Raw genomic sequence first — 57,671 nt, 5'->3', positions numbered from 1 at the left:
CTGGTTTTATTTTTGTGGCGTCTTTATTGGTTACCTTAAAGTTTCGCAATGCGGTGACAGCCACATAACAAGTCAATAAAGCGGGACTGCTAAAGCTTGGCTCGGTTGCGCTTCGCTACACAGTTTAGCCAAGCATTATCAGCCCCTTATTGGGGCGTTAGGCAACTAGAGACAGTATGGTATTAATTAAAGCATTTCTTCCATTAATTAGTGTTTTGGCAATTTGGATTGGTTTCGTAATTTATTTTGGAGCCAAGATTAAACGACACCGGAAAAGCTTAGTTAGAGATGACTCTGCTCCTGTGAATTGTTTAACCTTAACTAGAGGTGTTGAGCCTACAAATTACTTTCGTAAATATAAAGTTTATGTTGATGAAGTCGCTGTTGGTGAGATTAGTTCTGGAGAAGTAAAACATTTTGAAATGGCTCCAGGTAAGCATACGGTTTCAGTTGCAATTGATTGGTGTAAATCAAGGCCATTTGAATTTGAGGCATCTGATGGTAACAATACAAAGTTGCAATGCGGGGCTAATTATAACAATTGGAAGTGTATATTCATGCATGTTATTAAACCATCACGCTGGATATATGTAAAAGTTGCCTAACAAGCGCTTTAACGGGACAAATAAAGCTTAGCTCCCGTCGCTGCGCTCCTAAATTTTAGCTAAGTTAATTATTTGCCCGTTAAGCGGGCGTTATGAATCAAAAGGAACCACCGTGCGATATTTAATAATTTTGCTCGCTACTTTTTTATCCGCATGTACAAGTTTGTCTAAGGGTGTTCAGCTAGTTACGGAAGGGAACTCCACATCTGAAGTACTTGTATATCGAACAGGTGCATTTCAAGCTGGAGCGGTAAGTATGTACTTTGGAGAAAATAATAAATATTTCGTTAAGCTACGCAATAACCAATTTTCCCAATTTAAAATAAACTCAGGTGAACATATATTTCAAGCTAAAGCAGATGCAAGCCCCTCTTCTACGCTTAATGTAAACCTACCTGAGAATACGCTGACTTGCCTACATGTTGAGCCAAACCCTGATATGTTGGGGGCTGTAATTGTTCCCATTGTCGCCAATATGGTTCCAACATTTGTTTTGAAGTCTGTTGATTGCCCTAACTTTGAAGAATTAAAGAAATATCAGAAAGTGTTTAATTCATAACAAGCTGTTCAAGTGGGACTGCTAAAGTTTGGCTCGGTTACGCTTCGCTTCACATTTTAGCCAAACCTTTATCAGCCCCTTAACAGGGCGTTATAAGGCGTAAGCAGATGGAAGGATTACAGCAAATAGAAGTTTCTATCTTTAATTGGCTCATTCAAAACTGCTCCGAATACGCCTTCGAATTAAAAAAACAGCTCTCACTTGCTGTTGTTACAGAAAGAGAATTTACTAATGGTGGCGGGGTGTTCGTTAGTATTGCTATTCCTGTCGAGTGTAAAAATAATATTCTCAAAAAGAACGACTACCTTGAGGGGCCATTGATTAAATCAAGCCAACTTGATAGCGGTGCTTTAGTTACTGTAAATATTTCAAAGGATGGCTTGGTTGAACACTTTGAAATATTTTCACTCGCAGGTGATTACCCTAAAAGTCAACATGTAGTAAATTACGAGTTAAGTTTACCTACATTTCAAACTGTAGATATCAGGTAAGTGCCTTATAACAAGAGCTTCAACGGGACAAATAAAGCTTAGCTCCCGTCGCTGCGCTCCTAAATTTAGCTAAGCTAATTATTTGCCCATTAAGCGGGCGTTAGCTTTGCCACCACTATTCTAGTAAAAATAGTTTTGTGGTTTGGCTGTAGAATTAAAAATTAGCACTTGTTGCCGTTCTTTGATGTGGTTAGTTTAGCGGTACAATTTACTAGGTATTTGTTGCTAAAGAGTTTTTGCCGAGGCTAAACTTGTAGTTCAAATTAACCATGTGTCAACGGCTCAAATTTAAGTTTGTCGGGTAGTGATGGATGTTGTTGCATTTTCCGTACAAACGTATTTACCATGGTTTGTTGCTGGTAGTTTTGTGGTTACAGCAGGCTATTCAGCTAACAAGCCAATAAAGCGGGACTGCTAACGCTTGGCTCGGTTTCGCTTCGCTTCACAAGTATAGCCAAGCATTTATCAGCCCCTTATTGGGGCGTTATGTGTCATGAATAAACCTTTTAAGTTTTGGTTGTTTGCATTAATCAGCATCTTGGTCATCTTACATTTTGCAGCTAACATATATGCAAAAAATGAGTTAGATAAGTTGCAACTAGCTCCTTCGCCAGACTTGTATGTCAATAACCTATCTTTTCAGTACTTTGCTTTTTGGTTATCTTACGGCACTTGGATTACTATTGGTGTAGTTGTTGTCGCAGTTTTACATATACTGTTAGGGCAAACACATAACAAGCGCTTTAACGGGACAAATAAAGCTTAGCTCCCGTCGCTGCGCTCCTAATTTTAGCTAAGCTAATTATTTGCCTGTTAAGCGGGCGTTAGCATTACAGGGAAAGTTTAGCTTTGAATTGTACAAAATATTCTTCGTTTTTAAGTGTTTTATTTGTTTTAACATTTAATGCCAAAGCGACTCATTTGGAGATAACTGAAGGTAGCGATAGAGATATATGTAAACAAATATACTCTAAGAGGATTTCTATTGATGTTAATGATACTAAGAATTACGGAAGACGTGCAGATGTAATGAAATTTAAAAAAAGTCTTGATTTAATTTCAGAGACAGATGACAAACTTAAATGGAAAGAAGGCTTTATCCAAATTAAAGGTACTTCTAAAAATTATAAAAAAGAGAGAGTGCCATATTTAGAGTTTGATATTGACAATGACGGAAATGATGAGTCGGTTCTTTCTTTTTTCTCATGGTCAAGTCAAATTCCAGGGGAGTACTATCGAGTTTTAGATGAAAAAATAGCTCTCGACGGTACTCAAAAGTTTATATGGAAAGACATTGATTCTTGGCCTGGTTTATATTCAACAGGTAACTGGGCTTATAAAAACCATGGACTTTATCAATTAGAAATTTATCCAATTAAAGTATCTGGGACATATTATCTTGGTTTAATTGATATTTATTTTGGTTCAAGTGACTTGATGGATAGAAGTGCCGTAATAGCAAAATATTCTAATGAAATGATAAGTAGTGACTCTGAGTGGGATGTCACATCTAATATTGAAATAGTATGTCAGTTTATGTACGTAAAGTAATGCTAACAAGCCAATAAAGTGAGACTGCTAAAGCTTGGCTCGGTTTCGCTTCGCTACACAGTTTAGCCAAGCATTACCAGCCCCTTATTGGGGCGTTAGGTGTACATGGAGTTGTATCAATAATGGAGTTTCTCAAAAAAATTCCGGTTTATTGTTTTGAAAATTCAAGACCGGAATTTCACGGAGCTATTGTTGTTTTGATGTATGCGGTTGTTTACTGGGTTCTATTTAGTGCAGCTGACTTAATTTTAAGAATTTTTGATTGGCGTTTTGTTATAAATTACGAGCTAGCAGGCTATTTTGTGGGTTGCATAGGAACTGCTGAATTAGCTAGAGGTTTAACAAAAGCCTATTTAGTTAAATCTGAAAAGTATAAACCTGTGTTTGGTTCTGCTTTGGCAGGAGCTACATTAGGTTTTATATTTGGCTACCTTATGATGCTTAAGTGGAGGCATTATGGAGCAGAGGCCCTAATTTTGTGGGCTTTAGGTGGTGCATCATTCTATTTGCTATTACATTGGTTGCTATACCTTGAAGCTAAAAAACAAGAAGGCACCTAACAAGGCAATAAAGTGGGACTGCTAGAGCTTGGCTCGGTTCCGCTTCGCTTCACAAGTATAGCCAAGCATTATCAGCCCCTTATTGGGGCGTTATGTTTACCTCACACAATGGAGATGTAATGAAAAAAATAATCATCACACTTACTTTAGTTTTATTTACTACTTTAGCTTTTGCCGATACTTTGCCTTCCAAAGAAAAAGCAAAAGAGCTTGCTCAAAATGTCATGGCTGAAATAGGTAAAGGCAATATGGAAGCTGGTGTAAAATTAACAAAGCCTTATTTAATCGTTCCCGAACACGAGTATTTTGCACTAATTGATCAAATGAAAATGCAGCAGCCAATAATAGAGCAGCGCTTCGGTAAAACTATAAGTGTTGAAATTGCTGAGATTGAAGAGGTTGGTGAATCACTGATGTTGGTATTGTATTTACAAAAATTTGATAAACATGTACTTCGTTGGAAATTCTATTTTTACAAACCTCGTAATGAATGGGTTTTAAATACATTCATGTTTGACGATCAAATTCATGCAATGTTCTCGATAATGTAAACATAACAAGCGCTTCAACGGGACAAATAAAGCTTAGCTCCCGTCGCTGCGCTCTTAAATTTTAGCTAAGCTATTATTTGCCCGTTAAGCGGGCGTTATATGCAAAGGAATATAAATGCTAATCTTGCTGTTTTACTTCATAGTTTTCATCTGCATAGCATCGCCAATTATTTTAGGTAAACGTAGGTTCAAATTTCTAGCGTTAATTAATGGTATGTTGTGGTGCGCTATCGAGGTGCTATCTGAGTTTGCAGTTGAGCAACCTGATGCGGATGCAGTTTTTGTTATTGGTATGGTAGTTAAGTCGGTATTAATAATTTTAGTTAGTTACTTGTTTATGGTGGCATTCAATGCAACCCTTAAACACGTCAAATTTGCATATAACAAGCGCTTTAACGGGACAAATAAAGCTTAGCTCCCGTCGCTGCGCTCCTAATTTTAGCTAAGCTAATTATTTGCCCATTAAACGGGCGTTATGTTTCAAGGAAGGTATTAAGTCCAAATGGAAAAATGTAGAAAAGCAAAGGAAATGCACGCAGAACAATTATTAAAAATTAGTACTAATTTATTTACAGCGTTTATAGTGACAATATTGATTGTGCCTATAAGTGTTGTTGCAAGTGCTGCTTTTCATAATACTACAACCCAAAACCCATTAAATATATTTATTAACTTGTTTGGCTCTTGGTATGCTGTCGTTTTCATAGCGGCGGAATCCGCATTGTATTATCTAGTATTTAAAGCAAGAGATAATGCGTATGCTATTTATAATGAACTTTATCCTGATGATGAAGTTGAAACATAACAAGCCAATTAAGTGGGACTGCTAAAGCTTGGCTCGGTTTCGCTTCGCTACACATGTTTAGCCAAGCATTATCAGCCCCTTATTGGGGCGTTATACGTTTGAAGGGAGAGCAGCGTGAAGTCAAAATTTGGAATATCTCTTTTACTATTAGCTGCGATTGTTGCTTTTAGCACTGCACTCGCTCACTTATCCTGCATATTCTTTGGGGCTGAATGTTATTCGGCTCAAATGGCTCCCAAATTTATAGTCGAGTCGGCACAGCAAGGAACAATAGTTGCGCCTATTGGTGCTATTCTCGCCGCTATTCTTTTTATTATTCCCGGCTGTTATGCGTTATCAGCAGCACAAATAATTCGCAAACTCCCATTATTAAAATTAGGTATATATACTATTGCCAGTCTTTGCGTTATCCGTGGTCTGCTACCGATACAACTTTGGTTGCGAAAACCAGACAAAGTAACAGATATAGTGCTTTATATTGGTATAGTTTGGCTTGTGGTTGGGCTATTTTACTTGTTTGGCTACAGGTCCGCGAGTAAAGTAAACGTATAACAAGCTGTTAAAGGTGGGACTGCTAAAGTTTGGCTCGGTTTCGCTTCGCTTCACAAGTTTAGCCAAACATTTATCAGCCCCTTAACAAGGCGTTATGTGAATTATGGATAGTCGAGCATTTACAAAATTAATAGAGTTTTTAGAGAAAGTACTTGCAATCAAAGGTTCAATTGCACACGGCTCTGAAGAAAGTGAGAATTGGTGGGTTAAGTTCACAATAGATACAACACACCACTTAGCATGGCATACAGTACAAGAGTTAGGTCATGTACTAAACTATTTATCGCTAGAAGAGCGGCTTCCAACTTCTTTTTATCCTGTTTCTCCACCGCCTTATATGAATGGTGGTCCAAATGATTTTTTGTCTTGGGTAATAGAATGTGAAAATACGGAATTTAGACCAGGTACTTGTGCTGAATGGTTGGAAGGCCGGTTACCGAGACCAGTTAATGATACTTCTATGTGGGAAATCGATTAAATTCACATAACAAGCGCTTTAACGGGACAAATAAAGCTTAGCTCCCGTCGCTGCGCTCCTAATTTTAGCTAAGCTAATTATTTGCCCATTAAGCGGGCGTTAGCAATACAAGGAAGCTCGCATTGGAGTTTATAAATAAAAATAAAACAGCTATTGCTGTGAGCATTATCAGTACAATAGTATTTCTGTATATTTTGCAGCCTTTATTAGAGTTTATTGGCGTAGCATTTATCTCTTTTGCGTCATATATAAACACATCTTATGTAGATAAAATATATGCGCAGATTTCTCATTTAGAATTATTAAATTATGGTCTGTTTTTCTACACGGTATTTTCATCGTGTTTAATTTCGGTTTTGTTAACTACTATTTTCGCTCTCTGGAAGAAAGAAAAAACAACGAGTGAAGATGAAACTGAAAACAATAAAAAATCACCAAAATTAAAGCGTCTAACTGCTTTAGCTTTGGTTATAACGACTCTATTTATTCTTAGTATCTCAACTCGTATATACCAATTTTCAATACTAACTAGTTTCAAGCAGCATTTTAGAATAATTGCAGCTTATATACCCGAGCAGGAAGAAGAGAACATTTTAAGTCAATGGTCTCTAATGCAATCAAAAGAAGATTATGAGTTGGTACAGAAAAAAATTGAAAACATAGCAAAAGACAACGGAATCAAGTTGCCTTCAAATGCTATTTATTCCTTAAATTCCATATAAAGTATTGCTAACAAGCTGTTCAAGCGGGACTGCTAAAGTTTGGCTCGGTTTCGCTTCGCTTCACAGTCTAGCCAAACATTTATCAGCCCCTTAACAGGGCGTTATATGCCAATTAAAATCATTTTAGCGTAAGACATGGTTTGTTTTTTTTCGCTATTCTGGGCTTGGCGCAATACTAATAAGCTTTGCCGTTTTCTGTCTTTTTAGATAGTTTATTTCTTGTTGGTGGTTTTGTATTTCAGCAGAAATAAAAGGTGGCAAAGCTATTAATTTTGGTTGGTTTTGGTGGGTAGCTCAAAAGTTCAAAGTGGGGTGCTCAATTAACGGTGCCTTCAAAATGGTGCAGTGTTTAACGTAAAGTAAGCTGCATATAACAAGCGCTTCAACGGGACAAATAAAGCTTAGCTCCCGTCGCTGCGCTCCTAAATTTTAGCTAAGCTAATTATTTGCCCGTTAAGCGGGCGTTAGCTTTCAAAGGATCAAATAGTGAAATTTTCTACCTTAGCTTCTATTTTTGTATTTTTATTTTCTAATTGTGCCATTGCAGGGAATGTAGAAATGATTAATAGCTATATTAAAAAATTATCTCATCAATCGGAAAAGGAACGTACGACAGCCGCTTGGTGGTTAGCTCAGGACTACTTAGATGGTCGAGTTAACGGAATCTATAATATAAATGAAATTTATCTGCTTGAAGCTAATCTCGATCTATTAATTCAAACTTTAATGCGTAATGATAGCGGAAGCAGTTTTATCGTAGAACTATTTGGAGCTCGTTATTTAGCTGGCAGTGGTTCGTATGTCCCTTGTTATATGAGTATGGAAAATAGAGAAAAAATCATACAGTCTTTACGCAAATATCAAACAAAGAAACCTGATGTATTCTGGGCAAATAAAGCTGAAAAGGCTGTGAAAAATATTACTGAATGCACAAATACAAAAAGCTAACAAGAAATTTAACAAGGACAAAAAACAGTTGGCTTTTTGTTCACTACGTTCACTTATTTTAGCCAACTATTTTTTGCCTGTTAATTAGGCGTTATGTTTTTTGGGGACATGGATGATCGTAAAAATACTATTTTTAATCGCAGCTTTGAGGTTTCACGATTATAAAGAACACCCAGTACCACCAACTATTTTATATTGCGCACCAATATTATTGTTTGCATTGTTAAATAGTACTCCGATCTTCCACTTATTTGTCCATGCAGTAATAATGGTTAGTGTGGTTTTTATGTACTTCTTATTACTAACAAAATTTAGCCATGGCATAGAGTATTATCTAATTATGGCAATTGGTGCAGTTATTCTTTTGTTTGTGGTATAAAAACATAACAAGCGCTTTAACGGGACAAATAAAGCTTAGCTCCCGTCGCTGCGCTCCTAAATTTTAGCTAAGCTAATTATTAGCCCGTTAAGCGGGCGTTAGCTTTGCCACCACTATTCGAGTAAAAATTATTTGTGGTGGCCTTGGTGTAAAACGCCAATTTTGCACTTGCTGCCGTTCTTGAGTTTGGCTAGTTTAGCAGCCATAGATTGCTCAGCATTTTTTGCCAAAGAGTTTTCGCCTTTGCTAAATTCGTTATTCAAACTAGCAAAGTGCCAACGGCTCAAATTCAAGTTTGTCGGGTAGTGGTGGATGTTGTTGCACTTTCCGTACAAACGTATTTAACATTGTTTGTTGCTGGTAGTTTTGTGGTTACAGTAGGCTATTCAGCTAACAAGCCAATAAAGCGGGACTGCTAAAGCTTGGCTCAGTTCCGCTTCGCTACACAGTTTAGCCAAGCATTTATCAGCCCCTTATTGGGGCGTTAGGTGTACGGATATGTCTAACCTTGAAGAAACTTTCGGTTATTTGAAAAGTATCGTTAAGCAAAAAAGTTTCAGCATTAAAATAGATTGTGAAAATTTTGAAACTGTTTTTATCGTTGAAGTGGAAGGTGGATTTCAAATAACTGACAATTGTGAGACATTCCTCTATTTAGATAAAAATAGTTCTAGAACATATTTAAAGTATAAAGATTTAGACTTTTCTATAATTAAAAAAATTTGCGATGATAACAGCGTAAAGCTTACACGAATTGACGACGAATCATATCACCAAATAAATGTAACCGTTTTTAGTGTTTCAGATTTATCTATAGCTATAAACAATGTAGCAAATGCAATAGATGCTGTTTTTTCTTATGCTTATATCGATTAAAGTGTACACCTAACAAGCTGTTTAAGTGGGACTGCTAAAGTTTGGCTCGGTTCCGCTTCGCTTCACAAGTTTAGCCAAACATTATCAGCCCCTTAACAGGGCGTTATGTGCCTTCGGAAATAAAATGAAATATAGGCCTATCGAGTTCTGGATGGATAGAAGTGAAAAATTATTGGCATCAAACAAAAAGAACTTTGTTTGGTTGATCATTAGCGTTCCAATATTATTAGTTTGTTGGTTTTATAGCACAATTATATTTTTTCTCTTACTAGGTTTACCTATGGTAGCTGCGTTTAATATTGTGTTTAATTTAGTGCTGTTGCTAGAGTGTAAATATAAATATAAATTAAAGGTAAAAGGCACATAACAAGCTGTTTAAGTGGGACTGCTAAAGTTTGGCTCGGTTTCGCTTCGCTGCAAATGTTAGCCAAACATTTATCAGCCCCTTAACAGGGCGTTAACTGTCACCACTAATTCAAGTTAAATTGTTTTTATTGTTTTGGTGTTAAACGATAGTTTGGGCAGTTATTGCCCATGTGTTTTCGCCTTTGCAGGTTTGTCAGTTTATAACAAATTCAAGTGCAAAAGGCTCAAATCAACGTTTTGGTGTTACCGTGGCGAGGTGTTGGGGCGTTTTTGGTAAACGCATTTAACTTTGGTTGTTGCTATTAGTTTTGTGGTTACATTAAGCTATCAGTTAACAAGTGCTTCAACAGGACAAATAAAGCTTAGCTCCCGTCGCTGCGCTCCTAATTTTAGCTAAGCTAATTATTTGCCCGTTAAGCGGGCGTTAGAAGCACGCGATAAATTAAAGTCATGAAGAAAATTTGTATTATTGTTACGTTGTTTATTTTGGCCGGTTGCTCAGCGCCAAGTAGTAAAAAAACAAACTTGTTCCCTGAAATTGATGTACAAACAAAAGAGTACGCACAGTTGTTTACTTTAAGGTGTGAATCTCGTTACAAGGGCAAAAAGATGTTGGTAAAAGAGTATTGCGCTTGTTTTTTAAAGCATCAACAAGTAAAAAACACAGCACATACTTTTCCAACTACACAGTGTAAAGCAGAAAATAAATACGTTTATACACCAATATCAAAGTAATGTGTTTCTAACAAGCGCTTTAACGGGACAAATAAAGCTTAGCTCCCGTCGCTGCGCTCCTAATTTTAGCTAAGCTAATTATTTGCCCGTTAAGCGGGCGTTATGTGTAATGGATGGAGTCACTCATATTGAAAATGCGCTATACATTCCAACCTTTAAAACAATTTGCTACTTCTAGTTTTGAGGGCAAGTTATGGAAGGTTGTTGTTGGCGTTATTAGTGGTTTGTTTGCTTACAAGGGCTATCAAGCAAATGTAGCAATTATTCTATTTCCAATGGCTGGTGTTTGTCTCGTTTGTATAGTTGGTTTATTAACATCTATGTACTTTTCAGTATTAGAGTTGTTTAATAAAAAGTAATTGCTGTAATTACACATAACAAGCCAATAAAGTTGGGACTGCTAAAGCTTGGCTCGGTTCCGCTTCGCTTCACAGTTTAGCCAAGCATTATCAGCCCCTTATTGGGGCGTTATACGTATAAGGAAGTCTGCATTGCTCGAAGGCTTATTTTCTATAGTTGCAGCTATCGCTGAAGCTCTTTTTTCTTTGTTTGCTGCTTTGCTAGAATTTATTACAGGTTTTTTTGTGGCGGCAGGAGAAACTCTGTCAATAATTGATCTTATAGCTTTATTAATTGTTTTGGTCTTTGAAGTATTGCTTTGGTTTATTTTATGGTTTGTGGAGTTGGTCGTTTCATTAATTAAATGGCGTAAACCTAAAATAATTAAAAAACCTGTGTTGTGGCGACCAAAGCCAAAACTTAAAAAAATAAAGAATAGTGATTAGCGCAATTTACGTATAACAAGCTGTTAAAGGTGGGACTGCTAAAGTTTGGCTCGGTTTCGCTTCGCTTTACATTTTAGCCAAACATTTATCAGCCCCTTAACAGGGCGTTAGGTGTCACGTATGGAAACGCAGGTCGATTTTAGTTCCAATATTTTTAAACCGTATCTTCCGGACGAATCACAAGTGAACCCCAAAGTTTACGGTGCCGAGTTAGCTTATTGGCTTTCACAAAAACTTGCGGAAAAAGGTTTTTTTACTTCATACCCAGAGTACGAAGATTGGGGGTGGTATCTTGACTATTACGTTGCCGATAATGAATATAGACTATGTTGCGGAAATGTTGATAATTCGGAAACTGATTGGCAAATAACACTAGAGGCTTACCCTAAAGGTTTTTTTGGACGTAACAAGCCTTCTATAGAATACGCAGATTCGTTATTAGTGGCTCTACGCTCAGTTTTGAGGGAAAGCCAAGACATTAAAAATATAAACTGGGTAACACTGCAAAACACCTAACAAGTGCTTCAACGGGACAAATAAAGCTTAGCTCCCGTCGCTGCGCTCCTAATTTTAGCTAAGCTATTATTTGCCCGTTAAGCGGGCGTTATGTTTACTATGAATACTGTTGAATGTTCTGAACATTGTGGATCACCAAACAATTGGCCTTTTTCCTTTCCGGCCAATACTTGTGCTGTCACAACCAAATTTGTCATGAGTGGCGAGCAACCAATTGTCGAGGTATTACACTGGGATGATGAAGGCTGGCAATTTATGTGCAACACAACGGATAATGCAGATGACGGAATGGTTGTATGCATGGGGTGTTTATATAAAAGGTTTCCATGGATATCTAAATTCAAAGATCTTCTGCCTAACCATTCTGCTTTTTTCGAAAATAGTAAATGGCAGATAGAAGAGTTAGAGTAAACATAACAAGCTGTTAAAGTGGGACTGCTAAAGTTTGGCTCGGTTTCGCTTCGCTACACATTTTAGCCAAACATTAGTCAGCCCCTTATTGGGGCGTTAGCTGTACACCAAGTATTTTTAGTACGGAGCTTCTTCATGGAAAAGAATAGTAACAAACCAAAGTTAAAAGAACCTAATTCCCCCTTAGATCTAGTTCGTATGCGAACAGGAGTTGCGTTGCTAGATTCAATGTTAGAGTCCAAAACACTTACAATCATAGTTATAATCGGAGTATTAGTTTTTGCTGGCTTCTTCAATTTTTTGTATAAAATGGCAACAGGTTAAATAAGATTAAAAGTACAGCTAACAAGCCAATAAAGTGGGATTGTTAAAGTTTGGCCCGGTTTCACTTCGCTACACAAGTATAGCCAAGCATTTATCAGCCCCTTATTGGGGCGTTAGTTTTACCTAGAATCATATAAACGGAATTAAACTATGAGAAAAATATTAAGTTTTATCATGCTTACTTTTTGTGCCTCAAGTTCTTTTGCGGATGAATCTTTCAAAGACACTATTTTATCTGGTTACAAGGACCGTTGTGTAAAAGTGATGTCTCAAAAAGAATCTGAGCAGGCTTTTATATCAAAGGTCTGTAATTGCGAGGCTGAAGTTATAGATGAGAACTTCACAACTTTTGAGTTAATAGTAACTGCTGGTAAACATAAGTCGGGCCTCACGCCTATAGACAAAGAAAAAATTAATGAGCTAAAAGTCAAAATTAAACAATGTAAATCGTAACGCTAACAAACAAATAAAGTGAGACTGCTAAAGTTTGGCTCGGTTTTGCGTCCCGGCACATTTTAGCCAAACATTTATCAGACTCTTGATAGGGCGTTATGTTTACACCAAATGAAGGACTAAATTGTTGTGACAAAGTACTTTCTTTCTATTTTAGTTATATTCTTATTGATAGGTTGTAATATTGAGGTTCCTGAAGCTGATGCAAAATTTGGCACTCAAAATTTTGTTTCAGCTATTTCTATAATTGAACTACACAAAACTAGAAATGGAGAGTATCCAAATAGTTTGGATGATTTAGAGTTTTTGGGCGATTGGGATGCTATTTGGTTATCTGCTGTCAAATATGAGAAATCAGGCGAAGGCTACAATCTTTATTTAGAGAGAGGTTGGGTAGGCAAACCTTCATTAGAATTTCCCGCTAACTTTAAGATTGGCTTAGGTATTAAAAAGACAAATGTGAAGTGGGTAGTCAATTAAATATATCAAGCGCTTTAACGTGACAAATAAAGTTTGCTAGCTCACGTTATTGCGCTGCTAATTTTAGCTAAACTAATCAATTTACCCGTAAAGCGGGCGTTATATATCAAGGATAGCTGTGTTGTCATGTAGGTGTGGTTCTTGCAATAGTACTAATATAATCAAAACTCATTTTTGGATTTCAAAAATTGACGGATTTGGCTTTGTTTTTTTAAGTTTGTTACTCACAGCCCCTGTGTGGGCTTTAACGTCTTTGATCGAAGAGTATTACGTCTTGTCTGTTTTAATTGTGCTAATTACGATTTATCTGGCTATATCAAGTAAGCAATATAACGTTGTAGCGATGTTAGCGATCGAGCTTCTAATAGACTTAACGCTTTATGAACTTGGTCTGTATTCATATAGCTTGTTGGTCGCTACTGCGTTTTTTATCACTTTTATAAAAGTTGGCAGTAAAATTTATGGCTTTTTCTTTTTATGTGTTAACTATAAATTTAACTTTGAATTAATTTGTAAAAAATGCGGGAAGGTTAATAATGTAGATTCCATTAGAAATGGCAGCTGCTCCAATTCATTTCGGCGCAGATCCGATCAAAATCAGCAGCGCTGTTTAACTTTAGCTGTTGCTTGATTTTGATATCGATGGAAACCATTCAGATAAAACGGAGTAGTAAGTTATCATTTAAGATATTTGTTGGCGTAGCGCTCAATGATATTGGCATTTTTAATAATACAACCAGTAACAAGCGCCAAGATAAAAAGTAGTAAAGTGATATAGATTTCTGTAACACTCATCAGAAATTACTTTATCTATTAACACTAGAGCATCATAACGTATAGCGTTGCTTCTGTATATTTTGATGGTTATCACATAACTAACATTAAGCTTTTTGCTCTACATGGCAAAAAACATCATGATAATGAAAAAACGTCATGATGATGAAAAAACGTCATATTACGCAAAAAATGTCATGTTAATCGATTTAACTGCAAGGAAAGTCAGAAATATCAAGGTGTTTTAAAAGCTTATTAAAATAATTAATCCATTATAATTGATTTAATACATCATTTTTGTTGTTAAAACATTGAGCTCCGCACATATTGATGATCAAACTACGATTAACACAACTTGATCATTTCTCAATCTTAAACTACACACAAGGAATAACTTAACTCAACGTAAAAAATGCGTTGTTCATGTATTAGGTGTGAATGATGAATTGGATTTAATGCTAAGCCCTTGGTTTTTATAGGGCTAAAAACAAAAAATCAGACCGTAAGTCTGACTTTCGAGTAGATGAAACTTTTGGCGAAGGATTCATTTAGTCTTAAGTCTAGCTCTCCTTTTGTGTCTGTCAAATTCACGCTGTAAAAAAATTTAAATTCTTTTGGAAAATGTAAATGACGATGTTTATTCGAGGTGTTTTCATGGCGTAGAAATAAAAATCTCGTTAGCAGGTAGGACTGCTAACGAGACCGCTTGTCAGACAAGCTTGCCGAATGTGTAACCCGACAAGCTAATGATTAATTCTTGACGTTATTTTGTCAAGCAAAGCGGCTGCGCCTTTATTTTAATTTGACGAGATAAAGGTACTCATATGATTGCTGTACACAAAACGAGAGAAGCCATTCGTCTTCTCTTTGCTCCACAACAGTTAAGCCATAGTGAAATTGGTCGAATACTCGGTATGCCAAGGCAGACTATTGATGACACCTGTAAGCGTGCCACTGACGCTGCTATTACCTCAGAAATGCTTGATACACTTGATGATGACGAGCTTCAGCACAGGATGTATCCTAAGTTCTTCGCCAAAAAGCGATTAAAAGTCGAGCCGCCATATCAAGAAATCATCAAAGAATGTTTTGAGGCACATAAAAAATATCGAAAAACGATTTGGGTCAAATATTGTGAGTACAAACAAAAGTTTGGTGATAAAGGTTATAAACCTTCTCGGTTTTATCAGTTAATTGCTGAGCATGTAAAAAGTACGCGCCTGTCGATGCTACAAATCTCTGCACCGGGCGAGGTCATGTATATCGATTATGCTGGCTCGACGGTTTCTCACCAAGAAGATGGTAAAACAGTCACTAACTATGTCTTTGTCGCCACTTTGGGCTATTCGACTAAACGCTTTCTTTATGCCACCAAAGATATGACGGCTGAAAGCTGGATTAACGCGATTATTGCGGCAATCGACTTTTTTGGTGGTATGGCAGAAGTCATTCATTGTGACAATGCACGTGCTATGGTTAAAACGCCAGGGTTGCTTGCTGAGCTCAGTAATCATGCTCGTGAGTTTGCGAAATATTCCAACGTTCATATTGATACGTCAGATGTCTTCACGCCAGGGCATAATTTTCTTGCTGAGAATCGGGTCAAAGAGCTGACCCATAGTGTCATTGCAACGGCCAACACGGATTTGACGTTTTTTTCACGTACGGAAATCAATGATTACTTTAAGGCCGAAGTGGAAAAACGCAACAATACGCCACATCAGAAAACTGGTCTGAGTGCTAATCGCTTATTTTATGCCGATGAGTACAATCAGCTTAGACCAAAACCTAAACGACCTTTTGAAATCATTAAATATCGCACGGTCATTAAGGTTCCTGAAAACTACTTCGTTTACTATGAAGGCAATCGTTACTCAGTACCTCACCAATATAGCAATGACTATGTTGAACTGAGAGCGACCAGTGAACAGCTTAAAATCTATTACAAAGGCCAATTACGGGTAGTACACGATATTGTGCAGGGTAAGAATAACGTGGTCTCCATTGACGAACACTTACACCCTAGACACCGCGCTCAGAAAAATAAAACTAAACCTCATTACCTCTCATGGGCGAAAACACTCGATAACAAAGTCGTTGAGGTGGTTGAGCATTTTTATAGCAAAACCCGCCATAACCATTCTCGGCCTGTTGGCAAACAGTGCCAAGCTTTACAAAAGCTGCAACAAAAATACGGTGACCAAGCGCTTATCAGTGCATGTGAATATGCCATTAACTTTGACATGGTAACTCCAACAGAAATCGAACTTATCCTCAGAGCCAAAACCTGTGAGCCCAATGAGTATATAGCTAGCACTAAGCACCAGAATTTGCGTGGTCAAGATTATTATGGGGAGATGTAAAATGACTGAATTAACATCACTTATCGCTCAGTGTAAAACACTAAAACTCGATGGTTTTATTCCTTTGCTTGAGCAAGGCAACATTGAAGCCATGTCCAATGAAACGCTTTTAACGGAACTGTTAACGGCACAAATTGCTAAAAACAAAGCACGTAAGATAAAGCGTTTAGTGACACAAGCTAAGTTACGTTATACGAATGACTATATCGCAGACATTGAATATGAGCTATATCCATCGCTTAAAGTTAATCAAGTTAACCAATTAACAACTTGCCAGTGGCTCGAAAATAAACAAAACCTCATTGTTCTAGGGGCAACTGGCACAGGTAAAACGTCACTAGCCTGTCGTTTTGCCCAAGAGGCGATTGCTCATGAGCGTAGTGTACTTTTTTATCGTTTGTCTCACTTACTATTAGCGTTGCTTGCCGCCGATAAAGAAGGTGAATTGATGAAGCTGATAAAGCGACTTGGCCGACCTGATTTACTTATCCTTGATGACTGGGGTAATGCCCTAATGGATAGAAATGAGCGGCACCTATTGTTCGAGCTTATTGAATATCGTGAGGAAAAAGGCTCATTGCTAATTACATCGCAATATCCAATCAAGGCATGGCACGAAACATTCGGTAATGAAACGATTGCGGATTCAGTGCTCGATCGTATTGTCCATAAAAGTCATAAAATTGAGCTAAGTGGAGAGTCAATTCGCAAGTTACTAAGTACGACTGAAGGAGGTGAACTGTGAACAATAACCGCTACGTTGATTTACTTGATCGAATAAATCTTGATGAATTGCATATTCGGCAAGCCTTTGACTATTATCGTAATCGATTTCAAAAAAGTGAAGTGGCACAGGGGCTTGTTGAGAGTTGCTGTGCTATAGATGATGCTCTGCGAGAAAACACTATGATAGGCTTCTGTGACCGTACCATGGGGCGAAATATCCCTCGCGCAAAAACAGCTGAAGGAGCAGCAATACGAGGAAGCCTGCAACGAGTAGGCTTAATTAAAGCTACTGGACATGAACTATTTCGTGGCTGCGTTGTATTTCCGACCTACAATGATGATGGAACGGTAATATCTGCGGTTGGCTATCGAATTGGTCGTGTTCGTTCTGGTGACAAACCTGTTGTGTATTGGTGTCGCCCCGAATCTAAAGGATTTGTGGACGCTGGAATGTCTTTTGCCAAAGAGTTAGTGCATGGACAAGCCTACCACTAAACGTATTTGGCGATGTGCCAAGTACTATTTTGAGCTTTGTCTCGCTAAAGGGCAAAGCTCTGACACCGTTCGTGGTAAACGAGGCGGTCTTAAGAAGTTCTTTCTTTGGTGTATAGACCGCAATGTTACCCGTATTGACCAAATTGATTTGGATTTGATGGACGAATATGCAGCTTATTTAAACGCTTATCGTAAGCCCTTGGATAATGAGCCTCTTTGTCCAGCACAAAAACGAAACCTACTTACGTTTGTTAAAACATTCGTTAAGTACATGCACATCAAAAAGCTGCTACCGACAAATACACTTGAAAACATCGAACTCCCATCCAAAGGCGAGCAGATACCTAAGGCGCTTTATACGACAGAAGAAATAGAAACCATTTTAGAACAACCACTACTTTTTGGGATTAAAGGCTTGCGTGACCGTTCTATTCTAGAGACCTTTTTTGTTACGGGTATTAGACGAGGTGAATTAGCTAGGCTTAATTTGGATGATATTGATTTCAATAGTAAGTTAGTTCGAGTTCACGGTAAGGGTAAAAAAGAGCGCTTAGTCCCCATTAGTCAGCGGGGGTGTGAATGGCTAGCTTTTTACATTGGTAAGATTAGACCAATGTTTGCATTTATTGGTTCAGAAAAGGCATTGTTTTTGGCTAATAATGGCAAACGCTATGTGCCGGGTAAATTGTCTGATATGGCATCACAGTATGTGAAATTGGCCGGGTTTGACCGAACTGGCGCGTGCCACCTATATCGCCACAGCACAGCGACAACGATGCTCGATAATGGCGCTGATCTCCGCCACATTCAAGAAATGCTAGGCCATGCCAGCATCCTCACAACACAACTCTATACGCATGTTAGCCGTAAGAAGTTGTCAGAAGTTTATGAAGCGACTCACCCATCTGCTGAGAGTGGTAGTGGCCTTTTCTAAATTCCGCAATCAATTGATTACAAAGTTTAAATCGATGAGAATAGTCTATTACTTTAGAATTCAATTAAAAAAACAAAGGAATAATGTTTGAGCGGTAAAGACGGAAATAGAGGATATTTAATTCAGTCAATAATTGCGCTGTTGGAATCGCTTCACGATATTGATTGGACTACAGTAACAATAGAGGCTGATCATATATCGGATAAGGTAGATGTTGCTTGGCAAGGAGAAAAAGGTACTAAAGTCAGCCAAGTTAAATCGTCAATTAATCAAATTTCAAAAGCCAATGCTACAAAGTGGGCAACTGAGTTAAAAGAGCAATCTCAAGCTGATGCGCACATACTACTTCTAGTTGGACCCTGCTCCCAAAGTGTGACGAAAATGGGCAGCTACAATGATGTTTTAATTCCTTGCCCTAAGAATATGGATATTAATGGATTGTTGAGAGAAGCTTGTCATTTACTAGCCGTTTTTCTAGAAAAAAATAATATATATGCACAATCATTTTTGCATAGAGAGGCGATAGCTAATGCTTTGGTTACTAAATTATCGACCATTGCGAGTCATGGAATTAGTTTATCTAGGCGTGAATTTGTAAATCTTTTAAAAGATTGGTGTAGTTCTGTTTCTAGTGACACAAACTTTATGTGGGAGCAAGTTGATTTTGAGCAGCAGAGGGGGCTAGAAAACGCAATAGCAGGGAGAAGGCTTGGCCCATCTGACGTGGTTCATTGTCCTGAACTTTCTATCTGTACTGAGATAAAAGTAGAGTTAGATAGATCTCATTTATATTGGATTACAGGTAAACAAGGTTGTGGAAAGTCTATTACGGCTTGGCAAGCAGCTAAAAAGTTTTATGACGAGGGCTTTATTGTTTGTAGACCTGATTATAGTTCTGAGCCTGCTGAATTATTAAGATCGTTAGTTAATGACTGCAATAAAGTTTTAGTTATTGATGACGCACAACAATACCCGCAAGAGTTTATTGAACGCTTGTCAGAAAGAGCTTGTTCAACATTAAAAATAATATTTACTAGTACATTTATTGATTTTCATATTCCTTCTCCCGCATTAATTTCTCCCTCACTAGCTAACGAAGAAATTCAGAATGCTCTTATAGAGAGAAGAAAAGAAGTATTACCCATTGTTCAAAGATTTGATGAAGATGTTAACGATAGTTACATGGGGACGGCTCTAGAGAACAGGCTTAAACAATGTTCTGAACAAAGTTCACCTTGGGAATTTTTTTGGGTTTTACGTGGCGGTTGGAAAACAGCTCGAAAAGAGTTTACAAGAATCAAACAGATACCTCATGCAAATTTAATACTGTCAATTATTGCTGCTAGACAAATAAGTAGTTGTGATGCAGGGCTTTAGAGAAGTAACTTAATAATTTCAGTAAAAGAAATGGGGCTAAGTTCTGAAGAGGTCGCCATAGCACTTTCAAGGCTAGATTCTATTGGCATAGTCACGATATCTGATGAAATTTTGAGAACAAAACACTTAAGTTATGCAGATAGATTAATTGGTGAATGTTTCAGTAGTAAAAACTACCAAGCGTGGCCTACTTCGGTAGAAATAGTATTGAAAATAATACTAGATAATAAAGTAACTTTAGAAGGTGTTTATTGGCTTCTCCAATCAATTGATTTAACAGATGCAACTAGATTCGAAAATAAAACGTTATGGTTGTCGATGCTAGAGCCTTTGAAGTACAGATGCAAACAAGAATGGAAACAAAGTGAATGGGCAATAGGTTGTTATTACTATCTTATCCGCTTTTTTGGAATTTCAAACGAAGAACTGAACTTAGATGAAGAGTATCTATTGCAGTGGTTCTCTTCAGGTTTCGGCAATACAGCCATATTTAGCAAAAATATTGCTAATCATCTTATCAATTTATGTCGAGGGGCCGAGTCAGATTTATCTTCAGAACTAGTTCAGGACCTATTTGAAAAAATAAATAGTGAAAAGCTTATTCGGCTAGCAAATAAAATGTCAGTAAGTGATTTTTATAGCTTTGGTGAGTTGGTAAATAGATTAACTTATTTCCGTCCCAAGTGGGTTGAAGGCTTTGCTGCGAATTTTGAGTGGAGACGAGTTGTAAATTCAATAAAGATAGCTAATCCCGAATACCTATACTCAGTAGATAAATTAATTGAAAGTGTTTTTCTACTAGATAATTCAGGTAAAGAAAATCACGAATATAAGTATGTGACTGATTCAATACCATTTATTACTAAGTGTTTTGAAGCTGATCCAATAAACGCTATCAATGCTTTTGATGGTGTATTTTGGCGCTGTTTAGGCTTTGGTCCTCATTTTTTAAGAGGAGGTAAGAACCCTACAGCTCAACAACTTAAAGTAGCCAAAGATATAATTTCGAATTTATCGCCTGAGTTGATGGCTAAAAAAATGAATAACTTGGTCTCACGCGATCTTGAAAACTTAGCTCGCTCTCTCTCCATAATTAATGAAATAGATGAGAGCTTTATACCCGATTTAGTATCAAAACTTGATCAAAATAAATTCAATAGCTCTATTTACTCTGATTGGAAAAAACAATCGAATGAACTTCAACACTTGATAAGGTTTTTTGGTATTGAAAGTAACAAAGAACCAGCTAGGTCTTGGATTTCTTCCAACAGAGATAATATTGAAGGGGGGCTACAGCCTATTTTCATTGGTTTTGCACCTGAAGTGGCTATTGAATATTTTAACAATGGAAAACCATTAAAATTATTTGATAAAGAAAAAAGGTGGCCTGAAACTGTATTTGCTCTGGCATCATTAGCCGATCACGATGAAAAAATTAGTATTGAAATAGTGCAGCAATACTTAGATGAAATAGAGGATGCTTTGTATCATCTAACATTAGATCCTCCGTACCTGATCTTAAACTTTTTCCGCATTATCCACTCATTGTCGGTGGATTTATTTTTAAAACTAATTTTCAGAATTAATTTGAATGATCCTAGGGCGTTAAAAACTATAAAACAGCTAAATGAAACTCAAGAAAACGAAAGGAAAAACTATTTAAAACTGGCTAGGTTAGCAATGAGATTAGGCGGAGAAGTAGCAAATTTAGGAAAAGTTTTGAATGATCAATTAAAAATGAACTAAAAGAAGCTATAGGCACACATGCGGTAATCGATTGGATCGTAGTTCGTACTAATTTATATGCAGGCAAGATACTATGATCCAGTTATCGGTCGTTTCTACTCGAATGATCCAGTTGATGCCTTGGGACATGCCTCGGTAGGAAAATTGGTTCACGGTTTTAATCGATATGCCTACGTTAATAATAATCCATATAAATACATCGACCCAACAGGCATGATTGGAATGGATACAGTTCAGCTAGATCGCTTGTCAGGCGAGCAAGCTATCCAGATTCAAGGTGAAGTTGGAGGTAATATTGTCTCAACAATAGATACAGCTTCAGATCTGACAGGTGTTGCTGGAGCTATTAAAGGAGTTGTTAAAGCTGGTGCTAAAGCTGCTGCTAAGAAAGCGCTGAGCAAAAGTCCGTGTCCGTTAAGTTGCTTTGTTGCTGGTACTCAGGTGCTAACTAAGGAGGGACATAAACCAATTGAAGATATTAGCGTCGGTGAATTAGTTTGGGCTAAAAATGTCCAAACAGGTAAATCTGAATGGAAAGCTGTTACGCATACTTGGACTGTATACGACAAAGACATTTATGAAATTAGCGTTAGAACTTTAGAAGGTGTGACGCAGACCATTGAAGCTACGGAAAGTCATCCATTTTACGTATTAGGGAAAGGCTGGAGAGACACCGTTGATTTACAGCTTGGTGATAAGTTAGTTGATAACGAAGGAGTGCCTTTGGTAATTGTTTCGTTGAGAAGCTTGGAGCGGAAAGATACGGCTTATAACTTTACTGTTGCTGATTTCCATACATATTATGTAACTCAACAAAATATTCTAGTGCATAATTGTGGTGGAGACCGTCAAATGGTAAACCCCAAGAATCTTGTGCCTACTCAAACAAAATCTGAAATGTCGGGATCAAATGTTAAAAGATTAACTAAGAGTATGAAAAAAGATGGCTTTGTTGAAGGAAAAGGTGATGATGGTCCAGTTTCTGTGGTGGTCGGCCCCACAGGAAAGCTAGAGATAGAGAATGGACATCATAGGGTTCAAGCAGCAATAAAAGCGAAGATTGATAAGATACCAGTAGAAGTTTACAAAGGGGGCAATTAGTGATAGCTAAGTCATACAAGGCTGTGTTCGTCCTACCGAAAGAGACAGAAAAAAAACTTGGCGAATACGGTTGGGAATTTAATTCAAAAACACCTATGGATATTCAGATAGTGAATGCACTTTTGGCAGAATTCCCTGAGTTAGTTAAAGGTGAAACAGACGTAAACACCTTTAGAAAGGCTGATTTGATTATTGATATTGTCAATGAATCCAGTAATGCAGATTATATGTACATCCGGGATTATTCTGATAATAAATCTAATCTTAATAAGATCGTGAGCTTATTTGGCGACAATCCAAAATTAGATGTGTTCGTGCCTTAGTTCTAATTTTAAGTATTGAATCCAAAGCCTCGCACTAGCGGGGCTTTGTTTTTGGCTGCTTCTAAATCCCAATGTTAAACTGTATTATTGGCAGTAATGGTTACTGTGGTTGCGTAACCGTCCGGCGAACAGCACATCCTAATAAATCTTCGTTAAATTGTGACGAATTATCGTGTTAAACAAGTCTATACTATCAAAGTTGATTGAATTCCCTAGAGACTAAAATGCCCCAGTTAACATGACAAGAAAGCCGACTCACCCGGGTGTATTCTTTAAACGTGAAGTACTCGACAAGCATCATATTTCGCTTGCTGATGCCTCTAGACACCTAGGAATTGATGAAGATACCCTCACGGTCTTTGCTAATGGCCAGTCTAGGTGCAGTGTAATAATGGCACGTCGGCTCGCGCTAGCAACTGGGACGAGTATCGATATATGGCTTAACATGCAGTCTATAAGAGATATTTGGGAGGCTGAAAATATTACAGAAGACCTTGGTGTTGACTTAGCCTTTTGGCGTATGGGACGTGCTTAGTAATCATACAATATATGAGGAAATCAGATGAGTACAAAAGAATGGTTTTATGTCACTGAAACCTCTGATGTTGGTGGCTATCAAGAAGTAACCCTTGAACGAGATAACCATAACCCCGTCATTATTCAAGTTGAAAACCCTGAAGAATACTCGGTGTGTAAAGAGAATAATTATCAAAAAATTACGTTAGCGATTGATGCCCAAGAGTTTGATAAACTTGCCATTGCTTGGTGCAAGAAAAGAAAACTTCATGGTGCTCTTGGTGGTCCAGTTGGAAGAGAATATGGTAGTCCTGATTGCCTAGATAAATGAGTTACCCTATGAAAAAACTGCTGACTAAACGAAATAAACTAAAGCTATCATCTTACCTAAAAGCCGCGAGGCGCAACGATTTATCTTTGGCTTTTTGGCTAACATTTAAAAAGCAGTTGTCAGAGTATAAAGCAGTTGAAAGAAAATCGCGTCATGGTACCAAACTGTGTTGGCAAAACTTTGAATGGGATAGTGAAAATCAGACGATGACTGTCCCTGTTCATTCACGTAAAACGAACGAAATCCTCTCATATCGATTCTTTCTTGAGAAATCGATGTTACCTACAGACAAACAGTATTTATGGCCTGAAAAAGGTCACAATTAATTCCAACGTTTCTGCAAAATACTCTTGTTAACGCAGGGTATTAAGCATCTGATAGGGGTCATTGCCGACGAATGGATGGATAATACTATCCTCGCCATTCTTTCGCTGATTTTATCGGAATGGTCGCTGAAATAGATCGAAACAGGTGCTGAGTAGTTTTGTAATTGATGCCGAAAGTGAGTGGAATTTGCAAATAAATCTATAAAACTTCCAACTAAGTTGTAAATGCATATAACATGCGTTTTAACAAAAAAAATCTCTCGTCGATGGGCTCCTAATTTTAACTAAGCTAATTGTTTGCCCCTTATGAGGGGATTAGGTGTAAAGTGTCACTTTGTAAATCGATTTCAATTCTCGCCTTTGAATTAGAACGTCAATTTAATTGTATTGAGCCATTACATATCAAGTAAATTGATATTTTGAAATTGATGCTATTGACGAATTGACAGCGCTTAATTTGTATGGCGCATTTCAATCTAGAGAAACTAAATGACTATTCAAAAAGGTTATTGAGTTATTGCAGTCGCGAGGTATTATCATAAAAGGTAAATTTGACGTGGCTAATTGGTAAGTAAACCTCACAAGTTGCTTTAGATGGGACTACGAAAGCTTACTCGATTCCGCTTCGTTACACAATTTAGCTAAATATTTAGCAGCTCCTTCTTGGGGCGTAGTGTTTTTATCATCACTTGGAATAAAAAATGAGACAGGTTACATGGACGAAAGCACTTACTGTTGTCACTGCAATTGGTGGCGCAATAATTGGTAAATGGGCGGTAAGTGATCTGTTTACTCAATCGACCGAAGATAAAACTAAACTTCTTATGCAAGCTGCGAGTGAGCTAAATGCAAACTTACCAATGAATATTGATGCTGATAATGTTTTGTTCTCCACTGTCGGGATGCGCAATGAATTTATCTACAACTATAAGTTACCAAATTACGAAAAAGAAAATATAGATATACCGGCTTTTTTGGGTAATATGAAGCCAACTATAACAAACTCAGTTTGTACCATTGAATGTATGCAAACTTTCAGAAATATGGAAATTATCGTTTCTTATAGTTACTTTGATGCAAACCAAAAACAAATCACAGAAATCAAAGTTGACACCAAAGAATGTCCAAAAACATAACAAGCAATTTGCCCATTAAGCCACCGTTACGTGTATCGATAGTATGGATTACATCAAATATCATTACGAAGAATTACTAAAGCTCTTAATTATTATTTCTTCTGAGCCAACAGTTCAATTAGAAGCTCATGGTATTGGTAATGCCGAAGAAGAGATGGCAATTGATTTAGCGTTTCATTTCAACGAGTATAAAACTCAGCTTATTGAAACTGGCCTTTTATCAGCTGATGATGCGCAAACCATTTCTGAAATTGATGCATTTTTCGAAGCCAGAAGTAACGATGTTTATGAATCATTTTGGAGTGAGTTAGAGACTCACCCTGATTGGGTTACTTTGCGTAAAATGGCTAGCAATGTTCTTGATAAAATGGGCAAAGGCAATCTCTCAATAAATATTGACGTTAAAAATGAAACTAGTTGGTTTAGTAAAAGCGTTACTAGTCAGCAAATTACAATCGAGTTAGTGTCAAAACTCACATAGCTTGCTGTTAAAGGTGAGACAACTAACAGCTTGTCGTGGTTTCGTTTCAGAAGTATAAGCAAACATTATCAGCCCTCAACAGGGCACTATGCATTTTTTAGATAAGGTGTTGAATGGAAGCTATATATGATCAAATTGGAACTGGATACACTGTTACTAGGTGTACAGATCCGAAAATAGAAGCTCAAATAAAAAGTGAATTAGTTAACGCAAAAAATATTGTTAACATTGGGGCTGGTACAGGATCATACGAACCTGAAGGTGTGAATCTAGTCGCTGTAGAGCCATCAATTGAGATGATAAATCAACGAAGCCCATGTTCTTACCCAGTAAAACAAGCTAAGGCCGATAAACTACCTTTTCCTGATAATTATTTTTCCCATGCCATGACAGTACTTTCGATGCATCACTGGGAAAATAGACAACAAGCATTTGATGAAATAAAACGAGTAACAACAACGAGATTTATCGCTATTACATGGCTCCCTGATTCAGCTCCATTCTGGTTAACCAGAGACTACTTTCCTGAAATATATGAAATTGATCGTCAAATTTTCCCTAGCATCCATGAGTTAAAGAAGTCATTTAAAAACATAGAAGTAAAACCATTATTAATTCCTGATGATTGCGAAGATGGTTTTTTAGCGTGTTTTTGGAAACGCCCGGAAGCGTATCTTCATAAAAATGTTCGTTCAGCTATTTCTACATTTTCTAAAATTACGAAATTGGAACTAGGTCTTGAAAAGTTAAAAAATGATCTGACCACTGGTGTATGGAATAAGAGAAATGCTGGCTTATTAAATAAGTCTTATATTGATGTAGGTTATAGAATTGTTAGTGTAGATTTGAGCATGAGCGTATAACAAGTTGCTCAAATTAGTTTGTAAACTCTCTGCGACAATTAATAGTTGGTGTTGCACTTGGCGCTGCAAACTGCTCTTTAGCAAAGAGTAATAGCTCTTGGAGGTTTTGGTGAACTACCTAATCTGTATATGCTTTGTTGTTTTTTAGCACTAGTTTGTTTGCCGAGTGTACGAATACACCTATAAGAAATGTTCAAGGAACCAAGCCCTTGGCTTCCAAACTATATAAAGCGGCTAGGAACGCTGAAATAGGAGTATGGAAAGATGAAGCACTTTACAAGGAAACATTTTCATCATTAGATGATTTAGTAAAAAATAACGGAATAAAGATTCATGTCGCCTATGTAGATACTACTTGGTGCTCATCTTCGTTCTGGGGAACTTACAGGCTAATTTTTTAACTAATAAATGGAGCAAGTTGGTCAGTACAACAGTATTTAAGAGCCAAAGTTGATTGCCCCAAATACACTTGAAATTCCTTATGAACAAGACCTCGAAACAATTTGACAATTTCGTGACAAATTCCCGGACTGTTTAGAGGTTTCAAATGATTTCTTTCTTCTACAAAACAGAAAAGAGTTGTAACAAGCCCATTAAGCGCGGGCGTTAGCTTTTATTAGCATAAAGGTAATATAACTTATTGTGAAATATCTATTTTTAATGTTGTTTTTATTTTCATTTAATGTTTTTTCTCAGAGTAGTTGTATGAATACAATTACAAAAGGTGATATTAGATCTGTTGATGCAGACTGTTTCTCATACGATAGAGAGCACCCTTTTGTGTCTCTTGTTTTAAAGAGTAACTTTAGTCATAAATTTGGTACGTATGACTCTCCATCGATTGAAGCAAAGTACATTATTGATGACGCTAAAAATAATAATGCAGTATCTCAATATATTTTGGGAGTTTACCTATTTGGGCTAGCGTACAAAGAGCCTATTAGCGAAAAGTTAAAAGGTAATTTTGATAGTCAAATTGCATCCAAATCAGAATTTTGGATTGCTAGATCTGCTGAAAATGGTTATTTGCCAGCAATGATTGCAGCATTGCATGATTTGTTGATGAAGGGACACCTTGATCAACAGCAAATAGATAGAATGAAAAAATATTTGTTAGCACTTGAAGAGGGCAATTATGAAAAAATAGATAAACTCAGAAAAGAGGTAAATAAAAGGGTTTTTCTTTTTAATCCTTTATCAGCTGAGAGTTTGAAATTTTTTGATGAGCTTACGGAAAAAGAGCTGATTCAAATAGCAGATGGTTATATTAGTGGTCTGCACCTTTATTCGCCAACAACTCTAGTAGAGATAGACTTCAATAAATTGAAACGAAATATCCCACAAGGGAAAAAATTATATGTTTTGGCTATCAATAAATTTGAAAGCGGAGAAGCAAGCTATAAATTGGCGAGAGCCATTAAGGGCAAGGGGTCTTTGTATTATTACAAGCTGTCTGCTAAGTATGGTTACTCAAAAGCTATGGCGTGGCTAGGTTCATTTTATTTCTGTTCGGGTGCCGATATTATGGGTAAGCATTGGCTTGAAAAAGCCAAAAAGGCTAAAGATATCGACGCGATTGATACTTTGGAAGAAATTTCAGATTATGGTGATATTTATGATTGTTCACCTTATAGGCACTCTTATTTTTTTGAGTAGTTAATAAAAGACAAAATAACGTATTTTAGTATTGGTTTTAGCATAGAGAGCGAATAAGAGCATTCTAGGTAGGACTAACGCTTGGCTCGTATTTCTTCACTGTTGATTATAGCCAAACACTAGCCGCTACTTTTACAAACGTTATGTGTTTGTGTTTATTGTTGGGTATAAAGTACAGAAAGGTTTACTTGTGGAATTAAGTGACGAAGAACGTCAAAAACTAAATTATATTTTGGCTTGTCGTAAGAAAAATCAGAATAATAGGTTTGTGCTCAGTATCATTTCTATTCCGCTTCTAATCGTGGCGCTATTGCTGCCAAATTTAAAGCCTTTGTGTGGCCTTTTGGTGCTAGTCTTGATAATAGTTCAACTCTATTCTATAACTAAAACCGCGCACGTTGTATGCCCAAGGTGCAACAAGCCTTTTGGTAGTAATTGGCCTATTGCCCTAGATGTTGGCGGCAATAATTGCCAATCATGTGATTTGTCTCTTAGTGATGTTTATAAAGACAGTGCTTAGGCTTAGCTCCAATAACACACAATAAGTTGTTAAAGAGATACGACTAAATTCTCGCTCGGTTTTTCTTCGCCGCACATTTCAGCCAAATATTGTAAGCTCCTGCCAGAGACATGATTATATTTGGATATTCCAATGTAGATTCGACAATCGAGGAACTAAACAAAATAATTAATCAAGTATGGGACAATGGAGATCACTTGATTACTAAACAGCTTTATATTCGTAAAAATTCAAAGTGGATTGAGTTTGCGGAGCACTAATGTAAGTAGTAAAGCAGGACGAGCCATCACAAATTGCTTTGAAGGACAAAAAACTGTTGGCTAGCCTTGCTTTGTCGGGTATCGTCGCCACAAGGTTCTTTTCAGTATAGTAAAGCGTTAGCAGGACAAGGTTGAATCGATGATTGAGAGAAAAAGAGGTATTTACGAAGGGCGAAATAAATCTTCCGCGTATAAAGATCTAGTTTGGACAGTAGCCACATCATCAGATACGTCTTTGGACATAAAGGGCCAGACTCAATTGACTCTGGAGACAATTCAAGAGAATCTAGTCGAGCTTGGTAGTGACAAAACTAAAATTGTATCCGCTCAAGTTTACATCGCGGATATGAACTCTAAACAATCAATGGACTCAGTTTGGTGTGATTGGTTTGGTAATAACCCTCAAAATTGGCCTCAACGTGCTTGCTTAGGTGTAGACCTCGAAGGTGATGTGTTAATTGAAATAACTGTTACAGCGGTGCGCTAAAATGCCGCTAGCAAGCCAATAAAGAGGGACTGGTAAAGCTTGGTTTAGTCCGCTTCGCTTGAGTTTTTAGCCAAACATTATCAGCCTCCTATCTGAGGCGCAGGTGAATAGTTGACATGAATGGTGACGAGCTAAAGAAGCAAATTAAGGATATTGTGCGTACAGCAATACAGCATGGTTTTAATCGTTCTTTTTGTGCGCTTGAAGAAGCAAAGGCGATTGACTCAAAGAAAATGCGTGAGCATTACAAAGGTGTTGGCTCCAGATATTACGATATAGTTTCTAAAGAGATGGAGTTAACTGAAGAACAGCTTGATTGTGTTATCGATGAAATTGTTACCTCTGCTATGAAAGGTAGATAGTAGATAATAGTGCTCAGTTTACCCAACAAGCCAATAAAGTCGTACACATAACGGTTGTCTGCACTCGTGTTTCGCCAATGTTAGTTGACGATTTTGGAAAATTATTAAGGCGTTAGCAATCAAGGAGCAGTTATGAGTATCGAAGTGTGGGTTTCCTTTGTCTTAGCATCAATGATGTTGTGTTTTATCCCTGGACCAACTGTTTTCCTTGTTATGGGACAATCCTTAAACCACGGAAAAAAATCAGTAATTCCTGTGGTAACCGGGGTTCTTTCCGGTGATATCATCGCAATGAGCATATCTTTTGCTGGCTTAGGGGCTTTATTGGCAACATCTTCGGCGCTATTTAGTGTTTTCAAATGGATTGCTTCAGGATACTTGGTGTATCTAGGCTTTAAAGCTTGGCGTACTGTGCCTAATTTGGAAGATCCTAGCAAAAAAGAGAATAGAGGCAGTAAAGTATTTAGAGAGGCGCTAATTGTTACTGCATTAAATCCAAAAGGGATAGTTTTCTTTATTGCTTTCTTTCCATTGTTCATAAATACAAGTAAAGATGCATTACCGCAAATGTTAATAATGGGTTTTTCGTTTTTAGTAGTGTCTGTGCTCAGTGCCACCTTCTACTCAGTTTTTTCTAGTTATCTTCGAAGTAACATTAAATCATTAAAGTCTCAAAAAATTTTTAATAAGGTCAGCGGCTCCATGTTAATAGGAGCCGAGGCTGTTACAACGACCTTGCAGAAACAGGGCTAACAGGAAGACTACATCGGTCCCAAAATGCTTGGCTTGATTAGATTAGCTCATAATTGTAGCCGAGCATTTTCGCCCTGTAGTAAGACGTTCACAGTAAATAGATATGGATAGTTTCGATGGAACACAAGCGCAATAACCCTGAATTTAAAGAATCCTCTGACAAAATCGATCTTGTTCGTATGCAGCCAGAGATTGCGCTGTTGAGTTCTATGCAAAAATCAAAAACACTTACCTTAATTGTTATCATTGGTATTTTGGGTTTTGCTGGCTTTTTATATTTTTTGTATAAAATGGCATAGGTATAAATGGTACTGCCAACACCGTTATTTTACAGGTAAGAAATTAATCTTAAACCATTGGAAATTAAGTTTTAATGGTCAACGAATGAGGAAATTTACAGCTTGTTGACTCCTTACGTTGAGCTGTCGGCTTCATACAAAAGGATAATAATTGACGATAGAGCGGTAGTTGACTGAAATCAAACTAAGAGGTTAAGCCCTTTGGGCTATGAAAGTTTCTTCTATTAATAGCCATAACTCTAAAAAACAAGCGGTATAACAAGGGATAACGTGCTTTGTAACACGCGCTGTAACGGAACAAGTAAAAGTCAGTTCATGTTGTAGCGCACTTAATTTTTGATAAGCTAATTACCTACCAGTTAAGCAAGTGATAGCTTCTTTTTGAGGGTGGAGCAAAATGTCAGGGTATAGATGGACATGTCAAGCCTGCCAGACAGGCAATGAACCCAATTTTGATCAGTGTCAGTTTTGCGGTTGCCCGGCTAATGCTGGATCAGAAGATATTGAAAAACACATAAACCCAGAGGGTTTCAAAAAAAAGAAAGCGAAAGAGCAATATTCAAATTCTTTGTTTGTATACTTCTTTATTCCTTTTTTTGCGGCAATCTACGCCGTAAACGGCAGGCATGAATCTTTAGTCATTCTTTTAGGGATGGCAGTAGTAGTAACTATTAATAATATAAAATTGCTCACCCATATTTGGAATGATCGTTGGGCTAGGAATAGCTTAATAGTAATAGCGAGCTTATTTTTAGCTTCTATATTAGTTCGTATTTTTATTATTCCAAATAATAGTCCATTAGTTTGGTGGTCTGCATTGTTTTATTTCTTGTTGGCTCCGTCATCTTTCTATTACTTTTTTTACAGCCGAAACGGTAAACGAGTTTTTAATGAATATTACTCGAAAGCCAACAAATGACTGAGGTGAGACGTTAATTGAGTAAGGCCAGATGCTAGCAACGTTAATCATAGACACTGAAATATTAAGAGATGGAGGTAGCATGTCTATTTCTTTTCAAGCTCAAAGCCTTGATCGATTTGCGTTAATATTTCCCATTTGTCATCCTTTCAATGTAAAGTTTAATAAACCTATACTAACCAATTTGTCTCTGGATATTGATTTATCAATTAGTTGGTGCGACAGCTTAATACACTTGAATCAATTAGCTCTTCTTTGTAAAACAGATGAGCAAAATTTATTTGTTAATAATATGGTGAAGGTGGCTAAGGAATTTGTCTAACTAGCTGTTACACCAGAACGGCTAAAGTTTGGCTCTTTTTTGCTTGTTAATAACACAATTCAGTCAAAAGTTTATCATCGCATATAAAGGGCGCTATGTTTTTAGGAGACTAAGTACTTGTCAATCAATTGGAATGAAGCTAATTATTTGGGTTATGAATGGATTTTAGATAAACCTGAAGAGCAGTTTTACATCAAAGACGATTTTGATGATGACCGGCTTATCTTAAGTGGCCCCTCCACTAAATTAGGTTTAAGTGCATATCAAGAAAAAAAAGTAAGGGATGGATGGAGCAAAATATTACCAACCTTAGAAAGTGTGGAAATGTTATGGGTAGCGCCAAAAGTTAACCAAACCCTTTTTGATGCAATTTGTAGTATGCCTAATTTGAAGGGACTTTCAATAAAGCACTCTAGTATAAAACATATCGACTTCAGAAAATTATGTAATTTAGTTTACTTTAATTTAGGTAGCTCTACCCAATTAGAAACTTTGAGTGGAGTTGAACAATTGACTAATCTAAAGTGGTTAGAATTTGAAAATATAAAGAATATTTCAGATATTGGAGCGCTTTCTCAATTAAAAAAACTCAGGGTACTTGGCTTAAACGGCAGTATGTGGACAACTCAAAAATTAGATACACTATCTCCAATTCAGAGCTTAACTAACTTAGAACGTCTTACTCTTGTAAATACAAGAGTATTTGATAAAAGTCTTGAGCCATTGCATAACTTACCTTACCTGAAACGTGTTGATATAGCCGAGTGGTGGCCAGATGAACAAATTAGTGCACTGCATAAAGCAAACCCTCAGTTAATCAATAGCTAGCAATAGTTGCGAGGTTGTTAGCTAAGATAAAACATCAGGCGCTTTTATTGGATACATAATGGTTAGTGCCAGCCATGGCGCGCTTTGTTTTTGCTAACAATATATTAGCTCTTAATTTTGGAGAGAGCACGTGAGGGAAGTTTTAAGAGTATTTTCAATGCTATTACTAATAGTCGCTTGTTCTCCTACCTGGCAAGAACTTCCTTATGAGGTTTATTATATAGATGGAACAAAAACGTTAGGCTACTCATTAGGCGAAGGCGCTTATATTAGTCGTGTACTCGAGCCCAAATATATATCATCTAACGATAAGTATATTTCAGTATATGCCTGCCCAGAACAATCGTGCTCATACTTCTATATAGATAAAGTTAACGATCACAAATTTGCAGAACATAATGAGTTCGTTTTCGGCCCATACACTAAAGAGCGGTTCTCAGACTTGGAAATTGAGTTTGGGCTACCACAACTAAGTGTTAATTAGCCTTCATGCCAAAAGACGTTTTAAGGCGACGAATAAACGTAAACCTCTGTTGTTGCGCTGTTAGTTTTCACTCAATTAATTATTTTCCCTTATGAGGGGTTGGACGATAAAGATGAAAATCTTACTGAAACAGTTAACAATTGCGCTCTTAATTATTCTTACTGGGTGCGCAACTCCTCAAGTTTATAACCCTGACGAATTAGACAAAAAGAGTTTGTCTCGTGTTTTTAGTGATTCTGGAGAGTTGTTTATCTATACAGCAGATTACAGTGCTTGGATTTTATATATATATGATTTAGATAATAATGAGTTAACGAAAAGGCGAATTGGTAGTACATACATAAATGATATATCTCTTCCACCGGGCACGTATTATTTCCATGTTTTTTGTAAAAACCAATGGTACCAAGCGAGCCCATCGGCATACTTTAGACTAGAAGCCGCTAAAAATTACGAAATAACTTGTGAAGAAGGCGAACGTGATGGAAATACTTTTTTCAATAAGGGAAGTCATTCAATAGTACATTTAAAGATTAAAGAATTATAGTCGTTTGACATGTCCATTAAAACAGGATAGCCAGCCGCGTGCTCGGTTCTGCTTTGGCTTAGCTTTTAGCAAACTATGGCTCCTTACAAGGGCTTTAGTCAGGTATAAGCATTCAGGTTAAAACAGTATTATTGCCGGTTATTTTCGGTTCTCGTAACTATGTAAACGAACTGGTAAACATAAATGACTTTCTTGATGCCGCCAAACTATTAACTGGTAGCGATTACGCGATATCTATGATCCCAAGTGAACGGTTAAAACTTACAAAAGCTACAGCGGTAAATGCACATGTCGGGAAAAGTATTTTTGACAAGGCAATTTTGGATGCGTTACAGAAATATTTCACCCTCAAATAGCGCAAGTCAAATAAAAAACATGGCTTTTGTCAACGGGAGCCAAATAGTAGCCTAGCATTTGTCTGCTTTAACATTGGGCGATATATTGCACAGGAGAGCAAGATGAACATCGTTAGAAATATTGAAAAGTCATTTTATCCAGAAATTTATCCTGATAGTACTCCTATAAATCACTACTTAAAATTGTGTTTGGTTAAAACAAATGGTTTAGCTAGATACGTTTTGATAGTAATAGATTTTGACAGCAGTATAGACTTTAAAACTCAAATTGAACAAGCTCGTATGAGCATACGGCAACAAACGTCTGCTATGTGGTTATTTAGAGAAGTAGGGGCATATATTGTATTTGTTTGTGATGAGCTTCCTAATGTTAATAGGTCACAAATAAAAGTTGATAAAACAGGCTTTCACGCTGTAATAATTCAGGGGATTCATCTTGTTTCAAAATCTGGCAACCATTTGTATAATCACGCTAAATGGTCGCATAGATCATTCGGTGGCACGGAGTGTATTGCGGCACGTATTGTTAATAGTGCAATATAGCTATTGCTTCAAAGAGACAAACAAAGCGTTGTAGCCATCCTTGCGCTCTTAATTTTAGTTAGATTAACCATTCGCCACTTTAGTGGCCTTAAGTATGTTTTTAGTCACGGAACCAATTATGAATTATATAAAGTACTCGATAGCTACTATCTTATTAGTCACGTCTTCTTTTGGTAGTGCCGAGGAGTTGTCAGACAATACTGCCATACAATTGATAGAAATCGAGGGTGGGGCACAAAAGTCCATTGATGCTATCAAAGCCCTGTTACCTCAGTTAAAAGCTATGTACCCCAATCAAAGCGAAGAGTTTTGGCACACTATCGAAAGTAAAATGGATGCGGATAGTTTGAATAGGCAACTGCTGCCTATTTATCAAGATAACTTTACCGAAGAAGAAGCTATTGAAATATTGAGATTTTATCGCACAGAAGCCGGTAAAAAATTTCTTACTCAGTACTCTTCAATTCAAAAAAAAGTATTTAGTGTTTCAAGAGCGTGGGCTAGAAGCTTGGATAAAGAATTTAAGCACATAAAAAAATAGGTATGATAAAAAGCTAACGAGCGCTTTTACGGTAAAAATAAAGCTCAGTTTCCCTCGTAGCGCTCCTGATTTTAACAACGTGAAGTATGCGCCCGTTAGTAAGGCGTTAGATCTTTTTATGAAATTAATTGTTCTGCACGGCCCGCCAGCATCGGGAAAGTTAACCTTGGCGACTCATTTAAAAAGAGAACTAGGGTACAACATTCTCCATAATCACCTTACTGTAGATGTAGCCATTGAAGTCTATTCGAAGTTTGGCGAGGGTGATTTTTATGACTTTGTCGATAACCTTCGCACGTTGGCGATAGAGAAAGCATGCCAAAACAAAATAGAAGGGTTAATTGTAACTTTTTGTTTTGATGAAGCTATAGATATGGATATTGTTGATCACTGGGAGTCGATAGTTTCAAGTTATGGCGGTGAAATGCTCCCTATCTACCTTAATGTTTCAGCAGCAGTTTTGTCCGATAGAGTAAAAGGTAACTCTCGTATTGGGTCTAAAAAGCTTCAATGTCCGATAGAGTTAGATAAGGTTTTATTCGAGAATGACTTTGGAGCAATTTCAAATAAAAATACTATTTCAGTCAATACTGACCTTTTATGTGCGGAACAATCTGCGCGTTTAATCCTTGAACACATGTCTTAACCAGTTATTTAAACGCACAAAAAATAGGTTGGCTTGCCTTATCGCGTGCGGTATTGTTTACTACTTAGCGAGGTGCTAAGTAGTTTTAAGTGTTTAATAGTATTGTGTTTATACAGATATCATGGAAGTTGGGAGATTTAAATGAAGGGAAGCAAGGTAGTTGTAGGTATTAGCAAATTCTTTGGTTTTGTAATGCTAATTATCTTAAGTGTACTGGTGTATTTTATCTTTATAATCCCATTGATGTTTGACTCTACAAAGCTTCCTTTAAACTATGGCAAAGTAAATTCAGAGCTATTTTTAAGTGATGGTAAAGCACAGCCTTTACTTGTTTACTTTGGCGGGAGTGAGGGCGGAAACAGCCTAACAAAGCCCAGTAACGTCGCAGAACGGCAACAGTATATTGATCAAGGGTATGCTGTATTAGCTGTTGGCTATTTTGGTATGGAAGACACACCAAAAGAGTTAGATAGAATTTCATTGAATGCGATTTACGAAGAAATCACTTTAGCGTTGAATGACTCAAATATAAACTCAAACTGCGTAGCGGCGATAGGGGGCTCAAAAGGAGCTGAATTAGCACTTGTGTTGGCATCAAAATACCCAAAAATCAATGGAGTTGTGTCATTGTCTGGAGGTCATACTGTGTTTGCTAGTCCATCTTTATACGCAGACGGGAAAACTTCGTCATTTATGTTCAATGACCAAGAGCTTCCTTTTGTGCCTTTCACATATGAGATGTTACCATCACTTTTAATGGGGGATTTTCGAGGTGCTTCGGAAATTGCTTTAACGAATACTGACGCTGTCCAAAGAGCTCTTATAAAAGTGGAAGATATTAATGGCCCTATCCTATTAATTTCTGGTGAGAAGGATCAGGTGTGGCCATCGACAGAAATGTCAGAGAAAGTAATATTAAGATTAAAAGATAACGGCTTTAGTTACCCCTTTAAACATATAGTGGTGCCTGGCGGAAATCATTCTCAACCTCAAAATGACTACCAGACAGAAGTGATTGAATTTTTGAATGAAAATTTCTTGCCCAGATGTGGCGCTTATCATCAGAACACGGTCTAAGAATTGATAAAGTTGCAATACTGAAGATTCGCTTCTTTTCATTTATTAGTTTAGCGAGCCTGATTTGTCATGTATTAGTGCACTATGTAAATTAATTGAAAACGGAGTTTATAATGAAAAAAATACCTGTTACTGGCGTTATCAATGCTTGTTTCAGCTGCTATATCTGCTGAAGACACAAAAACAGACCTTAAAGAACTTGCACAAAAGTATTTCGACACAATGGTCGCTACTCAAGCCCCGGGGGCTTCGGAACAAGACATTGAAAATCACTTGAGGTTGCTGTCTGATGATGTTGGCCACTCACATTTACCCTGGGTAACAGATGATTCACGCTTACCTGATGGCAAAGCGGAAATGAAAAAAGGGATGATGTTTTATCTTGGGTCCCATACAGACTACAACGCAGAACTATTGGATGTATTTGTATTCAATCATTCAGCAATTGCTATTAGGTATAAAAATTACGCCAAGGGTATTCACCCACAAAATAATCAGCCAATTGAATACACTCATCGAATGATGGAAGTATTGGAAATAGAAAACGGCAAAATTGTGGTAATAAGAAAATACCATGAATGAATGGTGGATAAAAAGCTGTGCAAAAGGGTGTAAATAGCTGTTTTAGTACTTGGTGTAGCTATGTATTTATCAGCTTCTTGTAAAGTATTATATCACTTGGAGATTGGCGATATGGAAATAAGAAATGTTAGTGAAAAGATCATCAAAGGGTTCTCTATACGGACAGATAATGAAACTGAAATGAATCCTGACAAAGGACGAATTCCCACTCTGTGGAAAATGTTTGATGAGAATATTGAGGTCAATTACCAAGGTGGTGAGAGAGTTTTTGGCGTCTATTTCAACTATGAGTCAGACCATAACGGAAAATTTGATGTGCTCGCAGGCTTTGATGGCCGTGCGGTACCACCAGAAAAGAAAATAGAGCAAATTGCTATCCCTAGAGGTAAATACATAGTATTCACTCATCGCGGGGACATGCCACAAATTGCCATAGACGCATGGACAGAAGTTTGGCAGTACTTTTCTAACAGTAACCCTGAGCACGAACGACTGTATACTACAGACTTCGAATATTATCCTAGTGAACATCAAATTGAAGTTCACATTGCCGTAAAATAGTCATGTAACAAGCTATTGTAAGCGCTGGTATTGACGTTTGGCTCGTTTTTAAGTTGATTTTAAGATTTAGCCCAATATTTGAAGCCCTGTGTTGAGGGGGAGGTAAACAATGAATATTTCTCAAGCCAGAGATCTAGTTAATCAATATCTCCAAGTTGAAGAAAAAAAGGTTAATGAATTTGGTTGCGCGTTACCTAACTACGTCAATCCAAATATTAAATTAGTTATCGATGAAAAGCATACGAAAACACATGACTTTGGCTGGGTGTTTTATTTTAACGATAAGAAGTTCATTGAAACTAATAATTGGGAATATGCGTTAGGTGGAAATGCACCAATTATTGTGGATAAAGCTAGAACTGATTTAATTCACACTGGCACTGCTCATCCAATTGAATATTACGTAAACAATTACTTAAAAAATGGTGATCCATTTAAGGAATAATTGTAGGGCATTATCTATCTGGGAGGATCTAGTGTGTTAATTAAATTTAGTGTTTTTGGCAAACCTATGTCTGTTGTCAGAAAAGACAAAGAGTGGCAGTTGTTCAATGAGCCAGATATAGGTATTCGTTCACGAGTTTATGATGTAGTAATTCCGTCAGAATTAAAAGAAAGTGAACTCGAAAAATACTTAGACGACATCTATCACGAATTTTCGTCGGAAAAACACTCAAGAGTCAAAAGGGTAAATTAGTTTAATCGTAATGTTTATCGAACATCGCAATATGGCGGTGTTGAAATACCACATCACGTTACACAGTAATGGGAATTGACAATTATATTTGATAGACATGTAAAAAATGTAGCGTCTTCTGGAGGGCTATGTTGACTAGCCTCTAAAGATCAAAAAATAAACCAGTGTGGTTTGTGGTCGTTTTTTCTTTAGTTTAATGGCTGGTGTTTTGTATCATTTGGTTCGTAGTCACCGCAAAAAACCAAGTTAAAATAGTTAGCTTTAAAGCGGAATAATGTTTTTTTACTCTGCATTCTTGAGAAAATTTGGCCACGTGACTCAATTACTAATTAAAAATTACTGTGACGTGAACAATGGACTTTCGCTTCTAAGTTTTTGAGATTAAATGCTGGTGCTAATATTTTCTATGAAAAGTCAATTTGTTAAGTAACGTTGTTTAACTGAATAAGGAGGGCTATTGAAAAAGTACTTATTGATAATTTTCATCGGCGTCATGGCTTTTGGTGGGTATCTTTATCACTATTCCTTAAATATTTACGTTCAAAAGTTTCGTATTTATGCAAACCTTTATTTTAAACACCATGATTATGCAACTTTTGCTCGCTCTATTTTGACAAAACCGAATGTAAAAGAAGTAGGGTATAAATATGGCAGTATCACTGCCGAGTACTTTCAGCCTGGCACAACCGTATCACAACAGCAACTGAGTATTTGGGAAACGCAGTTAAAAGAACATTCTTTATTTTTTGCCAAGGTTATTGATGGGGAGGTTTTCTTTCATATAGGTTCGATTCCCTATAAAAATAAAGTCCTTTTAGCGGGAGTCGTTTATAACTCTAATAAAACATATACTGAAGACTGCTTGGCTAGAGTTAACAGTGTTTCACATGGTACTTGTTTTGAGAAGTACAATAGTAATTGGCTAATTAGTTATAATTGGCATGAACGAATTTTATCGCCTTAATCTTGAAAGTTAAAAAACACCTATACTTTGGCGCCCTTATAGAAGTTTGTTGCTTTAAGCAAACATCCACAGCATTTTAATAATGTATATCTTAGAAATTGGAGAGGTTAATTGAACGTTGGGTTTTGCAAGGATAGCTATTTTCTTTTAAAACTGTTTAGTATTTGGTGTCTCCTTTTATCGATTCTAACATTGGCTGAATTTTCACAGATTTATGTGTTAGGAGAGGCGACGAGTTTTATTGTTGAGCTAAGGGCTAAAGTCTACTTGTCGGGTATGTATATATCTTGCTTCATATTTGTTTTTTCTAGTTATTTGGCTTTGGTTAGGTATACAAAGTTAGCGCTGTTTCTTAGTATTTGTTCTGCGATAAGCATTTATTTTACAGTAAATTGGTTTTATTCATTATTGATAGCAACACAATGAGATGACTTTTCACATGTTAAGCATCATTGCGTAAGTTATAATTCGATTGATTCGATGTTCCTAAGTATGGTGAGCGATAGATAATTGAATTTTGTCCGAAAGCAGCCAGAATGGCTCAATGAAGTTTAGTGTTAACATATAAGCACTTATCTAAAATGCTAGTTGTTTTGTCTCAACCTTTTGTAAATTTTTCTTTTTATATAAAATGGCTCACAACATATAGCTAGGCTATCAAAAAAAGTCTGTTAATTATTAAGTTTTATGAAAAAAGCCAGATCTTTCTTAATCGTCTTGCTGGGTCTTTATTTTATTTGGTCTGCAGTTAATGTCACGGCTTCAGATTCTAATCATATGGGTTCTCCAATAGATATAGCCAACGAATATTTGCAACACGAGTTAAACAATAGTGATGAAGATATATCACCCGAGCTACTAGATAAAATTGAAAAGCAAACTGGTGTAATGATTGTTGAGGGCAAGTTAGGTTATCAGTTGTTAACTATCGCAGCGTTTAAGCTTATATTGGCCGGTATCGTTTTAATTTTTATAGGTTTACGGCTCCTAAAAAATACCGATTAGCAAGCGCTTCATGATAATAGCTACATTCCACTGTTTTTAGTATTTTTTTCTTTGTAACTACATATGGCAAAATCAAGCTTTTTACATAGCTTCAATGTTACAGAAGAATATTGCTTTTAGGTATTGTGTTGTAGTTAAAGCAATTTACGCTCTCAGTTAAAAAGATTTATCAAAATAGGATTTAATTTGAGAATAAAACACTATATAAAGCCGCTGAAAGTATTTGCAAATACTGAGTTTGAAAATTTAATTTGGCAATTATCGGTAGTGCTTATTAGTGGTGTCATGTCATTTGCAAGCTTCACAACAGGCGTTGGTATTTTGTTTTTTCCAATGTTTGCTGTTTTGTGCATTACCGTATTAGGTATTTTAGTTGACATATTTTTTGCGATAAAAACAGTGTTAGCAAAGTCAAATTCTAAGATGTAAATACAATAAAAGTAAGCGTGATACATGACGCCTAACTTCTATTGGCAAACCGTAAACTTAGCAGAAAGGTCAAGTCTTCATGGTATTAAGGAGTTATTGTGAAAATAATTGAGGGAGATTTAATCAAGCTGGCGTTAAATGGTGAATTTGATGTCATTATTCATGGTTGTAATTGTTTTTGTACCATGGGGGCTGGTATTGCCAAAGCAATTAAGGCTGAATTCCCTCAAGCGTACAAAGCTGATCTTGAAACACAAAAAGGCTCAAAAGAAAAGCTTGGTTCATATTCAGAAGCAACGGTTCACAGAAACGGAAAATCTATTACCATTATTAATGCTTACACTCAGTTCAATTGGAGGGGGCGCGGCACGAAAGCAGATTATGATGCTATTCGGCGTGTGTTCTCCTTACTTAAGGTAAATTTTAGTGGTGCTCGAATTGGTTATCCATTAATTGGTGCTGGGTTGGCAGGAGGCAATTGGCATACAATATCTCAAATTATTGATTCCGAACTAGCGGACGAAAACCATACGTTAGTGAAGTTTGCGCCACAATAAAATATTCACAAATAACTTTCTGTATTAATGTTCTCACTAAGAGTGAGTTAATTTTAATTTGAGATTTGATGAAATCTGAACGCCAATTGATTATAGCGTTACCTTTTGCGACACTTTTATCGTCCTGTGGGGTCACGCCTATGACCTCTAAATCTGTGTTTATTCACCCCTCATTTGGTGAGGTAGAGAGTGAACATTCAGAACTTAAGTTGGCGCAAAAGCTTTGCGCAGATGACTACTTTTCATCAGGGGTAACTATTGACGGTAAACTGGTAGCTGGCGAGCGTCATTTATGTGGCATATTAAGAGACTATAGAGCCGAGCAGTTTGAACGATTAAAAAATAATAAACCGACTAACTCAGGAGCTAAGTCGACATTAGCGCTGTTCTCAGACAGTGATAAAGATCCAAGTTACCTTAAAGAAATTTAAAAATTGAGTGGCAACACCGCAAGGTGTGTTAGAGATGAATATCACTTTAACTATTCAGGCATTAATTATTATCACGCGGAAACAGGTGAGTTGCTCAAATCAAATCGTTTTAAAAGCTCAGTGCAATATCTACTTTGATTTAATTGCGCTATTAATCGAGTGACTACCTAATTAGCTTATTATGACGGGAAATATATGAGTCGTTTTGTAACGTTGGAACAAAAAGTTGTCTGGAAGTTTAGCGCTATTTCTGATGGAAGTGTTGATGGTTTGTTCGATTTACATGAACAAATCGGCGTCGGCAAACATTATTATTGTATTGCTTCTGATAGCGAGAGCTTGTGGTGTCCTATTGACCCAATGGAAGGTATGTTTGATGGTGAAGTGTTGGTTGTTTCTCAATCAGATACAGTGAAATTGGCTCAATACTTAAGTGACAACTGTCCCAAACCAAGCTTTTTATCTAGGTTAATAGGTAGGCAATGTAAAAAATCTGATTTATTGCAATTGATTGAAGCCATACTAGAGCACTCGAGCAATCGAGAACGCTCTGAGTTCCTATCTTGGCTATAAACGTAGTATGTTTCTATATCTTTATCCCGAGTGTTCGCTCAATGCCATTTGAAACACAAAGAAATGGCGACGCCTGCGACATGTTATTAAGATCAAAGTCTCTTTCCTGTTTACTGCAGTACTGGCGTTTTACCGACAGAAACAGGTGAGTTTAGTGAACTCATGTTCGTCAATTGGACGACTAACATTGAGCCAATGGAAAATTTGTAAAACAGCTTAACGGTTTTACAAGTAATAGAATATTTTGAATAAGGAATGCTATATCAAATGAAAATCATATTTATTGCAGCGTTAATGTTTTTTACGCCCAGTATTTATGCGACTAAGTACGTGAGTTGCGAGGATCCGAAGTACATTACCTATGTTAAAACTAGGTTGGCGTATTATGAGCAAGTCAATCGCGAACTATATCAAGAAGCGATTGTCGAGCTAAAAGGAGTCAATTTTAATAGCCTTGATAACATTGAAAAATCAGTTTTTTTGTACCGAGTTACGGTATTGAGTGCGATGTTTGATTCCCAAGACGTGGCATTGAATAATGTTAGTCGATATCAAGACCTTGAGAAAAACAAACCTTTTCATGCTAAATCAGGCGATGTAGTGCATTTAACCAATATCGCTCGAGGTTGGATGGCTTTAAATATAGGGGATTCAGACCAAGCCATTCGTTACCTTTTTAAATCAACAAAAACTGAAGGTTCACCAAACTTAAATAGTTTTGGCCCTGATATGACTTTGATTAGGGCACTCTATAATCAAGGCCATAAAACAGCCGTTCTCAAGTATCTTGAATTGGTGCAGTCGTTTTGGAATACAGACAGCGCCAAACAAAAAATTCAAACATGGCGCAAGATGGCCGAGCATAATTGCCCGATCCAATTTCAATTTTATGATACCAAGTCTATAGAGCAGCTGAATCTATCATAAAATCATCACCTAAAGAGAGTCTCCTAAAAGTATATAGCCCTTTTTAAGTCCTTGTTTTAGGTAAGTATATTAATGGCGTAATATCAGAAATAGCTCGTAAATTTATTGTCCACGTTTGCTATCCTTTGCCATAGTCCTCCTACTTATCGCGCAAAAGTACTGCAGTGTTGCTTGATCTATTATGTGAAAAACTATTATCAGAGCTCGAATATAGTCATAAATATTGACAAAGTATGAGCGCTAGCTCAAACAATTGAGCTCTACTCCATGTTTTTGAAATGAGCTACTACAAACAGTGTAAACCTTTAATTTAGAAGTCATGCCTATTGTGTACCTTATAGTTTCTACATTTGGTTGTAGAAACTATAAGGCACACTCAACTAATTGTTTTATATGTAAAATTAAAGTACAGTGAATTTTGCAGTAGCTAACAAATGTTTCGATATTAACAATTGTTATGTCAGAAGGTATTAGTTGCTGAATTTACCAATAAAACAAAAAAACATATAAATTTTCACACTAGGGGGAAAAATGAGAGTTAGCAAATTAGTACTTCCGATATTATTTCTGCTTTTAATAACTGGCTGTATATCGCCTAAAACGTACATTGATCCAAGTTTTGCAGATGCGACTTATGACGATGTTTTACCAGTTACCAAAAAATACAAAACGCAAGTACTGGTTGAGTTCCAGCGCAACGGAGAATTGTTTTCTCGAGCCAACAAAGAAGTCAGAGGCCACGTTGAAAGAACCTTGCGCGCAACAGGGGTTGTTGAAATAACTGATGAAGATCCTGACGCGTCAATTAAAGTGGTTGTAAATAATATTGCTGATTTGAGCGACGCTGCTCTAAAAGGTTTCGGAACTGGTTTAACATTTGGCGCATCTGGCTCTTTAGTCAGCGACTACTATGAGATTACAATTGAGTTTGACGATGGTAAAGGTACGCAATTAACAGAGCGCTACAAGCACGCATTGCATACGACCATTGGCAACAAGAAAGCCCCGTTTGACAACGTGCAGCCAACAACTCCAGCAGATGCGTTTGCAAGTGTAATTGAAGAAACAATCCTGAATTTTATCAAAGATACACAATCAAAAGGGCTTCTATCTTCGGAGGCATATTGGCGTTATCAATATTCACTGCTAACGGCGAGGGGGATGGCTAACCAAGCGTAGCAATGTATTTAAATTATCTGAGTTAGTTTTGGTAATGAGCGGTTGAACAAGTCCATTAACCGTTTATTATCAACCTTTGTTAACAGTTGACTGCTTTAGTACTGTTAGTGTGTCAATTAAAGCTTTGTATGCTATTAATGGTAGCGTGGCCTGTTGTTTAAAATTAAGAGCAATAAACATGACTAAAATTAACAAACTATTATTTATTGGGGGACTAGTGATCGCATTGACTGGTTGCCAGTCCAGCAGGGAACTATCAAACTCATTTGAAAGCTCTTATACAAACAAAAGAGCCAAATTGACTTTTCATACCTCAAATTTTTCAGCAAACCATTTACCTCCTTTAATTAAAGCGTTTGCATATTTAGATTCATATTTGTACAGCGATTTTTGTGGTGACAGTAAAAAAGCCATAGGTAAAGCGTCAGTAAATAAAGATAATACAACTCAAGAAACTTGGTTACCAAACGGCAAAATCGTCGCAAATATCGGTTATTACGCTGTTGGTGGAGGCGGTTTAACGGGGGATTCGTACTACGTGTTAGAAGTTGAACCTGATTTACACTATAGAGTAACGCTTACTGAATCTCGTCCATTTGTAACCAGTTATTCAGTGACTATTGAAACCGACACAAGGTCCCCAAAAATATTAGCGCAGTATTCTAGCGCTAAAGCGCTGTGTGCAGGGTATTCTGGTTAAAATTATGATGACAGCTTGGTATGTCATTATAGCTTGTGGTTTTATTCGCCAATTTAAATCAAAACAAATACATCATATGGACTAAAATTAGGTAACACAAAAGAACGACCACTAAGAATAAAATTAATTGTATGCCATGTAATACTGAGCGTTACTTTTGGCTGTTGGTATTAGTTGGCCGTATGTGAGAATACTGCATGTTTTTTGAAAGCAATAGGTATTACACTTTGTAATCAACGCAGCTAGCGTTAACGACGGTCGCTGTATTTTTAGGCAAATTAAAAGGACTGACTTATGGAAAAGTTAATCAGTTTGAGTTGGACTGCTTTTACCATTTTCATTGGTGCATTGTTTTTTGGTTTAAGGGACTTTGATAAGTCAATCTCAGATTTAGATTTCAACGTTTATTTATATGTTGTATTTATTTTCTTGCTTCGTTTTAAAATAGCACTTGATGATAACTTTTATTTTAGCATCACCGAAATGCAAAGGTGGCAGTCATTGTGTGGCCTAGCAATAGCATTACTGACATGGTTTTTATTTGTATTTGCCGGCTACTATCTCTCGACGTTTTCTGATTCAATTTTTCTACTCTTGTGGTCATTAGCTTTATCCACTTTTTGGATACTGGTGATTGCTATTGGTGACGGTTTTTATTCTGAACAAAAGGTATGGCTTGCAACGAATACCTGTTATATCACCGGATTAAGCACTTTGTTGTGGTTACCAAGTTTGAGCGAAGTCTCTGAGACTTCGCAACACCAGGTAGCCTTGACCACTATTGATGTAGCAACCAGTTTTGTGCTGACTGTTTTGATTGTCATTACGATTATAGATTTCAAATACAGTAAATCCATACAGAATGCTAAGTACTAAATCGATCTCATAGGTAGGTGAAACAATAGTAATTATGGTATACCACTGATTTGGCTCAGTGGGCTATCATTAGAGCTGGGTTAATAGAATGTAATTAGGGGTAAATTAGCTATTGAGTCAAGTTTACGCTATTGATGCTTTGCTGACTAGCACGCACTTTTAAAGTGCTAAGGACTGTTAAATGAAGTTTTTTGCACTAGTACAGCTGTTCATTGTCGTACTTTTTTCTGCTTTGAGAGCAAAGCCAACTTTGTAAATTCAAATAATAAAGAAAAAGATAAGTTACTAGCATTGAATAAAAAACTTGATGAATTGAGTGTAGATAACCAAGTGAGCGGGGGTTTTTTGTTTGCCCGTAAAGGAGAAATCTTATTTAGAAAAGTCGTTGGTAAGGTTCACGTGCACCGAGACGATTTGATCTCTTCACAATCACCTTTTAATGTCGGCTCTGTATCTAAGCAATTTACGGCGATGGCAATTATGCTGCTTAATCATCAAGGCAAACTAACATTTGATCAAAAGGTAGCGTTCCATCTTCCTGATTTTCCATACGCAGACATTAGAATTCGGCATTTGCTAAATCACACATCAGGTACAATCGACTACGAGAAATTAACCGATAAGCATTGGCAGATAAGAGATTTTACCAATCAAGATATGGTTAATTTATTAAAGAGATTCACTCCCGACTTAGCGTTTAATCCCGGGGCTCGATTTGATTAAAATAATACGGGCTATGTCGTTCTTGCGCATTTAGTCGAACAAATATCTGGTCAATCTCTTGAGGACTATTCTACTCAATATATATTTAAACTATTGGGTATGAGGAATACTCGAATTTTTACAGTGCTGTCAGAAAATCAAAATTTTGGCTCTAGGGTTTTTGGGCAAAGTGGCGACGAAGTTTATGATTTGTACCATCTTGAGGGAGTAACTGGCGATGGCGCAGTTTATTCGACAACTGACGATTTACTTAAATGGCACTATGGTTTGCTCTACAATAAATTAATACCAGCAAAGCTTAAGAAGGAGGCTTTTTTACCTGCGGTGTTAAACGATGGCTCAAAGTCTTATTATGGCTTTGGTTGGTCAATTGACTGAGAGTTTCCATCGATTGTTGCTCATTCCGGAAGTTGGCTCGGTTTTAGATTTTATTTAATTAGAAATACTGAAAAAGATGAAGTCTAAATTTTTTTGACGAATAATACTCACGGCATTGGATTTATAGAGCTTAGAAAGTTAATTTATGCCGCGTTAGATACCAAATTGAGCGATATATTATAAAACGTCATAGTCGAACATACTGTCTACATTAAAGGAAACAAGATTGCCACATTGTATTATCGAGTATTCATCGCGCCTCAACGGCGAGCTATTAGTCAACCTTGTTCACCAAGGGGCGCTAGCATCCGATTTATTTCAATCAGAAGGCAGCGATATTAAAGTTAGAGCTATGCCTTATCAGAGCTTTAAAACGGGCTCGGTAAATCTTGATTTTATCCACGTTACTATGAGAATTCTGCCCGGTCGAAGCGCTGAACAAAAATCAATGTTAACGGGTTTGGTTTTGCAACAATTACAAACAATGGCGTTAGAAGGTTGCTCCATATCCGTCGAAGTCGCCGATATCGATAAAGCGAGTTACGCTAAAGTCATTGTTTAACATCCAAGGTATGAAGAGCGCAGCATAACGACATGAAAATAGTTCTCTTTACTATATTATTGCTGGTGAGCTCATCATCTTTCGCATCCTGCGTTATTTTACTGCACGGTTTAGCTCGTTCGCCTGATTCTATGAATAAGCTTGACGAAAGCTTGTCGCAGACTGGCTTTACTGTTGTTAATCAAGGTTATCCTTCTCGAGATTTTCCTATTGAATTGCTTGCAGAAAAGGCGATTACCCCAGCACTGGCTCAATGCCCAAAAGATGCTAAAGTCAGTTTTGTCACGCATTCGCTTGGTGGTATTTTAGTCAGGCAATATTTGAGCACAACTGATATTGAACAGCTGCATCGCGTTGTTATGCTTGGCCCGCCAAACAAGGGCAGTGAAGTGGTCGACAAACTCGCTAAGGTACCGGGTTTTGAATTTATCAATGGGCAAGCGGGTTTACAGCTTGGCACTGGCGAATTGAGTGTGCCAAACCAGCTTGGTAACGCAGATTTTGATCTCGGTATTATTGCTGGCACCCGTAGTATCAACTTAATTTTATCCCAGTTAATCCCCGGCACTGACGATGGTAAGGTTTCTATTGAAAGCACCAAGCTTGAGGGAATGAACGCTCATCTTGTAATGCCGGTAACACATCCTTTTATGATGAAGAATAAGCAAGTGATTAAACAAGTTATTCACTATCTTCAACATGGCAGCTTTATAACGGCAGAAGGGCAAAAGCAGGATTAGCACTAGTGCTAATTTGGTGCTTAGTTAATCATTGATTTTCAAACGACTATTGCGCGTGATGGCTGAAAATTGGTAGGATCTAACGCAATTTCCCCCGAATTTCCACTGTCTGTTGAATGAGCAATTTTTCTTCTCTTTATAATTTGCTAGAGCAAGCCAAAAAACCTGATATTGGTCGCTTTAAAAAGCGGCTACAAGGTATTAAGAAAATACAAGACGCTGACAAGCAAGCCAAGGTATTGTCGCAAATAAAAGATAACATTGAGCAATCAATTGCACAGAAGAAGCTCAAACAAAGCCAAAAACCAGCAATTGTTTACCCTCAAGGCTTGCCGGTATCGCAAAGTGTCGAGCAAATAAGTCAAGCAATTTGCGATAATCAAGTGGTGATTATCGCTGGTGAAACAGGTTCAGGTAAAACAACCCAAATCCCTAAAATTTGTTTGGAATTAGGGCGAGGTATCGACGGGTTAATTGGTCACACCCAGCCAAGGCGAATTGCTGCGCGCACAGTTGCCACACGCATTGCCGAAGAGCTCAATAGTCAGTTGGGTGAGTTGGTTGGTTATAAAGTTAGGTTTACCGATCAAGTCAGCGACAGAACCTACATCAAGTTGATGACCGACGGTATTTTATTGGCTGAAATGCAACAAGATCGCCTGTTGCGTCAATACGATACCTTGATTATTGATGAAGCCCATGAGCGCAGCCTTAATATTGACTTTATTCTTGGCTATATCAAACAAATTTTGCCAAGGCGCCCAGATCTTAAAGTGATTATTACCTCGGCAACCATTGACCCAGAGCGCTTTGCCAAGCACTTTGCTGATGTTAACAACAAGCCGGCACCAATCATCGAAGTATCTGGTCGTACTTACCCGGTCGAGGTTTTATATCGTCCTCTGGCAGAGCAGGACGACCCCGATGTTATTAGTGGTATTTTGCAAGCGGTCGACGAGTTAACCCATTTACCGGGCGCGGCTAATGGTCAAGGGGATATCTTGATCTTTTTAAACGGTGAGCGCGAGATACGCGACACTGCGGCAGCGCTTGAGCGGGAAAACTTGCGCCATACTCATATTTTGCCTTTGTATGCTAGATTAACCGTCCAAGAGCAAAACCGCATCTTTCAGCCCCATAGCGGCCGTAATATTGTACTTGCAACCAATGTTGCCGAAACCAGTTTAACGGTTCCTGGCATAAAATACGTTATCGATCCCGGTACCGCCCGTATTTCTCGTTACAGTTATCGAACCAAAGTGCAACGCTTGCCGATTGAGCATGTGTCTCAAGCCAGTGCTAATCAGCGGGCAGGGCGCTGTGGCCGAGTTTCCTCTGGTGTTTGTATTCGCTTATATTCGGAAGAAGATTATTTATCGCGGCCGGAGTTTACCGACCCAGAAATTCTGCGCACTAACCTTGCCACCGTTATTTTACAAATGTTGGCGTTAGATCTCGGCGACATTAGCGATTTTCCGTTTGTTCAACCGCCAGATAAGCGCAATATTAACGATGGTATTCGCTTACTTGAAGAATTAGACGCGATGTCGAGTGGCTCGGCAACTAACGGCAAATCGAAAGCCAAGCTCAGCGCTAAACCCAAGGGCGGTAGTCAACATCAGCTTACGAGTACAGGTCGTATCTTAGCTAAGTTCCCGATTGATCCGCGTTTGGCAAAAATGATCTTAACCGCGCAAAAGTTTGGTTGTATTGAGCCGATACTGGCAATTGTCAGTGCGTTAAGCATTCAAGACCCGCGTGAGCGTCCCCACGAGAAGCAGCAAGCAGCCGATGAAAAACACAGCCGCTTTAAAGACAAAGAATCCGACTTTCTCAGCTTACTCAATTTGTGGCAATACGTTAAAGCGCAGCAAAAAGCACTCAGTAACAACCAATTTCGTCGTTTGTGTCAAAAAGAGTATCTGTCGTATATTCGCATTCGCGAGTGGCAAGATATTTTTAGCCAATTAAAACTCACGTTACACTCACTGAAAATCGAAATTAGCCAGATAGATCTTGAAGATGCTGGCGCCGCAAGCTTGATTCATCAATCGATACTTTCCGGCCTGCTCAGTCATATTGGCCAACTCGATGAAAATCGCGAGTACAAGGGGGCCCGTAATAGCCGCTTCTTTATTTTTCCTGGTTCTGGCCTTGTCAAAAAAAGCCCTAAGTGGCTGATGGCTGCCGAGCTCGTTGAAACCAGTCGCTTGTTTGCGCGAATGGCGGCCAAAATTGACGTTAGCTGGCTTGAACCCTTGGCTGGGCATCTTATTAAAGCCAGTTACAGTGAACCTCATTGGGAGAAAAAACAAGCCGCGGTCATGGCTTATCAGCAGCTTTCACTATACGGTTTAGTGATTGTTGCTAAGCGCAAAGTTAATTTTCACGCTATTGAACCTGACACTTGTCGCGAAATTTTTATTCGCGAAGCGCTAGTAAATGGTGACGTTAAGTTACACGAGCCATTTTTTAAAGCGAATAAGGCGTTGCTCGCATCGATTGATGAAATGGAGCAAAAAGCTAGGCGCAGAGACTTTTTGGTTGATGAAGAGCAGCTTTATCAGTTCTACGCTGAGCGCATCCCACAGGATGTTATCAGTCTGCGGGGTTTTCTCAATTGGTGGAAAAAACAAAAAGCGAAAACGCCTGAGCTCCTCAATTTCACCCGCGAATTTTTACTTAATGAGGATACTGAAAACCTTTCGGCGAATGCTTATCCTGATATTTGGCATCAGGGCAATATACAACTGCCGCTGAGTTACCACTTCAATCCGGGTGAAATAGACGACGGCATCAGCGTCCATATTCCATTGGCACTGTTAAACCAAGTTGAAAATAGCGGATTTGATTGGCTGATACCTGCGCTGCGTCACGAGCTTATTATTGCGATGATCAAAGGTTTACCTAAAACTTTGCGCCGTAACTTTGTGCCGGCGCCGAATTATGCCGATGCCTGTGTTGCCAACATTCACCCTGAACAAGGCACTTTATTTGAGGCAGTCGCCAAACAGTTACTGAGAATGTCTGGGGTGCGCTTGCCCGAAGACTGCTGGCAGACACTTGAATTACCACCGCATTTAGTGATGAACTTTAAAGTGTTTGATGAACACGGCAAGTTACTCAAGCAAGGACGCGATTTTGACCAGTTAAAAGCAGAACTTCAAGGCAAAGTGAAGGCGTCAATTAAGAAGGTTGCTGATAAAGGCATCGAACGCAAAGCTATCAAAACATGGGATTTTGCTGATATTCCAACCGGCTATGAGAAAAAAGTGGCCAATATCACAATGCGTGCGTTTCCGGCGTTAGTCGACAAAAAATCCAGTGTTGCCATTGAGCTGTTTGAACAACAGGCGCTTGCCGACCAAGCCATGTTAGACGGTGTTACTCGGTTAATTTTGCTAAATGTGCCATCGCCGCTGAAGTATTTACAAGAGAAATTACCCAATAAAGCAAAGCTGGGCCTGTATTTTAACCCATTTGGCTCGATTGCTGAGTTGCTTGACGATTGTATTTACGCCGCTGCACGCGCCCTTGTTGAAAAGCGCTCAGTGATACCGCGTACTGAATCAGAGTTTGACGCTTGTAAAGACGAGGTCAGGGCAGAAATCGCCGATTTGGTGCTTGCTGGCGCGTTGAAACTTGAACAGGCGCTGAGCCTTGCCCATGATATTCGTAAAAAACTGAAAGGTAGTCTTGGCTTCGCCATGATTCAATCGCAAGGGGATATCAAGCAACAGCTCGACAATATGGTTTACAAAGGCTTTGTCACAGCCTCTGGATTTGACCGCCTGTCGGATATTATTCGTTATTTAAACGCTATTTTACGCCGTTTAGAGAAACTGCCGATTGATCCAACCCAAGATCGCTTGAAAATGTTGGAAGTAGAAAAAATGCAACAGCGCTATCAAGAGTTACTGCAACAGCAGCCAAAAAGCCAGCCAATTGCGGCAGAGTTATTGGAAACGCGTTGGATGATCGAAGAGTTTAGAGTCTCGTTATTCGCACAAAATTTGAAGACCGCATACCCAATTTCGGCGAAGAGAATAGCGAATCATTTAAAATCTTTTAGCTAAGCTATTTATTTTCATTACAATTCACACTATTCTTATCCATAGTGTGAAAATGATGATTTTTCTGGTGTGATTTGGAGTACACATGATTAATTTTGATGATAAGCGCGGTTTCTATCGTATGTTGATCAACAGTGAAGTAATGGTCACGATTATTGATGATGAGGCCAACAGCCAAGTATCGGCAACTTGTCGAGATTTGAGCGCAACGGGAATGGCAATTGAAATGTCTCACCCAATTGAAGTGGGCACTAATATTCGCGTTCATGTTGAGTCGGCAACTAGCACGGTGCAAGCGCTCAATGCCAAAGGTAAAGTTGTGCGCGTAACAGAAGAAAGTGGTGATTGCTATTTGTTGGGCGTAGAAATCAACGAACTTGATTAAACCAATATGGTGTTAACGTTCAAAGCTTTAGTTCGGTATTTGACGTTTAGCTTGTTAATCGGTTGGCTCAGCACTGGTGTCTTCGCAGAGCCACTTAATGTAGTTACTGAAAACTGGCCACCTTATAACTATCTATCGCCCTCAGGCGAAATACGCGGTATTGCGACAGATAATGTTAAAGCAATACTCGCATTGACCGATTTATCCTATCAAATAAGAGTTAACCCTTGGGCGAGAAGCCTTCACCTAGCAAAAACTCAACCCAATACCCTCATTTATTCGATTTATCGCTCTGCAGAGCGCGAGCCTTATTTTCACTGGTTTTGTCCAGTACTAGCAAATACGCCGATTTATCTTTATCGCTTGGCAAGCAATAACGTCAGGTTTAGTTCGTTAGCTGATATTTTGGACAACAAGCTGCGCATTGGCGTAATGAGAGAAGACAACAGTCATCAATTTTTGCGTTCAATTGGCTTTATTGAAGGTGTACATTTGGATATTTCAACCGCTGAAAGTCTTAATTTTAATAAATTATTTGCTGGCCGCATCGATTTTATTGTGCAAAGTGAGGCGTCAATGGCTTATCGTCTTGAGCAGCTTGGGGAGCCCATGTCTGCGGTAAGTAAAGTCAGCAGAATTCATCCCAGTGAACAGTCAACTCACTGCATGGCGCTTAGCAAAGCTAGTTCGTCTGAAGTCGTCGGTGAAATAAAACGCGCTTTTGTCCGCTGGCAGCAAGAAAACCCTTTGAGTGAACACTCTCTGGCAGATGTGCTGCGCAAACTGCCAGAGAGCTAATGTTACGTTTGATATTGACAGCTCATCACTACCTTTGGTTGTTTAGAAGCTTTGATTGACTTGGCAAACTAAGCCTTTTAGGTAATAACCTTCAGGGTAATTGGCAGCAATTGGATGATCTGGTGCTTGTTGCAGACGTTCGACAATAAATGCTTGTTTATTGGCATCAAGCGCTGCATCAGAGACGACTTTTTGGAACAAATTCGCTTCCATTAACCCCGAACACGAGAAGGTTAATAAAATCCCACCTGGCTTTAACAATTGCATCGCCAACATATTGATATCTTTGTAGCCTCGACATGCTCCCGTTAGTTGCGCTTTTGACTCAACAAATTTTGGTGGATCAAGAATGATCATATCAAACTGCTTACCTTGCTCTCGGTATGTCCGCAGTAGTTTAAACACGTCGGCTTTAACAAATTGGATGTGTTCGCCATCAAGCTCGTTAAGTAGGTGATTTTCTTTGGCTAGATTTAGTGCTTGTTCAGATACATCAACGTTGGTGACAGACTTTGCACCATTTTTTGCGCAGTGCAATGAGAATGTACCTGTATATGAAAAGCAATTAAGTATGTCTTTACCCTTGGCGTAACGGCCAGCTGCTGCACGTGACTCGCGTTGATCTAAATAAAACCCCGTTTTGTGACCAGCGGCTACATCAACTTTAATGTCGATACCGTATTCGCTAATAACTCGGCTGGTATCTTCAGGGTTATCTGGTGATGTTAACCAACCAGTAACAGGCTCTAAGCCCTCTTTTTTACGGACATCGACATCTGAGCGCTCATAAATGTGATAGCCAGGGTAGAGCGCTTTTAAACCATTGATAATGGCCAGTCGTTGAAAATCTGCACCTGCGCTGAGCAGCTGACAAACTAATAGGTTGTCGTAACAATCAATGGTTACGCCCGGTAGTCCGTCTGATTCACCTGCGATCAAGCGGTAACCAGTTAGGCCGCCTTGCTCGATAAAAAACTGACGTCTGGCTTTAGCATTGGCGAGCTTTTTGTCGAAAAAAGCCTGGTCAATTTGTTCATTTTTATCAAAACTCCACACTCTGATGCGAATTTGTGACGCCGGTGAATACGCGCCTTTGGCTAGCCAGTTGCCTTTGTTGTCAAATATGTCAACGGTTTCGCCGATACCAGGCTTACCTTTAATCTGCTTAATTGCCTTTGAAAATACCCAAGGGTGCTTTCTCAACAGAGATTTTTCGCGACTTGGGTTAAGGAATATTTGTGCAGACATAAGTTGGCCCCGGAAATTAAACGAGCGGCGATTTTACGCAAAGCCTTGCTCTAGAGCAATAGCAACAAGCTTCTTGATATGACTTGAGGACATAGAGCGTTTTCAGCAAGTATCGCTTGATGCGCAAAACGGATTTTTCTACCATTGGATAATGACAATCGCTAATGCTAGTAGTTTATGGAATATATTGATTTTGACGGTGAGCAAAACTCATTAATAGCGACGATAGAAAAGCCTATTATTGACGCTGATGAGTGTTTAATAAAAGTCGCTGCCAGTGGTATTAACCGAGCTGACCTATTGCAACGAGCGGGAAAATACCCAGCTCCCGCGGGTGAATCACCTATTTTGGGCTTGGAAGTTGCCGGCGTTATTGAGCAAGTTGGCAAAAGTGTTAGCGATTGGCAACTTGGCCAGCGCGTATGTGCTTTGGTACCTGGTGGAGGTTATGCCGAGTACACCAAAGTAAAAGCATCTCACTTGATACCGTTGCCTGATGACTTTAGCTTCGAGCAAGGCGCGGCAACAGCTGAGGTGTTTTTAACCGCTTATCAAAGCTTATTTACCATTGCTGCTCTCAAACCGGGGGACAGTGTGCTCATTCACGCCGGTGCGAGCGGGGTTGGCAGCGCCGCAATTCAACTGGCTAAAGCGGTTGGTGCTGCTGTTGTTACTACGGTTAGTAATCAATTAAAAGTTCAGGCTTGTGAAAAGTTTGGCGCTGATCACGTTATTAACTATCGAGAACTCGATTTTGTTGAATGGACAAAAACCCATTACGCCACAGGTTTTGACGTTGTACTCGATGTCGTTGGCGGCGACTATTTAACTAGAAATATTAACGTGTCAGCACTTGATGGCCGCATTGTGATGCTGGCCATGTTGTCGGGGCGTTACAGTGACAAGGTCGATATCGCCAAATTACTATTAAAGCGCGTCAACATTCACGCATCGACACTGCGAAATAGAAGTGACGATTATAAAACGGATTTGGTGCAGGATTTTTGTCGAGATTTCTATCCAATGCTAGTGAACAAGCAAATTACGCCGATTATTGATAGCTGTTACAGCTGGCAACAAGTAGAGCTAGCTCATCAACGTATGGCGAGCAACCAAAATATTGGTAAATTGATTTTAAGTTCGCCACGCTTTAATGGTGCGCAATAGCGTTAAGCTAAGTTATCTATTCAATAAAGGTAAAACGTTTTAGCGTTTTACCATCGCGCTCTATTGTTTCGTCAAACATTGATAAGGGCCTAATCCATATTTCACGATCGCCATATAGCGGTTGATAGACAACGTGAACTTCTTCTGTTTCACTGTGCTTTGCTATGTGTAACACTTGATAGTAGTTACCCTTAAAATGTTGATACTTTCCAAGTTTGATCATAAGGCTATATGGGGATAAGTTAAAAACATTATGATAACACCAACATGCAGTCTTTAGTTGATACAATTAAACAACTTATTGAAATGATTTAGGTCACGACTACGTTATTTTGCTAGAAATAACTACAGCCTTATTAATAACGTCGGTATGAAATTTTTTGGGGTATTAACACTAAGAATTGGTTGCGGGAGCCGGATTTGAAAAAGACATGACGACCTTCGGCCGCTTATTGTATTAGCGAGCCCGACGCGCTACCAGGCTGCTCCATCCCGCGTCCGGATGACTTCATTGAGAAGTTAAGCCAAAACAGTTCTATTCTTGTTTTAAAATTGATTATGAGATTTGGATTTTAGGAAGACAAGACGACCTTCGGCTGTTTATTGTGCTAGCGAGCCCGGAGAGCTACCAAGCTGATGTATCTAGCGTCCAGTTGACTTTATTGAGAAGTCAAACAGTAAAAATTTTAATTTGCTTCTTAAAGTTAATTAGGGGGATTTGTATTTTAAGAAGAGAAAAGGATGATTTGAAATTGGTTGCGGGAGCCGGATTTGAACCGACGACCTTCGGGTTATGAGCCCGACGAGCTACCAGGCTGCTCCATCCCGCGTCCGGATGACTTCATTGAGAAGTTAAGCCACAACAGTTTTAATTCGT

The 57,671-nt window shown here is 38.0% G+C and carries 71 protein-coding genes, 1 tRNA gene and 1 pseudogene (1 of these 73 running past the window's edge); 69 read left to right on the top strand and 4 right to left on the bottom strand.

What is annotated here, in order from left to right; all coding sequences use genetic code 11:
- The 13 genes from J7384_RS16915 to J7384_RS16855 all read left to right on the top strand — a co-directional run.
- Positions 1-68, top strand: partial view of a hypothetical protein gene (locus tag J7384_RS16915; protein ID WP_209115720.1) — the end only. It extends 184 nt beyond the left edge of the window; the window shows 68 of its 252 coding nt (coding positions 185-252); the start codon falls outside the window, past its left edge; its stop codon occupies positions 66-68.
- 108 nt (positions 69-176) lie between these two features.
- Positions 177-605 carry a hypothetical protein gene (locus J7384_RS16910; RefSeq protein ID WP_209115719.1) on the top strand — a complete coding sequence of 143 codons (429 nt, stop codon included), beginning with the start codon at positions 177-179 and terminating at the stop codon, positions 603-605.
- Positions 606-717: 112 nt separating this feature from the next.
- A complete protein-coding gene (locus tag J7384_RS16905) occupies positions 718-1,164 on the top strand; it encodes a hypothetical protein (RefSeq protein WP_209115718.1) in 447 nt (148 codons plus the stop codon).
- Between the two features lie 107 nt (positions 1,165-1,271).
- Positions 1,272-1,655, top strand: a complete 384-nt coding sequence (locus J7384_RS16900; protein WP_209115717.1) for a hypothetical protein — start codon at positions 1,272-1,274, stop codon at positions 1,653-1,655.
- Between the two features lie 493 nt (positions 1,656-2,148).
- Positions 2,149-2,421, top strand: coding sequence for a hypothetical protein (locus J7384_RS16895; RefSeq protein ID WP_209115716.1), 273 nt, complete (start codon positions 2,149-2,151; stop codon positions 2,419-2,421).
- Positions 2,422-2,504: 83 nt separating this feature from the next.
- Entirely contained in the window at positions 2,505-3,206 is a 702-nt protein-coding gene (locus J7384_RS16890; protein ID WP_209115715.1) for a hypothetical protein, read from the top strand.
- A 122-nt stretch (positions 3,207-3,328) separates the two neighbouring features.
- Positions 3,329-3,766, top strand: a complete 438-nt coding sequence (locus J7384_RS16885; RefSeq protein WP_209115714.1) for a hypothetical protein — start codon at positions 3,329-3,331, stop codon at positions 3,764-3,766.
- A gap of 119 nt (positions 3,767-3,885) precedes the next feature.
- Positions 3,886-4,317 (top strand): hypothetical protein, encoded by a 432-nt coding sequence (locus tag J7384_RS16880; RefSeq protein WP_209115713.1) that lies wholly within the window; start codon positions 3,886-3,888, stop codon positions 4,315-4,317.
- A 502-nt stretch (positions 4,318-4,819) separates the two neighbouring features.
- A complete protein-coding gene (locus J7384_RS16875; RefSeq protein WP_209115712.1) occupies positions 4,820-5,122 on the top strand; it encodes a hypothetical protein in 303 nt (100 codons plus the stop codon).
- Positions 5,123-5,236: 114 nt separating this feature from the next.
- Positions 5,237-5,674 carry a hypothetical protein gene (locus J7384_RS16870; protein WP_209115711.1) on the top strand — a complete coding sequence of 146 codons (438 nt, stop codon included), beginning with the start codon at positions 5,237-5,239 and terminating at the stop codon, positions 5,672-5,674.
- A gap of 103 nt (positions 5,675-5,777) precedes the next feature.
- The gene (locus J7384_RS16865; protein ID WP_209115710.1) at positions 5,778-6,152 is read left to right on the top strand and encodes a hypothetical protein; all 375 of its coding nucleotides are present in this window, start codon (positions 5,778-5,780) and stop codon (positions 6,150-6,152) included.
- Positions 6,153-6,274: 122 nt separating this feature from the next.
- Complete coding sequence (locus J7384_RS16860; protein WP_209115709.1) at positions 6,275-6,874, top strand: hypothetical protein; 600 nt, start codon at positions 6,275-6,277, stop codon at positions 6,872-6,874.
- A gap of 486 nt (positions 6,875-7,360) precedes the next feature.
- Positions 7,361-7,822 carry a hypothetical protein gene (locus tag J7384_RS16855; protein ID WP_209115708.1) on the top strand — a complete coding sequence of 154 codons (462 nt, stop codon included), beginning with the start codon at positions 7,361-7,363 and terminating at the stop codon, positions 7,820-7,822.
- Positions 7,823-8,329: 507 nt separating this feature from the next.
- Here J7384_RS16855 and J7384_RS19630 read toward each other — a convergent pair.
- A complete protein-coding gene (locus J7384_RS19630; RefSeq protein WP_280636358.1) occupies positions 8,330-8,464 on the bottom strand; it encodes a hypothetical protein in 135 nt (44 codons plus the stop codon).
- A 235-nt stretch (positions 8,465-8,699) separates the two neighbouring features.
- On the opposite strand from J7384_RS19630, the gene J7384_RS16850 reads away from it, so the two are divergent.
- The 55 genes and pseudogenes from J7384_RS16850 (at position 8,700) to J7384_RS16575 (ending at position 54,379) form a co-directional block, all read left to right on the top strand.
- Entirely contained in the window at positions 8,700-9,077 is a 378-nt protein-coding gene (locus tag J7384_RS16850) for a hypothetical protein (protein WP_209115707.1), read from the top strand.
- Positions 9,078-10,306: 1,229 nt separating this feature from the next.
- Entirely contained in the window at positions 10,307-10,537 is a 231-nt protein-coding gene (locus J7384_RS16845; protein WP_209115706.1) for a hypothetical protein, read from the top strand.
- 132 nt (positions 10,538-10,669) lie between these two features.
- Positions 10,670-10,963, top strand: a complete 294-nt coding sequence (locus J7384_RS16840; RefSeq protein ID WP_209115705.1) for a hypothetical protein — start codon at positions 10,670-10,672, stop codon at positions 10,961-10,963.
- Between the two features lie 120 nt (positions 10,964-11,083).
- Positions 11,084-11,479, top strand: a complete 396-nt coding sequence (locus J7384_RS16835) for a hypothetical protein (RefSeq protein ID WP_209115704.1) — start codon at positions 11,084-11,086, stop codon at positions 11,477-11,479.
- A 99-nt stretch (positions 11,480-11,578) separates the two neighbouring features.
- On the top strand, positions 11,579-11,890 hold the full coding sequence (locus J7384_RS16830) for a hypothetical protein (protein WP_209115703.1): 312 nt from the start codon (positions 11,579-11,581) through the stop codon (positions 11,888-11,890).
- 474 nt (positions 11,891-12,364) lie between these two features.
- Positions 12,365-12,667 carry a hypothetical protein gene (locus J7384_RS16825; protein WP_209115702.1) on the top strand — a complete coding sequence of 101 codons (303 nt, stop codon included), beginning with the start codon at positions 12,365-12,367 and terminating at the stop codon, positions 12,665-12,667.
- A gap of 129 nt (positions 12,668-12,796) precedes the next feature.
- A complete protein-coding gene (locus tag J7384_RS16820; protein WP_209115701.1) occupies positions 12,797-13,147 on the top strand; it encodes a hypothetical protein in 351 nt (116 codons plus the stop codon).
- A 1,598-nt stretch (positions 13,148-14,745) separates the two neighbouring features.
- Complete coding sequence (locus tag J7384_RS16815; protein ID WP_209115700.1) at positions 14,746-16,284, top strand: DDE-type integrase/transposase/recombinase; 1,539 nt, start codon at positions 14,746-14,748, stop codon at positions 16,282-16,284.
- 1 nt (position 16,285) lies between these two features.
- Complete coding sequence (istB, locus tag J7384_RS16810; protein WP_209115699.1) at positions 16,286-17,029, top strand: IS21-like element helper ATPase IstB; 744 nt, start codon at positions 16,286-16,288, stop codon at positions 17,027-17,029.
- Entirely contained in the window at positions 17,026-17,505 is a 480-nt protein-coding gene (locus tag J7384_RS16805) for a hypothetical protein (RefSeq protein WP_209115698.1), read from the top strand. Before istB ends, J7384_RS16805 begins: the two co-directional genes overlap by 4 nt.
- Positions 17,486-18,439: a tyrosine-type recombinase/integrase gene (locus J7384_RS16800; RefSeq protein WP_209115697.1), complete on the top strand. Its 954-nt coding sequence runs from the start codon at positions 17,486-17,488 to the stop codon at positions 18,437-18,439. Before J7384_RS16805 ends, J7384_RS16800 begins: the two co-directional genes overlap by 20 nt.
- A gap of 87 nt (positions 18,440-18,526) precedes the next feature.
- Positions 18,527-19,816, top strand: a complete 1,290-nt coding sequence (locus J7384_RS16795) for a hypothetical protein (RefSeq protein ID WP_209115696.1) — start codon at positions 18,527-18,529, stop codon at positions 19,814-19,816.
- Between the two features lie 30 nt (positions 19,817-19,846).
- Positions 19,847-21,562, top strand: a complete 1,716-nt coding sequence (locus J7384_RS16790; RefSeq protein WP_209115695.1) for a hypothetical protein — start codon at positions 19,847-19,849, stop codon at positions 21,560-21,562.
- A gap of 57 nt (positions 21,563-21,619) precedes the next feature.
- On the top strand, positions 21,620-22,663 hold the full coding sequence (locus J7384_RS16785; protein ID WP_209115694.1) for a polymorphic toxin-type HINT domain-containing protein: 1,044 nt from the start codon (positions 21,620-21,622) through the stop codon (positions 22,661-22,663).
- Positions 22,663-22,986, top strand: coding sequence for a hypothetical protein (locus tag J7384_RS16780; RefSeq protein ID WP_209115693.1), 324 nt, complete (start codon positions 22,663-22,665; stop codon positions 22,984-22,986). Before J7384_RS16785 ends, J7384_RS16780 begins: the two co-directional genes overlap by 1 nt.
- Before the next feature lie 238 nt (positions 22,987-23,224).
- Positions 23,225-23,521 carry a HigA family addiction module antitoxin gene (locus J7384_RS16775; protein ID WP_209115692.1) on the top strand — a complete coding sequence of 99 codons (297 nt, stop codon included), beginning with the start codon at positions 23,225-23,227 and terminating at the stop codon, positions 23,519-23,521.
- 27 nt (positions 23,522-23,548) lie between these two features.
- On the top strand, positions 23,549-23,833 hold the full coding sequence (locus J7384_RS16770; RefSeq protein WP_209115691.1) for a hypothetical protein: 285 nt from the start codon (positions 23,549-23,551) through the stop codon (positions 23,831-23,833).
- An 8-nt stretch (positions 23,834-23,841) separates the two neighbouring features.
- Entirely contained in the window at positions 23,842-24,159 is a 318-nt protein-coding gene (locus J7384_RS16765; protein ID WP_209115690.1) for a hypothetical protein, read from the top strand.
- A gap of 701 nt (positions 24,160-24,860) precedes the next feature.
- On the top strand, positions 24,861-25,295 hold the full coding sequence (locus J7384_RS16760; protein ID WP_209115689.1) for a hypothetical protein: 435 nt from the start codon (positions 24,861-24,863) through the stop codon (positions 25,293-25,295).
- Between the two features lie 43 nt (positions 25,296-25,338).
- The gene (locus J7384_RS16755; RefSeq protein ID WP_209115688.1) at positions 25,339-25,776 is read left to right on the top strand and encodes a hypothetical protein; all 438 of its coding nucleotides are present in this window, start codon (positions 25,339-25,341) and stop codon (positions 25,774-25,776) included.
- Between the two features lie 113 nt (positions 25,777-25,889).
- A complete protein-coding gene (locus tag J7384_RS16750; RefSeq protein WP_209115687.1) occupies positions 25,890-26,639 on the top strand; it encodes a class I SAM-dependent methyltransferase in 750 nt (249 codons plus the stop codon).
- A 705-nt stretch (positions 26,640-27,344) separates the two neighbouring features.
- Entirely contained in the window at positions 27,345-28,295 is a 951-nt protein-coding gene (locus J7384_RS16745; protein WP_209115686.1) for a hypothetical protein, read from the top strand.
- 190 nt (positions 28,296-28,485) lie between these two features.
- Positions 28,486-28,815: a hypothetical protein gene (locus J7384_RS16740; protein ID WP_209115685.1), complete on the top strand. Its 330-nt coding sequence runs from the start codon at positions 28,486-28,488 to the stop codon at positions 28,813-28,815.
- A gap of 399 nt (positions 28,816-29,214) precedes the next feature.
- Positions 29,215-29,562, top strand: a complete 348-nt coding sequence (locus J7384_RS16735; protein WP_209115684.1) for a RidA family protein — start codon at positions 29,215-29,217, stop codon at positions 29,560-29,562.
- Positions 29,563-29,678: 116 nt separating this feature from the next.
- Positions 29,679-29,924 carry a hypothetical protein gene (locus J7384_RS16730; protein WP_209115683.1) on the top strand — a complete coding sequence of 82 codons (246 nt, stop codon included), beginning with the start codon at positions 29,679-29,681 and terminating at the stop codon, positions 29,922-29,924.
- 132 nt (positions 29,925-30,056) lie between these two features.
- Entirely contained in the window at positions 30,057-30,677 is a 621-nt protein-coding gene (locus J7384_RS16725; protein ID WP_209115682.1) for a LysE family translocator, read from the top strand.
- A gap of 116 nt (positions 30,678-30,793) precedes the next feature.
- Positions 30,794-30,976: a hypothetical protein gene (locus J7384_RS16720; protein ID WP_209115681.1), complete on the top strand. Its 183-nt coding sequence runs from the start codon at positions 30,794-30,796 to the stop codon at positions 30,974-30,976.
- Positions 30,977-31,373: 397 nt separating this feature from the next.
- Positions 31,374-31,895 (top strand): hypothetical protein, encoded by a 522-nt coding sequence (locus tag J7384_RS16715; protein WP_209115680.1) that lies wholly within the window; start codon positions 31,374-31,376, stop codon positions 31,893-31,895.
- A gap of 82 nt (positions 31,896-31,977) precedes the next feature.
- A complete protein-coding gene (locus J7384_RS16710) occupies positions 31,978-32,217 on the top strand; it encodes a hypothetical protein (protein ID WP_209115679.1) in 240 nt (79 codons plus the stop codon).
- Positions 32,218-32,334: 117 nt separating this feature from the next.
- A complete protein-coding gene (locus J7384_RS16705; protein ID WP_209115678.1) occupies positions 32,335-33,045 on the top strand; it encodes a hypothetical protein in 711 nt (236 codons plus the stop codon).
- 596 nt (positions 33,046-33,641) lie between these two features.
- Positions 33,642-34,076: a hypothetical protein gene (locus J7384_RS16700; RefSeq protein WP_209115677.1), complete on the top strand. Its 435-nt coding sequence runs from the start codon at positions 33,642-33,644 to the stop codon at positions 34,074-34,076.
- A gap of 458 nt (positions 34,077-34,534) precedes the next feature.
- Positions 34,535-34,975 (top strand): hypothetical protein, encoded by a 441-nt coding sequence (locus J7384_RS16695; protein WP_209115676.1) that lies wholly within the window; start codon positions 34,535-34,537, stop codon positions 34,973-34,975.
- Positions 34,976-35,093: 118 nt separating this feature from the next.
- Positions 35,094-35,516: a DUF2059 domain-containing protein gene (locus tag J7384_RS16690; RefSeq protein ID WP_209115675.1), complete on the top strand. Its 423-nt coding sequence runs from the start codon at positions 35,094-35,096 to the stop codon at positions 35,514-35,516.
- Between the two features lie 118 nt (positions 35,517-35,634).
- Positions 35,635-36,162 (top strand): AAA family ATPase, encoded by a 528-nt coding sequence (locus J7384_RS16685; protein ID WP_209115674.1) that lies wholly within the window; start codon positions 35,635-35,637, stop codon positions 36,160-36,162.
- Positions 36,163-36,303: 141 nt separating this feature from the next.
- On the top strand, positions 36,304-37,239 hold the full coding sequence (locus J7384_RS16680; RefSeq protein WP_209115673.1) for an acyl-CoA thioester hydrolase/BAAT C-terminal domain-containing protein: 936 nt from the start codon (positions 36,304-36,306) through the stop codon (positions 37,237-37,239).
- 144 nt (positions 37,240-37,383) lie between these two features.
- Positions 37,384-37,821: a nuclear transport factor 2 family protein gene (locus tag J7384_RS16675; protein ID WP_209115672.1), complete on the top strand. Its 438-nt coding sequence runs from the start codon at positions 37,384-37,386 to the stop codon at positions 37,819-37,821.
- Positions 37,822-37,881: 60 nt separating this feature from the next.
- A complete protein-coding gene (locus tag J7384_RS16670; protein ID WP_348523886.1) occupies positions 37,882-38,382 on the top strand; it encodes an effector binding domain-containing protein in 501 nt (166 codons plus the stop codon).
- Between the two features lie 109 nt (positions 38,383-38,491).
- Positions 38,492-38,827 (top strand): YrhB domain-containing protein, encoded by a 336-nt coding sequence (locus J7384_RS16665; RefSeq protein ID WP_209115670.1) that lies wholly within the window; start codon positions 38,492-38,494, stop codon positions 38,825-38,827.
- Positions 38,828-38,860: 33 nt separating this feature from the next.
- The gene (locus tag J7384_RS16660) at positions 38,861-39,079 is read left to right on the top strand and encodes a hypothetical protein (protein ID WP_348523885.1); all 219 of its coding nucleotides are present in this window, start codon (positions 38,861-38,863) and stop codon (positions 39,077-39,079) included.
- 457 nt (positions 39,080-39,536) lie between these two features.
- Positions 39,537-40,043 carry a hypothetical protein gene (locus tag J7384_RS16655; RefSeq protein WP_209115669.1) on the top strand — a complete coding sequence of 169 codons (507 nt, stop codon included), beginning with the start codon at positions 39,537-39,539 and terminating at the stop codon, positions 40,041-40,043.
- A gap of 687 nt (positions 40,044-40,730) precedes the next feature.
- Positions 40,731-41,048, top strand: coding sequence for a hypothetical protein (locus J7384_RS16650; protein ID WP_209115668.1), 318 nt, complete (start codon positions 40,731-40,733; stop codon positions 41,046-41,048).
- 186 nt (positions 41,049-41,234) lie between these two features.
- Positions 41,235-41,477, top strand: coding sequence for a hypothetical protein (locus tag J7384_RS16645; protein WP_209115667.1), 243 nt, complete (start codon positions 41,235-41,237; stop codon positions 41,475-41,477).
- 98 nt (positions 41,478-41,575) lie between these two features.
- Positions 41,576-42,034 carry a macro domain-containing protein gene (locus tag J7384_RS16640; protein ID WP_209115666.1) on the top strand — a complete coding sequence of 153 codons (459 nt, stop codon included), beginning with the start codon at positions 41,576-41,578 and terminating at the stop codon, positions 42,032-42,034.
- A gap of 140 nt (positions 42,035-42,174) precedes the next feature.
- Positions 42,175-42,465, top strand: coding sequence for a hypothetical protein (locus J7384_RS16635; protein ID WP_209115665.1), 291 nt, complete (start codon positions 42,175-42,177; stop codon positions 42,463-42,465).
- 195 nt (positions 42,466-42,660) lie between these two features.
- The gene (locus J7384_RS16630) at positions 42,661-43,038 is read left to right on the top strand and encodes a hypothetical protein (protein WP_209115664.1); all 378 of its coding nucleotides are present in this window, start codon (positions 42,661-42,663) and stop codon (positions 43,036-43,038) included.
- A gap of 267 nt (positions 43,039-43,305) precedes the next feature.
- On the top strand, positions 43,306-43,965 hold the full coding sequence (locus J7384_RS16625; RefSeq protein WP_209115663.1) for a hypothetical protein: 660 nt from the start codon (positions 43,306-43,308) through the stop codon (positions 43,963-43,965).
- Between the two features lie 531 nt (positions 43,966-44,496).
- The gene (locus J7384_RS16620; RefSeq protein WP_209115662.1) at positions 44,497-45,144 is read left to right on the top strand and encodes a hypothetical protein; all 648 of its coding nucleotides are present in this window, start codon (positions 44,497-44,499) and stop codon (positions 45,142-45,144) included.
- A 109-nt stretch (positions 45,145-45,253) separates the two neighbouring features.
- Positions 45,254-45,844: a hypothetical protein gene (locus J7384_RS16615; protein WP_209115661.1), complete on the top strand. Its 591-nt coding sequence runs from the start codon at positions 45,254-45,256 to the stop codon at positions 45,842-45,844.
- A gap of 294 nt (positions 45,845-46,138) precedes the next feature.
- Complete coding sequence (locus J7384_RS16610; protein ID WP_209115660.1) at positions 46,139-46,720, top strand: hypothetical protein; 582 nt, start codon at positions 46,139-46,141, stop codon at positions 46,718-46,720.
- A gap of 291 nt (positions 46,721-47,011) precedes the next feature.
- A pseudogene (locus J7384_RS19465) lies at positions 47,012-47,821 on the top strand (serine hydrolase domain-containing protein).
- A 226-nt stretch (positions 47,822-48,047) separates the two neighbouring features.
- Positions 48,048-48,383 (top strand): 5-carboxymethyl-2-hydroxymuconate Delta-isomerase, encoded by a 336-nt coding sequence (locus J7384_RS16595; protein ID WP_209115658.1) that lies wholly within the window; start codon positions 48,048-48,050, stop codon positions 48,381-48,383.
- Between the two features lie 32 nt (positions 48,384-48,415).
- Positions 48,416-49,123 carry an alpha/beta hydrolase gene (locus J7384_RS16590; RefSeq protein ID WP_209115657.1) on the top strand — a complete coding sequence of 236 codons (708 nt, stop codon included), beginning with the start codon at positions 48,416-48,418 and terminating at the stop codon, positions 49,121-49,123.
- Between the two features lie 116 nt (positions 49,124-49,239).
- On the top strand, positions 49,240-53,199 hold the full coding sequence (gene hrpA / locus J7384_RS16585; RefSeq protein WP_209115656.1) for an ATP-dependent RNA helicase HrpA: 3,960 nt from the start codon (positions 49,240-49,242) through the stop codon (positions 53,197-53,199).
- 82 nt (positions 53,200-53,281) lie between these two features.
- Positions 53,282-53,581, top strand: a complete 300-nt coding sequence (locus J7384_RS16580; RefSeq protein WP_209115655.1) for a PilZ domain-containing protein — start codon at positions 53,282-53,284, stop codon at positions 53,579-53,581.
- A 6-nt stretch (positions 53,582-53,587) separates the two neighbouring features.
- The gene (locus J7384_RS16575) at positions 53,588-54,379 is read left to right on the top strand and encodes a transporter substrate-binding domain-containing protein (RefSeq protein ID WP_209115654.1); all 792 of its coding nucleotides are present in this window, start codon (positions 53,588-53,590) and stop codon (positions 54,377-54,379) included.
- A gap of 42 nt (positions 54,380-54,421) precedes the next feature.
- Here the strand turns inward: J7384_RS16575 and J7384_RS16570 are convergent, their stop codons facing one another.
- Complete coding sequence (locus tag J7384_RS16570) at positions 54,422-55,627, bottom strand: class I SAM-dependent methyltransferase (RefSeq protein ID WP_209115653.1); 1,206 nt, start codon at positions 55,625-55,627, stop codon at positions 54,422-54,424.
- Positions 55,628-55,804: 177 nt separating this feature from the next.
- Between J7384_RS16570 and J7384_RS16565 the strand changes: the two genes are divergently transcribed.
- The gene (locus J7384_RS16565; protein ID WP_209115652.1) at positions 55,805-56,794 is read left to right on the top strand and encodes an NAD(P)H-quinone oxidoreductase; all 990 of its coding nucleotides are present in this window, start codon (positions 55,805-55,807) and stop codon (positions 56,792-56,794) included.
- A gap of 16 nt (positions 56,795-56,810) precedes the next feature.
- On the opposite strand, the gene J7384_RS16560 is transcribed toward J7384_RS16565, so the two are convergent.
- Both J7384_RS16560 and J7384_RS16555 read right to left on the bottom strand, forming a co-directional pair.
- The gene (locus J7384_RS16560) at positions 56,811-57,017 is read right to left on the bottom strand and encodes a DUF1653 domain-containing protein (RefSeq protein WP_209115651.1); all 207 of its coding nucleotides are present in this window, start codon (positions 57,015-57,017) and stop codon (positions 56,811-56,813) included.
- Between the two features lie 530 nt (positions 57,018-57,547).
- A tRNA-Met gene (locus tag J7384_RS16555) sits at positions 57,548-57,624 on the bottom strand.
- Positions 57,625-57,671 lie beyond the last annotated feature (47 nt).

Origin of the sequence: Endozoicomonas sp. G2_1 (assembly GCF_017744155.1) — a bacterium.
GTDB lineage: Bacteria > Pseudomonadota > Gammaproteobacteria > Enterobacterales > Alteromonadaceae > JAGHQT01.
The sequence above is the reverse complement of the archived record's forward strand: the minus strand, read 5'-3'. Positions and strand labels throughout refer to the sequence as shown.

Excerpts from the sequence above, each read along its gene's own strand:
- J7384_RS16620 (WP_209115662.1), top strand. The coding sequence starts at position 44,497 with ATGAGAGTTAGCAAATTAGTACTTCCGATATTATTTCTGCTTTTAATA.
- J7384_RS16580 (WP_209115655.1), top strand. The coding sequence starts at position 53,282 with ATGATTAATTTTGATGATAAGCGCGGTTTCTATCGTATGTTGATCAAC.
- J7384_RS16695 (WP_209115676.1), top strand. The coding sequence starts at position 34,535 with ATGAACATCGTTAGAAATATTGAAAAGTCATTTTATCCAGAAATTTAT.
- J7384_RS16625 (WP_209115663.1), top strand. The coding sequence starts at position 43,306 with ATGAAAATCATATTTATTGCAGCGTTAATGTTTTTTACGCCCAGTATT.
- J7384_RS16685 (WP_209115674.1), top strand. The coding sequence starts at position 35,635 with ATGAAATTAATTGTTCTGCACGGCCCGCCAGCATCGGGAAAGTTAACC.
- J7384_RS16680 (WP_209115673.1), top strand. The coding sequence starts at position 36,304 with ATGAAGGGAAGCAAGGTAGTTGTAGGTATTAGCAAATTCTTTGGTTTT.
- J7384_RS16900 (WP_209115717.1), top strand. The coding sequence starts at position 1,272 with ATGGAAGGATTACAGCAAATAGAAGTTTCTATCTTTAATTGGCTCATT.
- J7384_RS16835 (WP_209115704.1), top strand. The coding sequence starts at position 11,084 with ATGGAAACGCAGGTCGATTTTAGTTCCAATATTTTTAAACCGTATCTT.
- J7384_RS16770 (WP_209115691.1), top strand. The coding sequence starts at position 23,549 with ATGAGTACAAAAGAATGGTTTTATGTCACTGAAACCTCTGATGTTGGT.
- J7384_RS16785 (WP_209115694.1), top strand. The coding sequence starts at position 21,620 with ATGCAGGCAAGATACTATGATCCAGTTATCGGTCGTTTCTACTCGAAT.
- J7384_RS16790 (WP_209115695.1), top strand. The coding sequence starts at position 19,847 with ATGGGGCTAAGTTCTGAAGAGGTCGCCATAGCACTTTCAAGGCTAGAT.
- J7384_RS16560 (WP_209115651.1), bottom strand. The coding sequence starts at position 57,017 with ATGATCAAACTTGGAAAGTATCAACATTTTAAGGGTAACTACTATCAA.
- J7384_RS16775 (WP_209115692.1), top strand. The coding sequence starts at position 23,225 with ATGACAAGAAAGCCGACTCACCCGGGTGTATTCTTTAAACGTGAAGTA.
- J7384_RS16910 (WP_209115719.1), top strand. The coding sequence starts at position 177 with ATGGTATTAATTAAAGCATTTCTTCCATTAATTAGTGTTTTGGCAATT.
- J7384_RS16895 (WP_209115716.1), top strand. The coding sequence starts at position 2,149 with ATGAATAAACCTTTTAAGTTTTGGTTGTTTGCATTAATCAGCATCTTG.
- J7384_RS16865 (WP_209115710.1), top strand. The coding sequence starts at position 5,778 with ATGGATAGTCGAGCATTTACAAAATTAATAGAGTTTTTAGAGAAAGTA.
- J7384_RS16725 (WP_209115682.1), top strand. The coding sequence starts at position 30,057 with ATGAGTATCGAAGTGTGGGTTTCCTTTGTCTTAGCATCAATGATGTTG.
- J7384_RS16700 (WP_209115677.1), top strand. The coding sequence starts at position 33,642 with ATGAAAATCTTACTGAAACAGTTAACAATTGCGCTCTTAATTATTCTT.
- hrpA (WP_209115656.1), top strand. The coding sequence starts at position 49,240 with ATGAGCAATTTTTCTTCTCTTTATAATTTGCTAGAGCAAGCCAAAAAA.
- J7384_RS16735 (WP_209115684.1), top strand. The coding sequence starts at position 29,215 with ATGATTGAGAGAAAAAGAGGTATTTACGAAGGGCGAAATAAATCTTCC.
- J7384_RS16825 (WP_209115702.1), top strand. The coding sequence starts at position 12,365 with ATGAGAAAAATATTAAGTTTTATCATGCTTACTTTTTGTGCCTCAAGT.
- J7384_RS16715 (WP_209115680.1), top strand. The coding sequence starts at position 31,374 with ATGTCAGGGTATAGATGGACATGTCAAGCCTGCCAGACAGGCAATGAA.
- J7384_RS16670 (WP_348523886.1), top strand. The coding sequence starts at position 37,882 with ATGTATTTATCAGCTTCTTGTAAAGTATTATATCACTTGGAGATTGGC.
- J7384_RS16760 (WP_209115689.1), top strand. The coding sequence starts at position 24,861 with ATGAGACAGGTTACATGGACGAAAGCACTTACTGTTGTCACTGCAATT.
- J7384_RS16650 (WP_209115668.1), top strand. The coding sequence starts at position 40,731 with ATGAAAAAAGCCAGATCTTTCTTAATCGTCTTGCTGGGTCTTTATTTT.
- J7384_RS16885 (WP_209115714.1), top strand. The coding sequence starts at position 3,329 with ATGGAGTTTCTCAAAAAAATTCCGGTTTATTGTTTTGAAAATTCAAGA.
- J7384_RS16710 (WP_209115679.1), top strand. The coding sequence starts at position 31,978 with ATGTCTATTTCTTTTCAAGCTCAAAGCCTTGATCGATTTGCGTTAATA.
- J7384_RS16570 (WP_209115653.1), bottom strand. The coding sequence starts at position 55,627 with ATGTCTGCACAAATATTCCTTAACCCAAGTCGCGAAAAATCTCTGTTG.
- J7384_RS16720 (WP_209115681.1), top strand. The coding sequence starts at position 30,794 with ATGGAACACAAGCGCAATAACCCTGAATTTAAAGAATCCTCTGACAAA.
- J7384_RS16875 (WP_209115712.1), top strand. The coding sequence starts at position 4,820 with ATGGAAAAATGTAGAAAAGCAAAGGAAATGCACGCAGAACAATTATTA.
- J7384_RS16575 (WP_209115654.1), top strand. The coding sequence starts at position 53,588 with ATGGTGTTAACGTTCAAAGCTTTAGTTCGGTATTTGACGTTTAGCTTG.
- J7384_RS16750 (WP_209115687.1), top strand. The coding sequence starts at position 25,890 with ATGGAAGCTATATATGATCAAATTGGAACTGGATACACTGTTACTAGG.
- J7384_RS16630 (WP_209115664.1), top strand. The coding sequence starts at position 42,661 with ATGAGTCGTTTTGTAACGTTGGAACAAAAAGTTGTCTGGAAGTTTAGC.
- J7384_RS16800 (WP_209115697.1), top strand. The coding sequence starts at position 17,486 with ATGGACAAGCCTACCACTAAACGTATTTGGCGATGTGCCAAGTACTAT.
- J7384_RS16815 (WP_209115700.1), top strand. The coding sequence starts at position 14,746 with ATGATTGCTGTACACAAAACGAGAGAAGCCATTCGTCTTCTCTTTGCT.
- J7384_RS16850 (WP_209115707.1), top strand. The coding sequence starts at position 8,700 with ATGTCTAACCTTGAAGAAACTTTCGGTTATTTGAAAAGTATCGTTAAG.
- J7384_RS16880 (WP_209115713.1), top strand. The coding sequence starts at position 3,886 with ATGAAAAAAATAATCATCACACTTACTTTAGTTTTATTTACTACTTTA.
- J7384_RS16675 (WP_209115672.1), top strand. The coding sequence starts at position 37,384 with ATGCTTGTTTCAGCTGCTATATCTGCTGAAGACACAAAAACAGACCTT.
- J7384_RS16765 (WP_209115690.1), top strand. The coding sequence starts at position 23,842 with ATGAAAAAACTGCTGACTAAACGAAATAAACTAAAGCTATCATCTTAC.
- J7384_RS16730 (WP_209115683.1), top strand. The coding sequence starts at position 29,679 with ATGAATGGTGACGAGCTAAAGAAGCAAATTAAGGATATTGTGCGTACA.
- J7384_RS16745 (WP_209115686.1), top strand. The coding sequence starts at position 27,345 with ATGAATACAATTACAAAAGGTGATATTAGATCTGTTGATGCAGACTGT.
- J7384_RS16690 (WP_209115675.1), top strand. The coding sequence starts at position 35,094 with ATGAATTATATAAAGTACTCGATAGCTACTATCTTATTAGTCACGTCT.
- J7384_RS16565 (WP_209115652.1), top strand. The coding sequence starts at position 55,805 with ATGGAATATATTGATTTTGACGGTGAGCAAAACTCATTAATAGCGACG.
- J7384_RS16830 (WP_209115703.1), top strand. The coding sequence starts at position 11,579 with ATGAATACTGTTGAATGTTCTGAACATTGTGGATCACCAAACAATTGG.
- J7384_RS16665 (WP_209115670.1), top strand. The coding sequence starts at position 38,492 with ATGAATATTTCTCAAGCCAGAGATCTAGTTAATCAATATCTCCAAGTT.
- J7384_RS16610 (WP_209115660.1), top strand. The coding sequence starts at position 46,139 with ATGGAAAAGTTAATCAGTTTGAGTTGGACTGCTTTTACCATTTTCATT.
- J7384_RS16755 (WP_209115688.1), top strand. The coding sequence starts at position 25,339 with ATGGATTACATCAAATATCATTACGAAGAATTACTAAAGCTCTTAATT.
- istB (WP_209115699.1), top strand. The coding sequence starts at position 16,286 with ATGACTGAATTAACATCACTTATCGCTCAGTGTAAAACACTAAAACTC.
- J7384_RS16590 (WP_209115657.1), top strand. The coding sequence starts at position 48,416 with ATGAAAATAGTTCTCTTTACTATATTATTGCTGGTGAGCTCATCATCT.
- J7384_RS16635 (WP_209115665.1), top strand. The coding sequence starts at position 42,175 with ATGACCTCTAAATCTGTGTTTATTCACCCCTCATTTGGTGAGGTAGAG.